Below are 51,532 nucleotides of genomic sequence, written 5' to 3'. Positions count from 1 at the left end.
GCACATCGGCCGCGACCGCCCGGGTGTCGGCGACGGCCCCGGCTCCATTCCGCACCGCTTCACCGGCCACCGGAGAACCGCCCGTCTCTTGCAGCGCCGCACCACCCGGGGTGGAGCGGGGTCGTACGGGTCAGGCGATCGAGAAGGTGACGACCGACTGGTAGGTGTCGGCGAACATGAACGGCGGGAGCTGGATCATTCCGGCACCGCCGATCTCGAACTCGCCACCCGTCAGGTTGTCGCCGCCCGCGGCCGCCGAGGCGACCTTCAGCGGGACGTCGGAGATCGCTCCGGGCGCACCCGCGGTGCAGGCGCTCGGGCTGGCCGGGTTGGTCACCTTGCAGGTCGGCTGGATGCCGATCTGCGCGGTGGCCATGGAGTGTCCGGTGACCGAGTTCAGGAACGGCGTACGGGTCGCCGAGACGTCCCAGCCGAGGGTCCCGCCGCGGAAGTCCTGGACGGCCATCGCGGTGAACTGGCCGACGACCGACTGGGACTTGCCGTTGATGGTGACCGAACCGAAGCTGACGGCGGGGTTGCCCGCCTGCGGGCCGATGGCCAGCGGGCCGGGCAGGACCTCGACGTCGACCGGGTTCTGCACGCCCGGCTGCGCGACGATGAAGATGTAGGTCTTGTACGGGAGGATCGAACCGTCGATCTTGATCGTGTCGGCGGGCTGGTTGACGACGATGTCGCAGGTCGCCGCGCCGGCCGCGGTCGCCGTTCCGGTACCCGTGTCACCCGTGGGCGTGCCGTTCTTGAGCGCGGAGCAGGTGACGGGGCCCGCCGGGAAGTTGGCGCCCGTGACGACGACCGCGGTGCCCGCCTCGCCGCTGTTGGGCGTCAGCTTGGTGGTGATCGGGTCCTTGGGCAGCGCTTCCACGGCCACGGATCCGAGCGAGGCGCTCGGGCGCGGGTTCGGGGTGCAGGTGGTGGTGAAGACCGAGCCCATGAGGCTCGCGTCGGTCACCGCCAGGTCCAGCGCCACGTTCACCGTGGTGCCCTCGCTGCCGTCCGGGATCTTGACGGTCCCGGAGAAGCCGGCGGGGTCGAGGGGGACGCCGGGCTGCACGTTGACCGTCTCGGGCGGGCTGACCACCGTCTGGAGGGTCGAACCGACCTTCAGGGTGATCTTGGAGACGTTGGTGGTCGTCACCGCGAAACCGGGGATGACCGGACTCGGACCCGGGTCGATGGTGACCGGGACCACGTCGCCCGCCTTGGCGCCGTCGGGCAGCGTGATCGTGTAGTTCTGCGTGCCCGAACCACCGGGCTGGGGCGCGGGGGCGACGCAGTCCATCGGGACGGGCGTCGTCTTGGTCGCGGCCTGCGCGGTGCCCGACAGACCCACCACGGCGCCCGTCAGGGCCAGGGACAGAGCGCCGGCCCCGGCCAGAACTCTTCGGCGAAACGTTGTACTCACTAGGTCGCGACTCCTTCGTCATACGAACCCTCCCCCCACCCGCTGTGTGGGGGAGGTCGAGCCGGTGCGGTGGCCGATATTGACGCGTCGCGGGATTGAGATGTCAATGACTTGCTTTCGCCCGAAGCACACAGAAATTGATGTGCCATCAGGCCGGGTGGAGCGGAGGGGCGCACACCCGTGGGCCCGGGGCGGCGCGGGTGGGGCGGGTGGGGTTTCGCCCGGGCTTGCGGGGCGGGCCTGCGGGGTGGCCTGCGGGTGGGTTTTCGGCCCGGGCCGTCGGGGTCCGCCGGGGCGGGGGAGGCGCCGCCGGCGGAGGTTCCCGTACGGGCTACTGGGCGGCCGGGACGTGCAGCAACAGGTTCGGAGTCCCGGCCGGCAGGGCGGTGATCCGGTCCCGCACGGAGTCCCGTACGAGCACTTCGGCCACCTGGGCCGGGGTCTGGCGCGGGCCGCCGGCCGCCAGGCCGCGGGCCAGCACCAGCGCGGCGGCGCCCGCCACGTGCGGGGCCGCCATCGAGGTGCCGGAGGCGCGGGCGAGGGCCGTGGCGGATCCCTTCCAGGCGGAGGTGACGGCCACGCCGGGGGCGGAGAGGTCCACGCAGGCACCGTGGTTGGAGAAGTCGGCCCGCCGGTCCGTCGCGTCCGTCGCACCCACGGTGAGCGCCTGCGGGACCCCGGAGGGGGAGCCGGTGCAGGCGTTCTCGCCGGAGTTGCCCGCCGCCACGGCGAAGGTGATCCCGGACGCGATCGCCCGTGTCACCGCCCTGTCGAGGGCGAAGCTGTGGCCGCCGCCCAGGCTCATGTTGGCCACGGCCGGGGTGCCGGGCGACTTGAGGGCGTCCTTCACCATCCAGTCGACGCCCCGCGTGATGGCCGACAGGGTCGCGTCCCCGCGGCAGTCCGCCACCTTCACGGCGACGAGCGAAACCCCCTTGGCCACCCCGTAGGTGGCTCCGCCGACGGTCCCCGCGACGTGCGTGCCGTGGCCGTTGCAGTCCGTGGCGCTCTCCATGAACACCGCGTTGGCGCCCCAGCGGGCCCGGCCGCCGAACTCCTGGTGCAGGGTGTTGATCCCGGTGTCCACGATGTACGCGGTGATCCCCTCGGCCTTGGCCGGGTACGCGTACGAGCCGTCGAGCGGCAGCTCGTTCTGGTCGAGCCGGTCCAGGGACCAGGGCGCGGGGCTCTGCACGAGGGGGGCGGCGGCGGGGACCTCGTCGTCGAGGAGGGGGATGTCGGCCGGGGGGTCGCTGATCCGGAAGACCGTGTCGGGCTCCACGGAGGCCACCCGGGGATCGGCGGCGAGTTCGGCGGCGCGGGCGGCGGTCGTACGGACGGCGAAACCGCTCAGGGCGGTGTCGTAGACGGCCCCGACGCTGTCGCCGGCGGCCTCGGACTCGGCGGCGAGGGCGCGGGTGGCCGCGGAGGCGGAGGCACGGGTGGTGCCGTCCTTGAGGACGACGACGTAGGGGGCGATGGGGGCGTCGGCGGTGGCGGCTGCGGCGGGGGAGGCGTACGGCGGCAGGGCGGTGGCCGCCGCCAGCAGGGCGGCGGCCGGGAGCAGCGCGGTGAATGCGGTCATGCCGCCGATGCTCGGCGAGGCACGGGCCGCCCGCGCGGAGGGTGCGCCGACTGGCCCCACGACACGCCGCCCCAGGGTGCGCCGGAGCCAGCACGCACCATCATTCCCCGCCCGCCCGCCCGCCCGCCCGCCCGCCTGCCCGCCTGCCTGCCCGCCCGCGCACGACCCGGCCCGCCCGCGCACGGCCCTGCCTCGGCTGGCGCCGAGCCGCGCTGCCTCGGCTGGCGCCGAGCCGCGCGGGCCCGGCTGGCGCCGAGCCACTCCGCCTCGGCTGGCGCCGAGCCACCCCGCCCCGGACGGCACCGCGCCGGACCGTGCCGCGCGGGACCGGACCGGACCGCACCGGACCGGAGCGGACTGCGCGGAGGCACCGCACCGGACCGGACCGGACTGCGCGGACGCACCGCACCGGATCGGACCGCACTGCACCGGCCCGGAGCGCACCGGATCGGACCGTACGGGACCGCGCCGGAGCGTGCCGCACCGGACCGGACGGCGCCGCACCGGATCGGACCGCACGGCGCCGCACCGGATCGGACCGCACGGCGCCGCGCCGCACCGGATCGGACCCGCGTCAGACGCGGTGCGGGGTGGTCGGCCTTCGGGCGATGACGGGACCTTGCCGACAGCCCTGGGCCCGTCTCTTGCGGGCCCTGCCCGGCCCGCGCCGGCCCGCAGCGCACTCCACCCGTGGCCCCCGATGACGCCGACCCCGACAGCCAAGCGCCGAGGGAGACGGCCTAGCGGGCGAAGGGCCAGCCGAGCATCCTGAAGACGCCCTCGTCGCGGGCGCCGGCCGCCCCGTACGTGGCCAGCGCGGCCTCGTTGTCGGTGTCGACGCCCACCCACATGCCGTAGCAGTCGCGCGACTCCGCCTCGGCGGCGAGCGCCTCGGTCAGGGCCCGGCCGAGCCCGCGCCGGCGGTGGGCCTCGTCCACCGAGAGCTCGTAGAGGCACATCTCGGTGCCCTTGTCGGGGTGGATCATCTCGACCCCGGACACCATGCCGACGGGAACGCCGTCGACGTAGGCGATCAGCATCAGGTGCCCCGGGGCGGCCAGGAACCGCTCGGACCAGTCCGCCCGGGCGGGCCCGTCGAAGAGGACTTCAGCGGCTTGCAGTTCGTCGACGGTGCGTGCGATGCGGATGTCCATGGGGGCGACGATAACGACGCCACGCGATGCCGCGGTAGGCGCGGCGAGGGATGGGGAGGGTGCCGCCCTCAGCCGGCGAGCGGTGCCGCAGGAGGCGCTGCCAGCGGTGCGGCCAGGGACGGCGGCCTCGGCCGGGGTGGGTGTCGCGAGAGGTGGCAGGGATTCCGGACTCGGAGTGGGGAGGGCTGCGTTGAGCGGCGGCTGCGGGTGCCGGAGGGACGACGGAGGCGGTGCGGGAGGGGGGAGGTGCGCAGTGGGTGCCGGACTCGGTGTGGGGAGGTCGGGGGTGGGTACCGCTGGGTGCCGGACTCGGTGTGGGGAGGGCGCTCTGTAGGGGTGTCGGACGGCGGGAGGGGCGGCGGTCTCGGTTGGGGGTGGGCGGCGCTGGGTGCCGGACTCGGTGTGGGGAGGGCGCTCGGTAGGGGTGTCGGGAGGTGGGGGGATACGGGGGGTTTCGCGGGGGCGGCTGAGGTGGGGTGGCCGGTGTGGTGGGGGAGGGGGGTTTTGATAATGGGCGGCTGAGTGACGGGGAGCGTGCTTTTGACGTGGAGTGGGGCGCGGCGCCGGAGGCGCTGCGTAGGGCGCTTGGGCTTGCCTATGAGGCGCTCGTGGCAGGGGGGCTGGCGGTCGGTGCCGTTCTGACGGACGGGGACGGGGAGCCGGTCGCGGAGGGGCGCAACGAGGCGTACGAGGACGGCCCGGGCACCGGGCCGTTGCGCGGGACGCCGCTCGCGCACGCCGAGATGAACGCGCTGGGGGCCGCCCGTACGGGCTGGGACCTGGGCGCGGCGACCCTGTGGAGCACCCAGGAGCCTTGCTCGATGTGCGCGGCCGCGGCCGAGTTCACCGGCGTCGGGCGGGTGCGGTACGTGGCTCCGGACCCGTGGGCGCTGTCGAGCGGCACCGGCACCGGCTCCGGCGCCGACCCGGGCGCGACCCACTGGCTGCTGGTGGCCAACGCCATGTTCCTGCGGAGCGTGGTCGTGGCCTCGGACGGGCCTGGAGAACCGCGGATCCTGACCCACCACCGGGCCGTTGAACCTGAGACCGCGGCCTTCCACGACAGCCTGCCGGCGGGCCTGCCGACGGCCGCCTCGGCGCAGGACTGGCTGCGCCCGCACCGGGCACTCCTCGCGGAACTCTCGGCGGCCCGTGAGCTGCGCACGGGTCGCTGAAGCTCAGGGCGTTGTGGCCGACACCTGCCGGACGGGGGCGCCGTCCTGCGTGCCCGCCCCGGGCGAGGGGGTGCCGTCGGTCCAGGCGTACACCTCCTTGCCGCGCACCGTGACCTGGTACTGGTAGGCGCCACGGCACTCGGGCCGCTCCTCGGCCCTGGTGCCCGCCGGCCACCACTTGGCCTGCAGGGTCGTCCCGGAGTGCCTGCTCGGCGTGCCCGCCGCGCACTGCGGGCCGTCCAGCGGGGTCGCGCCCAGCGTGAAGCGGAGCAGCCGCGCCTGACCGTCGGTGCGCGCCATTATTCGCACGTCGGTCGCGTCCTTCGGCACCCAGCGCGGCAGCACCCACGTGGCCTCCCCGCGGGCCGCCGCCCCCCGCGCCGCCTGCCCGCGCGCGCCCTCCCCGTGCGTCGGAGCGTCCGCGGCCGTCGCGAAGCGCATGCCCCTCTCCTTGAACACCCGGTCGTTGATCGTGTCGGTCAGGGGGTTGCGCGGGAGGTTGGGCAGGGCGATGGCGGCGGTGGCGAGGACTCCGACGGTGGCGGCGACGATGACGAGAGGACGGCGGTTCATGTCCACGAGTATTCGCGGCGCCGGCGGTAGTCCGCGTCCCTCCCGAGGCTGAACCGAATCTCTGCCGGAAGGGTGACATCGGCTCATACCTGAGTACCGGTCCGGTTCAGTTCGGTCAGGTTCGGTTCGGTCCGTCCTCGGCGCGGGCCGGGACCCACGGATCCCGGTACCCCCTGCGGCCGCCCTCGTTAGAGGGTGCGTGCCCCGCCGCCCAGCCCCAGCCCCAGCCCCAGCCCCCGCCCGGACCGGAGTCCGCGCGTCCGCTCTCGTCTCCGGCGCCGTGGCGGCCGTACTGGCCCTCGCGCCATCGGCGTCAGCGGCCGGGCAGCACCCGCTGGTTCCGCAGGACAAGCCGCAGGTGCTGAGCGGCTGGACGCAGCCGGGTGCGGCCAGTCAGGACGCCTGGGCCGCGGCGCGCGAGAACCGGGCCGAGTGGGAGGCGTACGGCTTCGACTGGTCCACGGACTACTGCACCACGTCCCCCGACAACCCCTTCGGCTTCCCCTTCCGTGAGGCCTGCGCCCGCCACGACTTCGGGTACCGCAACTACAAGGTGGCGGGCGGGTTCCCGTCCGCCAAGCCCCGGCTGGACACGATGTTCCACTCCGACCTGAAACGGGTCTGCGCACGCTACTCGGGCGCCCGCAAGGCCTCCTGCGACGGCACCGCGTGGACCTACTACCAGGCCGTCAGGGCCTTCGAGTAACAGCCCGGAGCCGCGCCGCCCCGCCCCAGCCCCGCGCCGTCGCGGGTCACACGAGCCGCGGGGAGCGCAGTTCCAGCAGGGTGATGTCCGCCGGGGCGCCGACCCGGACCGGCGGGCCGAAGAAGCCCGCCCCGTTCGTCACGTACACCTTGGTGTCGTCCACCCGCCCGAGCCCGGAGTTGACCGGATTGGCCAGCTCCGTGATCGCGGTCAGCGGGAACATCTGCCCGCCGTGCGTGTGCCCGGACAGCTGGAGGTCCACCCCGTGCCGCGCGGCCTCGGCGGCGAACACCGGCTGGTGGGCGAGGAGTACGACGGGACGCGACAGGTCCCGCCCGCCCAGGGCCTTCCCGAGGTCGGGCCCCCGGCCGTGCTCCTCCCCGGCGAGGTCCTCGACCCCGGCCAGGTCCAGGTGGGCCCCGTTGTGCAGGATCTCCACGCGCTCGTTCACCAGCGGGCGGACGCCGACGGCGCGCATCTCGTCCAGCCAGTCCTCGACCCCGTCGTACAGGTACTCGTGGTTGCCGGTGACGAAGAAGGCGCCGTACCGCGATTCGAGCCCCTTCAGCGGCCGGGCCGCGGGCCCCAGCTGGGACGCCGTTCCGTCCGCGAGATCGCCGACGATGGTCACCAGGTCGGCCTGCAGCCCGTTGACCATCCGGACGATCCGCTCGGTGTGGGCGCGCCCGAGGAGCGGCCCCAGGTGGATGTCGCTGACGACGGCGATCCGCAGACCGGCCAGGCGCGGGTTCACCTTGGAGAGGGTGACCGGTACGCGCTTGATCAGAGGGTCTCCGAGCGCGGAGGACATCCCGTAGCCCACGGTGCCCAGCGCCGTGGCCCCGGCCAGGGTCCCCACCGCCCGCCCGAGGAAGAGCCGGCGGCCGACCAGCCGGTCACGGCCCCCGGTCTCCGCCGGGGTGGGTGCCGGCGCCGACGCCCCCGACAAGGCGGCCGGCGCCGAAACGGCCGGCCCGGAGACCGGTACCGAGACGTCGGCCGGAGCCGCCACCGCTGCCGGAGCCGCAACCGGAGCCGCAGCCGGACCCGCTGCCGCAGCCGCAGCCGGAGCGACAGCCGCAGCCGCAGCCGGAGCCGTCCCGTCCCCCGCCGCCTCCGCACCCGTCCGCCGCCACCCGCGCAGCACGAGGGCCCGCGGCAGTTCGAGTATCACGAGCGTCGGCAGCAGGTAGAGCAGTACTCCGATCAAGGTGTAGCCGGGCCACGCCAGGAACCGGCCGCCCCCTCCGTCCGAGGGATCGAACAGCGGGGTGAGGATCCGGGTCCCGGGAGCGAGCAGCGCCGACAGGACCACCCCCCACGTGGCCAGCCGCCGTACGGGCGTTCCCGGCCCGGTCGTGTCGCGGACCAGGCGGATCCACAGGTAGTAGTGGACTGCGGCGGAGCCCACCAGCATGAGCGCCGTCACTCCGAATCCCAGCATGTCTCTCTCCCGGAGGCCGGATGGATCAGGCGCGGTCGGCGGGTGCGCCGACCCCTGCCGTGTCGGACGGCCCGGAGGCGGCGGCGGAGGCCGCGCCGGCGGGTGCGCCGGCGGGTGCGGCCGGGGCCGAGGACTCGGAGATGCCGAACCGCGCGTGGAACGCGCGCAGGGGCGCCGGCGCCCACCAGTTGGCCTTGCCGGCGAGGCGCATGGAGACCGGTACGAGGACCGCGCGGATCAGCGTCGCGTCGATCAGGATGACCACGACCATGCCGATGCCGAGCATCTTGAGGAAGACGATCTCGGACGAGGCGTACGTGGCGAACGAGGCGGCGAGGATGACCGCGGCCGAGGTGATCAGCGGGCCGCTGCGCTCCAGACCGGCGGCCACCGCGCCCGTGTTGTCGCCGGTCAGGTCGTACTCCTCCTTGATCCGCGACAGCATGAAGACCTCGTAGTCCATGGAGAGGCCGAAGGCCACGCAGAACATCAGGATCGGGATGCTGGGCTCGATGGAGCCGCTCGGAGTGAAGCCGAACAGATCGGCCAAGTGGCCCTCCTGGAAGATCCACACGAGGACGCCGAACATCACGCCCATGCTCAGGGTGTTCAGGAGCATGGCCTTCGCCGGCAGGAGGACGCTGCCGGTCATCAGGAACAGGACGAGGAACGTGGTCACCAGGATCAGCCCGAAGACCAGCGGCAGCCGGTCGACCAGCTCGGCGCGGAACTCGCTCAGCTCGGCCGGGTAGCCGCCGATCTTCACCGCGCCCGGCTCGGCGCCCTTGGAGACGACGGAGCGGATCTCGGAGTGGGTCCGGTCGATGTGCTGCGCGACGGCGCGGTGCGTGGCGACCACCGAGTACCAGGTGCTGCGCTCGTTCGCGAACCGGCGGGAGGACTCCCCGGGTTCGGCGATCTTCCGGCCGCTCGCGTACGAACCGGTGAGGGCGTCGACCTGGTGGACTCCGGAGACCTGGGACAGCTCGACGGCCGTGGTCTCGATCGAGGTCCGGTTGGCGTCGGTCCCGGCCTGGCCGGTGCGCAGGACCTTGATCGCGCTCATTTCCTCGGCGGCGAAGTTGTCGAGGATCTGCTGCTGGACCACGCGGCTGGACACGTCACGGGGCAGCACCTGCGCACCCGGCACGCCGAAGGTCAGACCCAGTACCGGCGAGGCCAGCCCCACCAGCACCACCAGCGCGGGGATCCCGTACAGCAGCGGCCGGCGCATCATGCGCAGCGCGGTGTGGTGCCACCAGCCCCGCTCGGGACGGGCGTTGTCGTTCTTGCGGGCGATCTTGTGGCCGAGGCGGGCCAGCGAGGCGGGCAGGATCACCAGGGCCGCGAAGACCGAGGTGAGGACCGTGGCGATACCGGCGTACGCGAACGAGCGCAGGAAGGGGAACGGGAAGAGCAGCAGGGCGGCCAGCGACAGGATCACGGTGAGACCGCTGAAGGCGACGGTGCGGCCCGCGTTGGCGACGGACTGCTCGACGGCGTCGGGGACGGACCGGCCGGCCCGCAGCTCCTCGCGGAAGCGGTTGATGACGAAGAGGCTGTAGTCGACGCCGAGCCCGATGCCCATCACCAGCGCCAGGTTGGCGGCGAAGGTCGAGACGTCGGTGACGTACGTGACACCGCGCATCAGCGCCAGGGTGGTGATCACCGAGAACAGGCCCATGCCGAGGGTGAGCAGGGCGGCCGAGAACCGGCGGTAGATGGCGAACAGCAGGAGCAGAACCAGCGGGAAGACGATCATCTCGGCCCGCAGGAAGTCCTTGCGGGACTGCTCGGCGGCCTGCCGGAACACCTCGTCACCGCCGCCGACCTGGACCGTCACCCGGGCGCCGTCCCGGGTGAAGGCGGGCGAGATGTCCGCCAGCCTGGTCCGGGCCTCGGTCACCGTGCCCGACATCCGGGCGATGATCAGGGCCTGCTTGCCGTCCTTGCCGCGCATGGTGGGCGAGTTGCCCCGCGACCAGTACGAGAAGACCTCGGCGACCCCGGCCTGGCCGGCCAGTTCCCGCTCCAGGGCGCGGCCCTCGGACGCGACGGCGCCCTCGTCCACGGTGCCCTGCTTGGCGGTGACCATCAGCAGCACGCTGGGAGTCCCCGCCTTGAACTCCTTCTCCAGGACGGCGCGGGTGGTGACCGACTCGGATCCGGGGGTCTCGAAGCGGCTGAGGACCAGGCGGTTCATGGTGCCGGCGGCCAGGACCAGGCCCACCACGGCCAGGGCGACGGACACCCAGACCACGAGGCGGGACCGCGAGGCGGTCAGCCGCCCCCAGCGCTGCAGTGCGGGGGGATGGTCCACGGGGGTGGTGCGAGCGGGCTGCTGCGTGCTCGGTGTACTCGGTGTACTCGGTGTGCTCGGCATGTTCTGCTCTCTGGATGAAGGGGGATCTGTGGGGGGCGGGGGTCAGGAGGCAGGCGGTCAGGAGGAGGGCGGCCGGTGCGCCGGGAGGGGAGGACGGGCCGGGGTCACAGTCCGCGGGCGTCGAGCCAGGCGTCGATCCGGTCGAAGGTGGCGGGCGCCGAGCGGGCCATCGTGGCGTAGTGCCCTGCTCCCGGGATGGTGACGAGCTCGCTCTGCGCGCCGGTGAACAGCCGCTGGTGGGCGGCGCCTCCGGTGACGCGGGCGTCGTCGTCCCCGTACACGAGGAGGACCGGGACCTTGACCGAGCCCAGGTGCGCCAGGTCCGTGAAGACGGAGTCGAGCTGTGAGCTCATGTCGCCGCAGGGGTGGCGGTTCTGGTGCGGGGCGGCCGCGTCCATGACCTGCTGCTCGGTGTCGTGGAAGTTGCCCCGGCGGAACTGGTCGGGCCCCAGGTCGTAGTAGACGTAGCCGCTCGGGTCCGAGGGCTCGCGGCTGGGCTGCCCGCCGGCCATGCAGCTCTGGAGGGCGCTGAAGAACCGGGTGTTGGCCTCCGGGGTCAGGCCCCGGTCGGTCCAGTCCATGATCATCAGGCCGTCGATCCCGCCGAACGAGTAGGCCTCGATCTGGGCGACCTGCCCGCCGTTGGACTGCCCGGCCAGGGTGACCGTGTCGAAGCCCTGCGCCTCGGCGGGGCCCTCGGCCGGCTTGCCTTCGAGGGCGTACGTCCCTGCGCGCAACTGCTCCACGATCTGGTGCGCGATGTCCGCCTCGGCCCCGATGCAGGTGTCGAAGCCGTCGGGACGGTCGCTGGCCCCGTAGCCGAGCCGGTCGACGGTGACGGAGGCGTGGCCGCGCTTGGCGAGCTCCTCGGCGTAGTGGTAGCCGGGCACGTCGAGGCGCCAGTACCACTCGCCCGCCGCGATTCCGTGCTGGTAGAGCGTGACCGCCTGCTGCCCGGAGGAGAGCACGGACGCGGGCGCGGTCAGGTGGCCCCTGATCCGCTGGGTGCCGCCGCTGGTGCGGCAACCGGTCTTGCTGCCGTTGGTGTTGCGCACGGTGAAGGAGACCGGAACGTCCACGATGTGCTGCGCGGTGAGCCGCGCCGCGGTCCGCTGCGCGGCCGCCTCGGCCTCGGCGGGAGACGGCGGTGAGGACACGTTCACCGAGGCCCCGGCGGCGGCCGCGGCCGGGGTGTCGGAGGCGGTCACGGCCGCCAGCACCGGACTCGCCAGCAGCGCCGCGGCCGCGCCCAGGACGGCGACCCGCTTGATGATGCTCATGAACTCCTCACCTTTCGCGCCGGCGCCGCGGGGGCGGCCGGCAGTTCTCCTCGCGCGCGGAGCCAGGCGGCCTGGTCCGTGACGGTCTGTTCCAACGGGCGGAAACGCGCGCCGAGTTCGTTGATGGCGTGGGCGGAGGAAACCCTCCGGTGGTGTCCTTCGAGCAGCGTCCGCATGCCGGTCCGGGTGGCGACGGGCGGTACTCCGCGCACCTTTGCCCGCCACTCCAGGACCGCGGCGATCGTCATCGCGGCCGGCGGTGGTAGCTTGCGCGGCACCGTTCCGGTGCCGGTCGCGCGCACCACGGCGGCGCAGATCTCGTGCAGCGGGTACCAGCTGCCGCCCGCGATGTAGCGCCGGCCGCCGGTCCCGAGCGCGGCCGCGGAGACGCAGACGGCGGCCACGTCGCGGGCGTCCACCACGTGGTTGCCCGCCGTGGGCAGCGCCTTGATCGCGCCGTGCGCCACCGCCAGGAAGAGCCGCCCCGCCGAGGTGGGTCCGCAGTCGCCGGGGCCCCACATCCAGCCGGGCAGGACGAGCGGCACCCGCAGCCCGTACTTCTCGCCGAAGCCCTCGATCAACCGCTCCGCGCGGATCTTGCTCGCGCGGTAGTGGTTGCCCCGGTCGGGGTCCCCGTTCGGGGTCGCCTCGTCCGCGGGCGAGCGGACGTCGCCGCCGCCGAGCACGGCGACGGAGCTCGTCTGCACCACCGTGGGAACCTCGGCGTCGACCGCCGCCTTCAGCAGCTCCTCCACCGCGTCCACGTTGGTCCGGTGGAGGAGATCCAGGTCGTGGCCCGGCTGGTAGTACTCGCGGAAGTACGCGGCCGTGTGGATCACCGCGTCCATCCCGCGCAGGGCGCCGGCGTAGCTGTCGATGTCGGTGACGTCCCCGGCGACCAGACGCAGCGCGGGATGCCCCGGCAGCAGGGCCCGGGCTCGCTCGGCGTCCCGGACGACCGCGGTCACCTCGGACCCGGCGGCGAGCAGCCGGGCGACGACGGCGTGCCCGAGGAGCCCGGTGGCCCCGGTGACCAGAACGGCCTGCATCGACGGGTACCGCGGGGCCGGCTCGGAGAGAGCCGGTTGGGAGAGAGCCGGTTCGGAGGGTGCCGGCTCGGAGAGAGCCGGTTCGGAGGGTGCGGGCTCAGCGGGCCCGGGCCCGGAGGGAGCCGGCTCAGAGGGCGGCGGGTGCGCGGTCATGCGTGGTCCTTTCGGGGCCGGCCGGGGAATCGGGGGATGCCGGGCCATCGGGGCCATCGGGCCCGCCCGGGGAATCCGGGGAATCCGGCGGGTCGGCCGGTACGAGCGGCCCGGACTCCTCGCGCAGCCCGAGGCGTTGGTGGATCCGGCGCAGCGGGGCCGGTGCCCACCAGGTGCGCGGGCCCAGCAGGGCCAGTACCGCCGGGACCAGCAGGGTCCGTACGACCAGGGCGTCCACCAGCACGGCCAGGGCCACGCCGAGGCCGAGCATCTTGGTGTTGGTGATCCGCGACAGGCCGATGGAGACGAACACCACGCTGAGCACGACGGCGGCCGCGGTGATCAGCCCGCCGGTGGTGCGCATGCCGTGCAGCACCGACGCCCGGTGGTCCGCGGTCCGGTCGAAGTGCTCCTTGATCCGGGCGACGAGGAAGACCCCGTAGTCCATGGACAGGCCGAAGGCCACGCAGAACATCAGGACCGGGAGGGTCGCCTCCACGTCCCCGGTCGCCGTGAAGCCCAGCGGACCGGACAGCCCGCCCTCCTGGAACACCCACACCACCGCGCCGAACATGGCGGTCAGGCTGAGGCCGTTGAGCACGATCGTCAGCAGCGGCAGGGCCAGGCTCCCGGTCAGCAGGAAGACCAGCACCAGCGTCCCGACCAGGATGAAGCCGAGGGCGGGGACCAGACCCCGGCCGATGGCCGCCTTGCTGTCCACCACCTCGGCCGCCGGACCGCCCACGGAGGCGCCGTCGGACCCGGCCGCCCCGCGCAACCGCCCCACGAGCTCCTGATGGGCGGCCGAGGTCGCGGCCGTGTCGTCCTCGGCGACGACCGTCAGCAGGTCGTGACCGGCCGTCCTGCGGCCGGAGTCGGCGGGGGAGGGGACCTCCGACCGGACGCCGTCGCGGTAGGTGCCGGCCGAGGACTCGACCCGGGTCACCCCGGCGAGCGCGGACAGCTTCCCGGCGATCCGCTCCGCGGTGGCGCGCGCGGCGGCGGGGGTGGCCCCGCCCGTACGCAGCAGGACCGGAATCGAACCCTCGGGCAGGTCGTCGAACTCCTCGCGCAGGACCTCCTGCGCGATCCGCGACTCGCTCGCGGCGGGCAGCTGCCGGTGGTCGGCGGTGCCGAACCGGGCGTCGAGGAAGGGCAGTCCCAGCACCAGCAGGACGCCCGTCACCGCCATCGTGACCAGCGGCGCACGGCGCATCACGAGCTCCGTCACCCGTCCCTTGGGCGCCGGCGCGTTCACGCGCCCGCGGCCGCGCCCGCGGCGGCGCACCGTCAGCGCGTCCACCCGGCGCCCCAGCAGCGCCAGCACCGCGGGCAGCACCGTCAGCGCGGCGAGGGCCGAGACCAGCACCACCGTGATCCCCGCGTAGGCGAGGGAGCGCAGGAAGTAGAGCGGGAAGACCAGCATCGCCGCGAGGGCGACCGCCACGGTCAGCGCCGAGAACAGGACGGTCCGGCCGGCGGTGCGCACGGTGCGCAGCACGGCCTCCCCGGGGAGCGCCCCGGCGTCCAGCTCCTCGCGGAACCTGCGCACGATCAGCAGCGCGTAGTCGATGGCGAGGCCGAGCCCCAGCGCCGTGGTGAGGTTCTGCGCGAAGACCGAGACCTCGGTGAAGCCGGTGATGATCCGCAGCACCGCACCCGTGGCGAGCACGGTGACCAGGCCCACCAGGACCGGCAGGGCCGCGGCGAGCACGCCGCCGAAGACCCAGACCAGGACGATCAGGGTGAGCGGCAGGGCGATCAGCTCGGAGCGGGCCAGGTCGTCGGCCACGGTGCCCTGGATCTCGTTCTGCACGGCGAGCGGGCCCGTGATCCGGACCGAGAGCCCTCCCCTGCCGCCCTTGCCGTCCTCGCCGCCCTGCCCGCCCTGTCCGTCCTGTCCGGCTTTCCCGCCCTGCTCGCCGCGGAACCGGGGCGCCAGTTCCTCCAGCGCCGCGCGGGCCTGCTTCTCGTCGCCCTGGATGCGGGCGGCCACCACCGCCTGCCGGCCGTCGTGGGAGCGCAGCTCGGCGAGTCCGGTCTGCCAGTACGAGACGACGCCGACGACCGGCTTCTCGAAGGCGAGGCGCTCGGCCAGAGCGGCACCCTGTGCGGCGAACGCGCGGTCGTCGACCTGCGCACCCTCCGGTACGGACACCAGCAGGACCAGATTGGGCTGCTGCTCGGGGTAGTGCGCCTCCAGGACGCGCTGCACGCGCGCCGATTCGGAACCGGGGTCCGTGGTACCGCCGTTGCCGAGCCGGTCGGGGAGGTCGGCCCCGAGCAGGACGGCGTCCAGGACCAGGACGAGGGCCGCCACCAGGAACAGCCACGGCCGGCGCACGAGGTGCGCACCGAGGAGCCTCAGCATCACGCCACGCTTTCCACGGCGGCGCCGAGTACGGACACCCCGGCGGCCAGCAGGGTCAGATCGGGGTGCGAGGACCAGGCGCCGACCGCGCCGTCGGGACGTACGTACAGGACCAGCGGACGCTGTTCGGTTTCGGTCAGCGCGGTCAGCTTCCGGCCGACGTCCACGGCACGGGCGTACGGGGCCGAGGCGTCCCACCCGCCCCGGGGCCTGTGGTCGGTGAGCAGCAGGACGTCCGTCTGGGGCCCCACCGTCGAGCGGGCCGCCAGCTCGGCGGCCTCCCGCGCGGTGGCCTCGGCGAGGTCGTCGCCGCCGCCCTGGACGACGAGCAGCGCGTGCCGGCCGGTCGCGAGGAACTCGTGCAGCGACGCCGTGCCGGTGCCGTGCAGCGGCTGCCACGGGGTGTCGGGCAGCCGCACCCCGGGCCGCAGCAGGCGCGCGGCCTTGGTGTTCCTGGTGGTCTTGGCGCTCGCGGTCGGCGCCGTGGGCGTGGTGGGCGTGGTGGTGCGGGCAGCGGCCTTCGGCAGCGCGCCCGGGACCGCCGGGCTCGATTCCAGTCCGGGATCGAGCTGCGCGAGTTCGGGAACGATCTTGCGGTCCAGCGCGCCGGTGGCGGTGGCCACCTTCAGCAGCGTGTCGCGCAGCACCCGCTTGGGGCCGCTGCGCAGCATCCACAGCCGGGTCTGGCGCTCGGAGTTGCGCAGCGCCCGCAGGGCGGCCGGCCGCCGCTCCGCCTCGTAGCTGTCCAGCAGGGACGGATCCGCCCCGTGGATCACCGCGGCCAGTTTCCAGCCGAGGTTGAAGCCGTCCTGCACCCCGGTGTTGAGGCCCTGGCCGCCCGCCGGGCTGTGGCAGTGCGCGGCGTCCCCGGCGAGGAAGACGGAGCCGGCACGGAAGGTCCCGGCCACCTTGGTGTGGACCCGGAAGGTGCTGCGCCACCAGGTGGAGTCGACCTTCCACCCCTTGGGGCCGCGGGCCGTCAGCAGTTCCTGGAGCTCCGCGTCGGACGGCGGCCGCACCTCGCCCGTGGCGTCCCGGTCGAAGAAGACCCGGTGCCCGCCGCCGGGCAGCGGTACGACGACCAGCACTCCCTCGGGGGTGAGGTGGTACTGGGCCTCGCCCTCGGGCAGGCCACCGCTGAACTCGCCGTCGCCCAGCAGGAAGTCACGTGCGTACGTACTGCCCTCGAAGGTGATCCCGGCGGCCTGGCGCACGGCGCTGTGCGTGCCGTCGGCGCCGACCAGCCAGGTCGGCGAGAAGGGGGCGGGGGAGTCCGTACCGGGCACCGAGAGGGTGACCGAGACCTCGGAACGGGCGTCCCCGGTGCGGGCGTCCCCGGAGGAGGCGTCCCCGGAGGAGGCGCCGCCCGGCGCGGAGGGTCCGGTGATCGTGGCCTCGGCCAGCTCGGTGTCCCATTCGACGTCGCCGCCGAGCCTGAGCAGCCGGTCGTACAGCACGCCCTCGGTGACCGACTGCGGTACGCACAGCGGGTGGGGGAACGCCGTGTCCTCCAGCGCCCCGAAGCGGACCCCGCCGGTGCGCCGGCCGTTGGACCAGTACGACGCGCCGGACAGCGGCAGCGAGCGCTTCTCCAGCGCGTCCGCGACGTCGATGCGCCGCAGTACCTCCAGCGCGCCGCTCCACAGGATCAGCGCCTTGGGCTCGCTGGCCGGGCCCTTCCTGCGGTCGATCACCCGGCAGTCCACTCCGTGCTGGAGCAGCGCGCAGGCCGTGGTGAGGCCGGTGGGCCCGGCGCCCACGATCAGAACGGTGTCCGTCCGCGTCATACGAGGCTCCTGGCGTAGGAGCCGCCGCGGGAGCGCAGCAGGTCCACGATCTGGTCGATGGCCTCGTCGGTGGTGGTGAAGTGGACCGCGAGCATGCCGAGGTCCGCGGCGGTGCGGCAGTTCTCGTCGAGGTCGTCGAGGAACAGGCACTCGTGCGCCGCCGCGGGCAGCCGCTCCAGCAGCCGCCGGTAGATCAGCGGATCGGGCTTGCGCACCCCCTCGGCCGAGGAGTCGACGACGGCGTCGAAGAGCTCGTCCACCGGGAGCTGGGCGCGCCAGCGCGGGCCCCATTCCACGACGTTGTTGGTGAGCAGGGCGGTGCGGTAGCCGTTCTCGCGCAGTTCGCGGATGAACCGCACCAGCCGCTCGTTGACGGTCCGGACGCGGAACCACACCTCGCCGAACTCCTTGTCGCCGAGCAGTTCCTCGTACGTCCGGCCGGGCAGCTCGGCGAGCACCCGCTCGACCATCTCGCGCTCGGTGCACGAAGCGGTCTCCAGGTCCGCCATGGGGTTGCGGCCGTGGCGCTGCGCCGCCCGCGCGAAGGCTCCCCGCAGTTCGGGGAACGGCACGTTCACCGCCTCGGCGAAGGCCGCGAAGGTCTCCTGCAGCGGATTGGTCAGGACGCCGCCGTAGTCGACGACGACGGTCGTGATGTGGCGGGAGGTCACTGGGCCACCTCCAGGCGGAACGAGGCGACGACGCGGCCCTGCTGGAGGATGTCCACCACGACCGGGACGACCAGCGCGCCCAGCGACTCGTTCAGCCGGAACTGCTCCACCCGGGCCACGGCCCGGGTCTGGAGGTCGAGTTCGGCGAACTCCTGGAACTGCGCGTTCATCGAGGTCACCTGGAGCCCGTGCGCCGAGATGGCGTGCAGCGAGGAGACCGAGGCCGCGGCCAGTTGCCGGGCGGCCTCCAGCAGGAGGTTGCCGGGAACGTGGTCGAGCTGGTGGTCGAACAGGTGGGGGTGGGTCGTGTCGGAGAGCACGGTGGCGGCGAACGCGCTCTCCCCGGCGGCGACGGGCCGGGTGATCACCACGTTGTACGGGTCGCGGCGCCCCACCGAGGCGGGTGCGGTGGGCACATGGGTGGGCAGGACGCCGAGGGTGCCCGCCAGCGTGCTGCGGCGGCGCTCGCGCAGCGCGTGGTAGACGCCGCGGGTGAAGAAGGCCAGTCCGCCGCTGCACTGGAGCGCGTCCTCGTCCTCGATGGCCAGCGAGCCGGAGAAGTCGATGGCCTGCACCCGCCCGTTGCGCTTGCGCTGGGGGAGAACGGTGAGGGTGGCGACGGCGCGGGCCGGCCGGTCACCGGTGCGCAGGGCCGACTGGTCCCGTACCTCGGTCTGCAGGTGGCGGAAGATGAAGGACTCGTCGAGGGGGACGTCCTCGTAGGTGTGGGCGAGGAACACCCCGGCCTGCCGCAGCATTTCGATCAGCAGCAGGAAGTCGTGGGTTCCCGACTGCTCGCCCATGATGTGGGCGCGGGGCAGCTGGGCCGCCACCTCGTACGTGTCGGTTTGATCCGGCACCCGGCGGGAATCGGTCAGAAAGACTTCGGCGATCGCGGCGCGGTGGACCATGGCACGGGGGACGGTGCTGTCGAATCTGAGAGCGGAACGGAGCTCGTCCTGCTGCGCTGGACCTGTCATCGATTTCTCCAAAGAGCGAGAGCGGGGACCGGATCACCTTGGACGACGGGGTTTGACCAGCCGCTGGAGTAATCGCTGACCGTCCGCCGCGCGGACCGGGGGGCCGTCGGCGCCGTCGCGGACGCGGGCCCTTCGCGGATCTCAACTACCGGATGTCGTCAAGGCATCGCGCGATGTGAGTTCTCTCTCATCCGATTTCCGGGCAGTGAGAACCAGCCGGTAATACCTAGCCTTATGGAGGTTTTACCGGGGGAGTGGATATGTCTGGTGTTTTGCTGCGCGAGCGCGGCTTCAAGGGGGACGACGGATCTGCGTCGAGGCTGCGGTTCCGTCTTCTCGGACCGTTGCAGACCGATCGTGGAACGAAAGCGCTGGAGCTGGGGCCGCCGAAACAACGGGCCCTGCTGGCCGTGCTGTTGCTCAGGCCGGGCCTGGAGACGGGTATCGATCAACTGATAGAAGCTCTCTGGGGAGACGGCTATCCGGCCTACGCGAAGAATCTGATCCAGAAATCCGTCTCGGGTCTGCGCGGTCTCCTGTCGGCCGAGAACGGCGACGGCGGCGGGGGAGTTTCCCTGGAGTGGTCGGCCGGCGGTTACCGGCTGGACGTCGGGGATTCCGAAGTGGACCTCTATGAGTACGAACAGCTGGCGGCGGCCGGCATCGCCGCCGCGCGCCGGGGCGAGATCCTGCAGGCGGTCGGGCTGCTGGAAAAGGCGCGCGTGATGTCCACGGGCCCGCTCGCCGAAGGGCTGGAAGGGCCCATGCTCGAACGGGAACGGCTCTACCGTCAGGAGCGCTTCCTGGCGGACATGGAAGTGCGCGCCGAGCTGGAACTGGAGCTGGGCAGGCACCGCAACGCCGTTCCGTACCTGTACTACGCGGTGGACAAGTACCCGCTGCGCGAACGCTTCCTGTGGCTGCTGATGCTCGCGCTCTACCGCTCGGACCGCGGCAACGAGGCGCTGACGGTGTACTCCGTCCAGCGCGCCCGCGTGGTCCAGGAGCTGGGCGTGGAGCCCGGCTCGGCCCTGCGGGCCCTGCACGCCCGCCTGCTGCTCCAGGACCCGCAGCTGATGGTGATGTCGTCCCTGCGCCAGGACAGCGGAGCGGCGGAGGAAACCTTCGTCCCGACCCCGCGCCTGCCGCTGGCGCGCCGCGGCCCGTTCGGCTGACCGACGACGGGCCACGGAGCCCCGGAGCCCTCGGAGTTCTCGGAGGGGTCCGGGGCTCTTTGCCCTGTACGGGCTTACGTCATCGCTACGGCGCGCTCGCTAGGGTGCCCTGACCTGCACGAAAGCCCTCCACGGGGGAGGGCTTCGGGGTGGTACGGGAAGTGTGCCCCCGGCAGGACTCGAACCTGCGGCCAAGTGCTTAGAAGGCACCTGCTCTATCCACTGAGCTACGGGGGCCGGAAGGTGGCCGTGGTGGCCTGGAGCCCCTGGATGGGGGTGGGGCTGTGGTCCGTGCCGGGTCAAGGATAGGGCTCCGGTTGCCTTGTCCCGGTTGCTTCACTCGCGTGCCACGATGTGGAGGTTCGGTGAAGCGGTCCCGATAATCGCAGGCAGGTGCGATTCTCGCACCGCTTTTGCGCCGTGGCGCCCTGGGTGTTGTGCACTCGTTATGCCTGTGCCCCACTCGTCCGCTGTGTCCGGGATGTGCCGCCGGAGTAGCGCTCGGCGCGCAGAGGACGTATAAGCTTCAAAAATGCTCCTAAATTGGGCATTCTTCGCATGTGGTGACCTTGGATGTTCGGCCTCAGCTGCTCGATGCCCTGTCCGCCCTGCGCGACCGGGTCGCGTCCGTGCGTCTGCCGCTGCCCCTGCCCGGCGCCCCCCGCGCCCGCCAGACCAGAGCCGAGCTGCTCGCGCAGCTCGACGACTACCTCGTACCCCGGCTGAAGGCGCCGGAGGCGCCGCTGCTCGCCGTCGTCGGCGGGTCCACCGGGGCCGGTAAGTCCACCCTCGTCAACTCCCTCGTGGGGCGCCAGGTGAGTGAAGCCGGGGTACTCCGGCCCACGACCCGCACCCCCGTCCTCGTCTGCCATCCGGATGACCACCACTGGTTCGCCGGGGTGCGGGTGCTGCCCGATCTGATGCGGGTCTGGGCCCCCCAGGACGACGAGGACACCCCCTCCTCCTCCCGGCGGACCCCCCGCCGTCCGGGTGACCGGCACGGGCACGGCCACCCGGCGACCACCCGCGAGGTGCGGATCGAGACCGTCTCCACCCTGCCCCGCGGCCTCGCCATCCTCGACGCCCCCGACATCGACTCCCTCGTGGTCGACAACCGCACGCTCGCCGCCCAGCTCATCTGCGCCGCGGACGTCTGGGTGATGGTCACCACCGCCTCGCGGTACGCCGACGCCGTGCCCTGGCACCTCCTGCGCACCGCCAAGCAGTACAAGGCCACCCTCGTCACCGTCCTCGACCGGGTCCCGCACCAGGTGCTCGCCGAGGTCTCCCGGCAGTACGGGGCCCTGCTCACGCGGGCCGGGCTCGGCGAGGTGCCCCGGTTCACGGTGCCCGAGCTGCCCGAATCGGCCGGCGGGGGCGGGCTGCTGCCCGCCAGCGCCGTGGCCCCGCTGTTCGCCTGGCTCGCGCACCACGCGCAGGACCCGGCCGCCCGCCAGTACGCCGTCGGGCGCACCGCCCTGGGCGCGCTCGACTCCCTCGGGCGCCGGATGCCGGAGCTCGCCTCGGCCGTCGCGGCCCAGCACGCCGCCGCCGTACGGCTGACCTTCGCCGTCGAGGACGCCTACAAGAGGGAGGGCAAGCGGGTCCGGGGCCGCCTGGACCGGGGCGCCGTACTCGCCGGGGACGCGCTGACCCGCTGGCGCGGCTACCCCCTCGACACCAGCGCCGACGAACTGCTCGACTCCCTCGCGGAATCCCTCGCGGCGCTCCTCCAGTGCGCCGTCGCCGCCGCCGACGAACGCATCGCGGACGCCTGGCGCCGCGAGCCCGCCGCCGGCGCGGTCTCCCTGCCCGCCCCCGACCGCGAGGCGGCGGAACGTATCGGCATGGCCGTACGCCGCTGGCGGCGCGTGCTGGAGGAACTCGCCGAGGAAGAGGTCGCGGCCCTCGACAAGCAGCCCGCGCCCGACCCCGACGGGGTCGCCGCCCTGCTGGTCGCGGCGCTCCTCGGCGGCAAGCGGGCCCGGCCGGCCGGGGAGAAGCTCGCCGAGCGGATCGGAGTACAGGCCGCCGTACGGCTGCGCGACCGGGGCGGCGAACTCGTCGCCGAGCACCTCGACCAGGTGCTGCGCGCCGAACGCGACCGCCGCCTCGCCCCGATCGAAGCGCTCGAAGTCAGTCCCGAACCCCAGGCCGAGCTGATCGCCGCACTGTCCCTACTGCAGAAGGAGAGGTGACGCGGTGACCGCCCTGACCGACCGCACCGACGACCGCTGGGACGACGGACTGATCGCCCGCTCACGCCCCCGGGCCGGCGAGGACGACTGGCCCATGAGCGGAGACGAGGAGGGCGACGAAGCACTCGTACGAGCGGTCTCCGGCGCCGGAAGCGACGGCGGCAAGGCCCCCGCGCCCCCGCTCAGCCCCGAGGCGCAGGCCCTGCGCGTCCGCCTCGACGCGCTGCGCCAGCTCATCGGGCTGTCCCGGACCAGGATCCTCGACGGAAAGACCCTCGCCGAAGCCGGCCGCGTCCTGGACGAGGCGGCCGCGCGCCGCGGGCTGTCGGCGCAGCACACCGTCGTCGCCATCGCCGGAGCCACCGGAAGCGGCAAGTCCACTCTCTTCAACTCGCTCGCCGGAGTGCAGATCTCCGAGACCGGGCTGCGCAGGCCGACGACCGCCGCACCCATCGCGTGCAGCTGGTCCGACGGCGCCGCGGGACTGCTGGACCGCCTCGAGATCCCCGGCCGGCTGCGCCGCCGCCCCCGGGAGACCTCGGAGGCCGAGGCGCTGCGCGGCATGGTCCTCGTCGACCTGCCCGACCTGGACTCCGCGGTCGGCGCCCACCGCGACCACGTGGACCGGGTCCTGGCGCTGGTCGACGCCGTGGTGTGGGTGGTGGATCCGGAGAAGTACGCGGACGCCGTCCTGCACGAGCGCTACCTGCGCCCGCTGGCCGGGCACGCGGAGGTGACCTTCGTCGTGCTGAACCAGGTGGACCGGCTGCCCGGGGAATCCGCCGACCTCGTCCTGGACGACCTGCGCAGGCTCCTCGACGACGACGGGATCGCGCTCGGCGAGCACGGCGAGCCCGGAGCAACCGTCATCGGACTGTCCGCCCTCACGGGTGAAGGCGTCGGGGAGCTGCGCGAGATGCTCGGCCAGTTCACCCAGGAGAAGGGCGCCGCGACGCGCCGCATCTCCGCCGACGTGGACAAGGCCGCGGCGCGCCTGCGGCCCCTCTACGTGGCCGACGGCCATGCCGGGCCGGAGATCGGGGAGACCGCGCGCGCCGAGTTCGAGGACCGGCTCGCCGAGGCGGTCGGGGCGTACGCGGCCGGGCTCGCCGCCGAGCGGGCCTGGCGGCGCAACGCCGGAAAGGCCTGCGGCACCCCGTGGCTGCGCCTGTGGCGGTGGTACGAGAGCCGGCGCGCCCCGCGCTCGCTGTCCGGCCTCGCCGCCCTGGCGGCCATGGGGCGGTCCCAGACGGCCCCCGAGCAGCCGGTGGAGGAAGAGGTGACGGCCCGTCAGCGGGTCGAACAGGCCGTCCGGACCGTCGCCGACGAGGCGGTCCACGGCCTGCCCGACCCCTGGGCGCAAGCCGTACGGGAAACCGCGGTCCGCGGCGCCGAAGGGCTCCCCCAGGCGCTGGACGAGATCGCGGTGACCCTCGGGCCGGCGGTCGCGATGCCCAGCGCCCGGCCGCCGCGGCCCTCGTGGTGGCCGGCGGCAGTGCTGGCGCAGGCCGCCATGACCCTGCTCCAGATCTACGGCGGGCTGTGGCTGGCCGGGCAGATCGCCGGGGTCCTGGCACCGAGCCTGATGCCGCCGGTCCTGCTGATGGTGGCCGGCATCGTCGGCGGTCCGCTCGTGGAGTGGGCCTGCTCGATCGGGGCCCGGGGCCCGGCACGGCGCTACGGGCAGGACGCGGAGCGCCGGCTGCGCCAGGCGGCGGCGGGCTGCGGGCGGGCCCGGGTACTGGAGCCGGTGGCGGCGGAACTCCTGCGCTACCGGGAGGTGCGCGAGCAGTACGCGACGGTGGCGAAGTTGTCCACAAGCCGTCAGTAGTCCACAGCCACCGACGGGTTCCGGCCGACCGGGCCAGCATGGTCCTACGCCGTGCGGAGGGTCCGGACGGGCAGGGACGGGGGTCGGGGCGGTGCGCGGTCGAGCGCGCCGCCGGACCCCGGAAGGGCGGCCGGGATGAACGACACCCAGGTGACGCTGGTGGGTTACGTGGCCACGCAGATCGACTACAAGGACACGGCGAGCGGCCCGGCGGCCCGGTTCCGCTTCGCCGTCACCCCGAGGTACTACGACCGGAAGAAGGAGACGTGGGCGGACGCGCCCACCAGCTTCTACACGGTGTGGGCCCGGCGCGGCCTCGCGGTGAACCTCGCCGGGTCCGTGTCCGTCGGCGAACCGCTGGTGGTGCACGGAAGGCTCCGGGTGCGGGAGGACCCGCCCGACGGGGAGGGCAACCGGTGGTTCTCGGCCAACATCGACGCGACCGCGATCGGGCACGACCTGAACCGCGGCACGGCGGCCTTCCGCCGCGTCGTCAGAACGGACGTGCCGCTGATGGGCACTCAGAAGGCGGCGGTGGTCTGAGTGTTCGAGGAGGCTAGGATTCCCCGGTACTCACGGGCACCTGGGCCTTCGGCCCGAAGGGGAAGACTGTGTCGATTGCCGTTCCCGCACCCTCCACTCCTGCCGCCGCCGATGGCGCTGCTCCTGAACGCCCTCCGGGCGGTGGTCCGGTTCCTGCTGCCGGCCAGGGGGCCGGCGCCGCACCGGCGGCGCGCACCCCGGTCGCCACGGCCGTACGGGGCTCCGTACGGCGGCCGATCGCGATGGCCCTGCTCGCCGCCGCACTGGCCGGGGCCCCGGGTGCGGTGGCGGTCGCCGACACCGGTCCGGGCGCACCCCGGACGCCCGAGGGAGCGAGCGCCGTCCTGGACGGGCTGAAGACCTTCGGACAGGCCGTCCTGCGCGGCCCGGACGGAACCGCGCGCCAGATCCCGGCCGGGCTGTACGAGATGCGGGTCGACGGGGGCGGCATGCTCCAGACGTACGGAGTCGGCGTCGCGGGCGCCGCGCAGCCCCAGGCCCGGTTCACGGAGATCGGATGGAACGGCACGCCGCTCGCGGGAAACGGAGAAGCGGGCCGGATCCGCTGGGTACTGGAGCACTCCTACCCCCAGCGCAACGATCTCGCCGGGCTCGCCAAGGCGGCCGGAGCCGCGGCGCTCACCGCGGAGAGCGCCGCGGCCGGCACCCAGGTGGCCATCTGGCGGCTGGCCGAGGGCGTACGGGTGGAGGCCGTCGACCCCGCTGCGGAGAAACTGGCCGACTACCTCCAGCGCGAGGCGCGCAGGCTGCCCGAACCGCCGGCCTCGCTCGCGGTGGATCCCGGTGAGGTGTCCGGGCCGCTGGGCGCCCGGATCGGGCCGGTCACCGTGCGGACGGGCGCGCAGAGCGTGAGCGTGACCCCGGACCCGGCGGCCCTGGCCATGGGGGTGCGGGTCGTGGACGCCCAGGGGCTGCCGGTCACCACCGCGGTCAACGGAGCGAAGCTGTACTTCGAGGTGCCGGAGGGGACACCGGACGGCAGCGCCGAGGTCACCCTGCGCGGGTCGACGCGCGTGCCGGTCGGCAGGGTCTTCACCAGCGGGGTCCCCGCGCAGGTCCAGATCGTGGCCGGCTCCAGCCAGTCCGCGGCGGTGGCCACGGCCACGGCGACGTGGCCACAGCTCCCCGTGGCCCGGCCGGCGGACGGCACGGCCCCGGGCGCCGCCGCGGGCACGGCCTCCGGCGCGGCTTCGGGCGCGGGCCCGGGCTCGGGCGAGGGCGCGGGCCGGGCGACGACGGCGCTGGGCGCGCTGTCGGCGCCCGCCCCGGCAGCGGAACCGGACACCTCCGGGGAGCGGCTGGCCGCCAGCGGCAGCTCGGCGGCCACCCCGGTGATCGCCTCCCTCGCGGTGGGCCTGGTCGTCCTGGGCGGCCTGGTCGTCCTCCTGCTGCGCAAGCGCCCCCTGGAGGAGGGCCCCGGGCCGGAGCGGGCGACGGACCCGGAGTAGGGGCCGGGCGCAGGCCGAGGCGGTTCGGGCCGGTTCGGCCTGGTTCGGATCCGGAGGTTCGGGTAGAGGCACAAGATGGCTGATCAAGACTTGACGTGGCGGGGCGCGGTCGCACAGGGGGACCGGCTGCTCTTCGACTTCGTGGCCCGGCGGCACTGGCCCGGGGCCGACCGGGTGCTGCCGCGGCTCGGCCGGGCCGCGAACCACGGGCTGCTGTGGGGCGGGGCCGCCGCCGGGATCGCCGTCCTCGGCTCCGCCGGGGCCCGCAAGGCGGCCGTGCGCGGGGTCGCGTCCCTGGCGCTGGCCTCCGCGACCATCAACACCGTCGGCAAATGGTCCGTGCGCAGGGCGCGCCCGGTGCTCGCCGGAGTCCCCGCCGTGCGCCGGCTCAGCACGCAGCCGCGGACCACCTCCTTCCCCTCGGGGCACGCCGCGTCCGCGTTCGCCTTCACCGCCGGGGTGGCGCTGGAGTCCCCGCTCTGGGGCGCCGTACTGGCCCCGGTCGCCGTCTCCGTGGCGTTCTCGCGGGTGTACACCGGCGTCCACTACCCCTCGGACGTGCTCGCGGGCGCCGCGCTCGGGGTGGCGGCGGGATTCACCGTCCGCCGGCTCACCCGGGACGCCCAGGAGTCCCGGATCGTGCCCGGCGACGAGCGGGCCGCCGCGGCGCCCGCGCTGCCCGACGGGGACGGGCTCACGGTGGTCGTCAACACCGGGTCGGGCACGGCCGCCGCGACGGGACTCGACGTACTGCTGCGGGAGCGGCTGCCCAAGGCCGAGCTCGTCGAATGCGACGGGCCCGGGCTCGCCGCGGCACTGACCTCGGCCGCCGAACGGGCCGCCGTCCTCGGCGTGTGCGGCGGCGACGGCACCATCAACGCCGCCGCCACCGCCGCGCTGCGCGCCGGGATCCCCCTGGCGGTGTTCCCCGGCGGCACCCTCAACCACTTCGCGCTCGACCTCGGCCTCGCGGGGATCGAGGACACCTGCCGGGCCGTGGCGGACGGGCACGCGGTCCACATCGGCGTCGGCCGCTTCACCCCGGGCCCCGGGCCGGACCCCGAGGACACCAGAGCCGGGTACTTCCTGAACAACTTCAGCATCGGGGCCTACCCGGAGCTGCTCGGCCACCGGCTCCGCTGGGCCCCCCGGATCGGCGGCGGCCCCGCCGCCCTCCTGGCGGCGTACCGGGTGCTGCGCGCGGAGCGCCCGGTACGGCTCAAGCTCGCCGGGAAGGAGCGCAGCGTCTGGCTGCTCTTCGCGGGCAACGGCACCTACCAGGGCACGGGCCCGGCACCCCGCTACCGCAAGAGCCTGGGCGAGGGCCTGCTCGACATCCGGCTCGTCCTCGGCGGCGGCCGCCCCGGCCCCCGCATGCTCGCCGCAGCCTTCGCGGGCCCGCTGACCCGCTCCCCGGTCCACGTCGCCACCCGGCTGCGCAGCCTGCGCGTGAGCGACATCCCCGCCGGCACCCCGCTCGCCTACGACGGCGAGTACGCCCAGGCCCCCACCGCCCTGGTCCTGGACGACCTCCCGGACGCCCTCACGGTGTACCGGCCCCGCTGACCGGCCACCGGCGCTGACCGGCCACCCCCGCTGACCGGCCACCCGCGCTGACCCGCCACCCGCGCCGACCCGCCGCCCGGGCGCCCGCTCGCCCGGGCGGCCGGGCGGCCGGGCCGGCCCGTGCTCACACCATGCCGAGGTCCGCCCGCATGGTGGCGCGCATGACGTCCGAGCGCTGCGAGAGGCTGAGCAGCTCGGCATGGATCTCCTCGAAGGAGCAGTCCGGCCCGGGAGCGCCCTCGGCCAGCCGCATCGTGCGGGCGTAGGCCCCCGCCATGCCCCGGGTCATCGAGTCCAGCTCCGCGAGGACCGCGGCGGAGGCGACCATCTGCGCCTCCGCGAAGGCGGCGTGATGGCCGCCCCGGGCCTCCTCCAGCGCCGCCCGCGAGGGCGCCGGCCGCTCCGCCGGATCGCCCGGCGCGTTGTGGACGACCCAGAGGAAGGACATGAGCGCGATCCGGTAGCGCCGGTACGCCGCGTTCGTCGCCGCGTAGCACTCCCGCCTGCGGTCGAGCTGCGCCAGCTGCTGCTCCCGGGCCCACCCCAGCTGCGCGACCCGCTGCTCCCGCTCGAACTGCGCCGCCTGCACCCGCGCCAGCATCCGCTGCGAAAGCACCGTCGCCAGCAAGGTCCCGGCCACGCCGACCACGGCCGCCCCGAGCGCGATCAGTCCGCTGTCCATATGCCCCCCACCTCGGACGCAGCCCCCCGGCCGCGCCCTCCTCAGGGGCATCCTGCCGTGCGGCACAAGGCCCCGGGGCGCTTTTGCGGGCGCCGGCCGGGTGGCCCGGGGGCCATACGGGTTTCCCCCGGGGGATGGACGTCAGGCAAGATGGGGTGTATCTGCCCACCCATCGATCTGCCGGACGGTTTCTCTTGGCTGAGTTCATCTACACCATGCGCAAGACGCGCAAGGCGCACGGCGACAAGGTGATTCTTGATGACGTCACCCTGAACTTCCTGCCCGGCGCGAAGATCGGTGTGGTCGGCCCGAACGGCGCCGGTAAGTCCACCGTGCTCAAGATCATGGCGGGGCTGGAGCAGCCCTCCAACGGCGACGCCTTCCTGTCGCCCGGCTTCACCGTCGGCATCCTCATGCAGGAGCCCAAGCTCGACGAGTCCAAGACGGTCCTGGAGAACGTCCAGGACGGCGCGGCCGACATCATGGCCAAGCTGAAGCGCTTCAACGAGGTCGCCGAGGAAATGGCGACCGACTACACCGACGCGCTCATGGACGAGATGGGCAAGCTCCAGGAGATCCTGGACCACACCAACGCCTGGGACCTCGACGCCCAGCTGGAGCAGGCCATGGACGCCCTGGGCTGCCCGCCCGGCGACTGGCCCGTCACCAACCTCTCCGGTGGCGAGAAGCGCCGCGTCGCGCTCTGCAAGCTGCTGATCGAGGCCCCGGACCTGCTCCTCCTCGACGAGCCCACCAACCACCTCGACGCCGAGTCGGTGAACTGGCTGGAGCAGCACCTTTCGCAGTACAAGGGCTGCGTCATCGCCGTGACCCACGACCGGTACTTCCTGAACAACGTCGCCGAGTGGATCCTCGAGCTCGACCGCGGCCGCGCCATCGCCTACGAGGGCAACTACTCCACGTACCTGGAGAAGAAGGCCACCCGCCTCAAGGTCGAGGGCCGCAAGGACGAGAAGCGCCAGAAGCGCCTCAAGGAAGAGCTGGAGTGGGTCCGCTCCAACGCCAAGGGCCGCCAGACCAAGTCCAAGGCCCGCCTCGCCCGTTACGAGGAGATGGCGGCCGAGGCGGACAAGATGCGGAAGCTGGACTTCGAGGAGATCCAGATCCCGCCGGGCCCGCGTCTGGGCTCGATCGTGGTCGAGGTCAACAACCTCTCGAAGGCGTTCGGTGACAAGGTCCTCATCGACGACCTGTCCTTCACCCTGCCCCGCAACGGCATCGTCGGCATCATCGGCCCGAACGGCGCCGGCAAGACCACGCTGTTCAAGATGATCCAGGGCCTGGAGACGCCGGACTCCGGCGCCATCAAGGTCGGCGAGACCGTCAAGATCAGTTACGTCGACCAGAGCCGCGCCAACATCGACCCCAAGAAGACCCTCTGGGCCGTCGTGTCGGACGAGCTGGACTACATCAACGTGGGCCAGGTCGAGATGCCGTCCCGCGCGTACGTCAGCGCCTTCGGCTTCAAGGGCCCGGACCAGCAGAAGCCGGCCGGTGTCCTCTCCGGTGGTGAGCGCAACCGCCTCAACCTCGCGCTGACGCTCAAGGAGGGCGGCAACCTGCTGCTCCTCGACGAGCCCACCAACGACCTCGACGTCGAGACGCTGTCCTCGCTCGAGAACGCGCTCCTCGAATTCCCCGGTGCGGCCGTGGTCATCTCCCACGACCGCTGGTTCCTGGACCGAGTGGCCACCCACATCCTCGCGTACGAGGGTGACTCCAAGTGGTACTGGTTCGAGGGCAACTTCGAGTCGTACGAGAAGAACAAGGTCGAGCGGCTCGGCGCGGACGCGACCCGTCCGCACCGTGCCACCTACAAGAAGCTCACCCGAGGCTGAGGGCCGAGGACACGGGCCATGGCCAGACACCACTACCGCTGCCCCCTCCGCTGGGCGGACATGGATGCCTTCGGGCACGTCAACAACGTCGTCTTCCTCCGCTATCTGGAGGAGGCGCGGATCGACTTCATGTTCCGCCTCGCGCCGGGGGAGGGCAGTGAGTCCTTCACGGGCGGTTCCGTCGTGGCCCGTCACGAGATCGACTACAAGCTGCCCCTCGTGCACCGTCACGAGCCGGTCCTCATCGAGTCCTGGGTGACCCGGATAGGCGCCGCGTCCCTGACCATCCGCTACGAGGTCAAGGACGAGGCGACCGAGGACGCGCCCGAGACGGTGTACGTGCGCGCCGAGACCGTGGTCGTGCCCTACAACCTCGCCGAGGGGCGGCCCCGCCGCATCACGGCCGAGGAGAAGCTCTTCCTCCAGGAGTACCTGGACGAGCCGAAGGCACAGCCCAAGGCACAGCCGAAGACCGGCGCTCCCGCCGGGGGCATCGCGGCATGAACGAGCAGCTGCACTTCGCCGACTCCGGGGAGGCGGCCGACCTGGCCGCCTTCCTGGGCCGGCTGGTGCACTACGACCGTGCCGCCGCCGTCCGCCTGCAGGCGCAGGCCGGCGGCGGTGCGCTCGCCGTTTTCGGACGGCCGCCGTCCTTCGACGTCCTGGCCGTCCGCACGGTGCGGCTCGCCGCGCCCCTCTCCGCCCCGCTCGACCTGACCGTCTCGGCCGGGGAGCTGCTGGAGTCCGTGGACGAGGGCGAGCGGGCCGGCGCAGCCGTTCCCGCGGCCGTCACCGGACCGCCCTGGGCGGGCGTGCTGCCGCCCCGCGGCGGCTGGACCCCGGTGCCCGGGCTGCCCGGCCCCGAGGCGATGGCCGGGGCCCTGGCGGCCGCCGTCGCCGAGTTCCGGGCCCGCGACGAGGCCCTGCCCCCGCAGCACCGGACCCGCTCCGAGCGCGACCGCATCGGCCGCGAGATCTGGTCCCGCACGCTGAGCGACACCGAACTTCCGCTGCGCGCCGTGCACGCCGCGCAGTCCCTGGGCTTCCTGCGGCCCGTACGGTCCACCGTGCCCGCCGCGCCCGCCCCGTCCGGCGGCTCCGAGCCGGTGGCCCTGTTCGCCTCCGGCGGCTGGCTGCGGCTGCGCACCCCGTACGGGTCCGTGGCCACGCGCCGGCCCGGCGGCCTGGGCACCCTGCTCGTCCGGCCGGTCTAGCCGGAGCCCGCCCGCGCCGTACGGGAGCCCGCGGGGACCCCGTACGCCTGCCCGTACCGGCTAGCCCGCCTAGCCCGCGGTGTTGATCATCGAGGCCGCGGCGTACGTCAGGTACCGCCACAGCTGCGCCTCGTGCTCCGGCGCGAGGCCCAGCTCGTCCACCGCCACCCGCATGTGGGCCAGCCACGCGTCGTGCGCGGCGGCGTCCACCTGGAAGGGCGCGTGCCGCATGCGCAGGCGCGGGTGGCCGCGGTTCTCGCTGTAGGTGTTCGGGCCGCCCCAGTACTGCATCAGGAACAGCGCGAACCGCTCCTCGGCCGGACCGAGGTCCCCCTCCGGGTACATCGGGCGCAGCAGCGGGTCCTCGGCGACCCCCTGGTAGAAGCGGTGGACCAGACGGCGGAAGGTGTCCTCGCCGCCCACCAGTTCGTAGAAGGTCTGCTCCTGGACCGTGCCCCGCGGAATCTCATTCACCCGACCATCGTCTCAGACGCCCGGACGGAGGACCCCGGTCCTAGGACCTCCCCGCGCAGGAGGCCCCTGCTCCGCACGGCCGCGGCGCGGTCGCACCCGGACGGCGTCCGCAGGACAGTGGAGACATGGGCGCACACGCCGAGGTACGCGACGTGCGGGAGACCGCGCACGCCGCCCAGGTACGGGAGCTGACCGCCGCCGGGGCGCTGGAGGATCCGCGCTGGCGGGCGGCCTTCGCCGCCGTGCCCCGGCACGTGTTCGTCCCGTACTACTACACGGGCCGCGGCGCCGGCCACGAGCGGCTGTGGGCCGAGGACCCCGACCCCGCACAGCGGGCCCGCTGGCTGCGCGGGGTCTACACCGACGCCCCGCTCGCCACCCGGCTGCGCGACGGCGAACTGGTCTCCTCCAGCAGCCAGCCCTCGCTGATGGCGAGGATGCTGGAGGCCCTGGACGTGCGCGACGGGGACAGCGTGCTGGAGATCGGCGCGGGCACCGGCTACAACGCGGCCCTGCTGTGCCACCGGCTCGGTGACGGCCTGGTCACCACCGTCGACCTGGACGAGGAGATCACCGAGTCGGCGCGCGCGCACCTGGACCGGCTCGGCTACCACCCGGCCGTCGTCACCGGCGACGGGGCGCGCGGCTGCCCCGCCCGCGCTCCCTTCGACCGGATCCTGGTGACCTGCACGATCCCGCTGATCCCGCCCGCCTGGCTGGGCCAGTGCCGCCCCGGGGCCCGGATCCTGGCCCCGCTGTCGACCGGGCTGATCGCGCTCACGGTGCGGGACGCCGAGTTCGCCGAGGGCCGCTTCCTGCACACCCCGGCCTACTTCGTGCCCCTGCGCGGGGCCACGGCCGCGCCGCCGGGCACGTACGGGATGCCGCAGGGGCTGCCGTACGAGCTGGTGGAGAACGAGCGCTTCCAGTTCATGCTCGTGCTCACCTCGGGCGCCCTGCACCCGCGGGAGGCGCTGGACCTGTGGCGGCGCGAGGACCGGCCCGCGCGCGAGCGCTTCGGGGTGACGGTGGGCGCCGGCGGGCAGTGGTGCTGGCTCGACGATCCGCAGGGGCCCTACGTCTGGCCGCTGGGGGAGACCGGAGCATCATAGGTCGGTAATCGACATATGCCGGTGACCGAGCTATGGTCTGCCTGTGACTGATCAAGCTCTCCGCGAGCCGACCCTGCTGATCCTCACGGCGCTCGCCGATGCCCCCCGGCACGGATACGCGATCGCCCAGGAGGTCGAGAAGATTTCGGAAGGCCGCACCACGATGCGCACCGGAACGCTCTACGGGGCCCTGGAGCGGCTCCTGGAACAAGAACTCATCGCCGTCCACGAGGAAGAGGTGGTCGACGGCCGCAGGCGGCGCAGCTACGCGCTCGCCCCGCGCGGCCGGGAGATCCTGGCCGCCGAGGCGGCCCGGCTCGCGCGCACCGCGCAGGAGGCCACCCGGCGGCTGGGACTCGGCGGGTCCGCGGCCTCCCTCGGCACCGCCCTGCGCGTCCGCCGTACGGCGGTGGGCACGTGAGCGCGCTGCTGAGGCTGTATCCCGCCGCCTACCGGCGGGAGTTCGGCGACGAGATCGCCGACGCGTACCGCGAGGCGACGCACGGGGCGGCGCTCCCCGCCCGGGTGCGGGAAGGCGCCGACGTGGCCGGACACGCCCTGCGCATGCGGCTCGGCCTGGGCTCCGCGGGACGCCCCGGCCGGCTCCTGGCGGCGCTGGCGCCGTTCGCCCTGACAGCCGTCGGGGCCGCCGCGTCGAGCTGGGCCGGAGTGATGCACCACGTCTTCCTCGTCGCGGACTTCGACGAGATCGGCCCGGTCTTCGCGGGAACGGTCGCGGCCTACCTCGTCATGGTGTTCGGGACGTTCCTCGCGCTGGCCGGACACTGGGCGGCCGGCAGCTGGACCGTGCTGGCGGGAACCGTCGTGGTGTTCGCGCTCGGCGCGGTCCGGATGGGCATCGCCTCCCTCGGGTTCTCGGCGCTCACCGACGGGCCGATGATCGCCCTGGCCCTGGTGGCCGTGGCGTGCCCGCCGGATCTGAGGCCCGTTCCCCGTGTCCGCACACGGGCCGGTGTGCTCGCGGTGATGGCGTGGACGCTGGTGCTGACGAGTGCGGTGATGCTGGTCCCGCTGGTGCACCCCTTCACCCAGCTGCGCTTCGCCGTCACGCTGACCGCCGGACTGCTGCTGGCCGGACGCCGGGCGTTCGCCGGGCTGCGCACCGCGCCCGCCGTCCTGCTCGCGGGCCTGCCGCTGCTGTTCCTCGCCCTCCACCCCGGGGCGCTGCTCCCGCTCGCCGTGGCCGGTCTGCTCGTCCTGCTGCTGGTCACCGCTGCCGTGGTGAGCGTGCGGCGCCGGCGCGGGGCCCGGGACCCGCTCGTCGGCGGCTGAGCATCCGTGGAACGGCGAAGCCCTCCGGTGGACACCGGAGGGCTTCGCCGCGTTCAGGACCGGCGGCCGCGCGGAAGGGCCGGCCGCGAGGGGCCGGCCGCGCGAGGTCAGCCGCGCCGGACGGTGATCGTGGTCCAGGCACCGACGTGGACGCGGTCCCCGTCGGCGAGCGGAACCGGCACGTACGGCTGGATCGACTCCTCGCCGCCGTTGATCGTGGTGCCGTTGGTGGAGTTCTGGTCCACCACGGCCCAGCTGCCGTCAGGCTGCTGGACGAGCACCGCGTGCTGGTGCGAGACGCCCGGGTCCTCCGGGGGCACCGACAGGTCGATGTCGGGGGACTCGCCCGTCGAGGCGCGGCGCCGGCCGATGGTGATCTGGCCGCCGGAGAGCGGGAGGTGCTGCTCGGGGGAGTACGCGGGCAGGTCGAGCCCGGCCGCCTCGGGGCCGCTGCGGTGCATCATGGCCATGAAGTACGAGCGGTCCGGGCCGATCGTCGCGCTCCAGGCCCCGCCGCCCGGCTGCTGGTACGGCTGCTGCTGCTGGTAGCCGGGCTGCTGCGCCTGGTGCTGCTGCTGGTGCTGGGGCTGCTGGTGTTGCGGGTGCTGCTGCTGGTGCTGAGGCGCCTGGGGCGGCTGGTACTGCCCGGTCCGGGACGGCTGCTGCTGGTACGGCGGCGGCTGGTGTCCCTGCTGCGGCTGCTGCTGGTGCTGCTGCGGGGGCGGCGGCTGCTGCTGGTACGGGGGCTGCTGGAAGTCCTGGCGCGCCGGAGGCGGCAGCATCCAGTCGTCCTCGCGCTGCAGCGGCTCGGCCGGGCGGTTGACCCGCGAGGGCCGCGAACCCTGGTAGTCGAAGTGGTCCTGGGAGTACGCAGGCGGGGCCGCGGGCGCGCCCGGGGACGGGGGCTGCGGCGGGGACAGGTCCGGGGCGAGCGGGGTGTACGAGGTCGCCGTACGGGTCAGGAAGTTGTACCGGCACTCCTCGCAGAACGGGGCCATGGCCTCGCGCGGGGTCCGGCACTGCGGACAGAGCTCGGCCTGTGCGGTCGGCTCGCCGGCCGGAGGGTAGCCGTAGCCGTAGGAGGGCGCCCCGGGGGTGCCCGTGGGGGCAGCCATGCGGTGGCCGCAGACCTCGCACCAGTCGTCGGAGGCGGACTGGTGCCCGTTCGGGCAGGTCGGCATCGCGGCGCTTCCTCCTTCTTCCTGCGTCATCGAGGCAGGTTCTTCTTCTTCGCGTCCGACCAGGTCACGATCGGAGCGTCAAGCCGTACGTCAAGATTTTCGCACTCGAACGGTTTGAGTGGAACGCGTTTCTAGTGTCATCTCGTCCGCGTCGGCGACCTTTGCCTTCAGTCGCACAGTACCCGCCGCCGCATCGACGACATCCACCACCTTGGCCAGCAGCTTGGCGGTGTCCGCGTTGCCCGAGGAACTCGCCAGCTGCACGGCCCGGCCGAGCTTGGCCGTGGCCCCGCCGACGTCTCCCAGTTTGCGGGCCTCCAGACCCTGCTGGATGGCCTGCGCGAGCTCGGCCTGCCCGGTGTAGTGGGCCACCTGCGGGTTGATGGCGGTGGACGCGGCGAGATCGTCCGTCCAGACCGCGCGGACCAGGCCCTGGGCCAGTACGGACGGCTCCTCACCGGGGGCTCCCGGCATGACGAGGGCGGCGCGGGCGGCGAGCATTTCCTGGCCGACGGACGCGCCCGGGACCCGGACGCACACGTGGTACTCGCGGGACTCGTCGCCCCAGGAACCCGTCGGGTAGTCCCCGGCGCGCGGGGACGCGTCCGTACGGCGGGCGGTCAGGTCCTGCACGGCGGGAGCGACCTGCTTGACGTACTGGATCTCCGCGCCCACCGGGGTCCACAGGCGCAGTGAGACGTCCGCCACTTCCTTGCCCATGACCGTCTCCATCATGTGCGTGAAGTCCTCGCTCAGCCGGGCCGGGTCGGCCACGATGTCGGCCGTACCGAGCAGCGCGCTCGCGATGCCGGTGACCTCCTTGACCTCCCAGTCCGTTCCCACCCCGCGGGCGTCACAGGTGAAACGGCCCGCGCAGGCGTCGAGGGTGGCGCGCAGCACGGCCGGGTCCTCGTGCTCGTTGCGGCCGTCGGTGAGCAGGATCCCGTGCCGGATCGCCGCGGTGGACCCGTGCAGCAGGCCGTCGGCGAGGCGCAGCCAGGTGCCGATGGCGGTGCCGCCCCCGGAGGAGAGGCCGCGCAGGGCCTCCTTCGCCTGGGCGCGGGTGGCCGCGTCGGCGACGGCGAGGCGGCCCCGGCGGGGGAACACCTCCCTGGCCACGTGGGTGCCGGCGATCACGGCGAAGGCGGTGCCGTCGCGGAGGGTGTCGACGGCGGCCGCCGTCGCCTCGCGGGCGCCGCGCATCTTGTCGGGCGGGTACTCCATGGAGCCGGAACAGTCGACCATGATCACCACGGCGGCGCCGCCCGGGGCGACGGCCGTCCGGGTGGCCGTGGCCCCGCCGGTGGAGGTGACCGTGACGATGGCGTGGACGTCGCGGGCGCCCTCGGCGAGGAACTCGTTCTGGTACACCTCCACGCTGAAGCGCGGGGCGCTCGGCTTGGCGAAGTTCGCCATCGGTCGCTCCTCCTCGGGGACGGGGATCAGGCCTGGGCCTGCGGGGCGCCGGGCCCCGCGGGGCCCGCGGCGCTCGTGGGCGGGGTCGGCGGGGGCTGCGGCAGGGGCGGGGTCTGCTCCGCCGGCGGGGTCGCCGCGAAGGGGACGACCGCCACGGTGACGTTGTCGTGCCCGCCGCCGTCGAGGGCGTGGCCCACCAGGACCTGCGCACTGTGCAGGGGGCGCACGGCGGCGTCCTGCGGCAGGACCCGGGCCATGTCGCCCGCGGACTCGGCGTAGTTCCAGAGCCCGTCGGTGCAGACCACGACCACGCCGTCGTGGTCGGGCTTGAAGGTGGCGGTGTGCGGCTCCAGGTCGTACGCGTCGGCCCCGAGCCAGCCGGTGATGGCGTGCGCGCGGACGTCGGCGTAGGCCTCGGCCTCGCCCATCAGGCCCGCCGCGACCATCTGGGCGGCCCAGGAGTCGTCCTCGGTGAGGCGGCGGGGCAGGGCGGCGCGGTCGTCGGGGACCCAGTACGCACGGCTGTCGCCGACCCAGCCGATGGTCAGCAGGCCGCGGCTGACCACGGCGCCGACCAGGGTGCAGGCGGGGGCGTTCTGGGCGCCGGGCACCTCCGGGGCGAGGGCGTTCACCGCGGCGGCGGCGGCCAGGATCGCCTCGTGCATGGCCTCCTGGGGGTGGGCGCCGCGGGGCAGGGCGTCGAGCAGCGCCTCGTTGGCGGCTCCGGCGGCCGCCGCGGAGGCCTCGTCGGGGCGGCTCGCGGAGGAGACGCCGTCGCAGACGATGGCCACGGTGGCGGCGGAGCCGTCGGGCAGCGCGGTGGCCGCGACGGCGAACGAGTCCTCGTTGCGGTGGTGGCGCAGCCCGCGGTCACTGACCGCGGCGACGCTCCCGAGCTCCTCCTCGAGGTGGTCCCGCTCCCGGGGCTGCGCGTGCCCGCAGTGCTCGCAGTACCCGTCGGTGTCCACCCGCCCGGCACGGCAGGCCACACAGGTCTTCCCCCCGGCCCCGGAGTCCCCTTGCGGGGCGGTGCCCTGGCCCGCGGGGGCGGCTTCGCCGCCGGGTTCGTGGCCCGGCTGGGCGGGCCCGCCGTACGGGGCTTCGCCGCCGGGGTGCTGCCCCTGCGGTGCGGGGTCGCCGTACGGGGCTTCGGGCCCCGGGCCCTGGGGGCCCTGGCCGGCGCCGTGCCGATCGGGGTGGGGGCCGCCGGCCGGGCCGCTGTACGGGGGCTCGCCGCCGTGCTGCCCCTGCGGGGCGGGGCTGCCGTACGGGGCTTCGCCGCCGGGGGCGTGGCCCGGGGACGCGGGGGCGCCGTACGGGGCGTCGTGGCGGACCTGCGGGGCGGGGAGGTCGTAGGAGGTGGGGTGCTCTCCGGGGCCCGGGGCGCCGTACGCGTCGTAGCCGTCCTGGCCCGTGTACGGGGCTCCGCCCGAGGGAGCCGTCCCCTGCGGGCCGGCGCCGTAGGGGGCGGTGTCCGCCGGGTGCCGGCCCTGAGCGGGCGTGGCGTACGGGCCCTCGGGGGCCGGAGGCGTGCCGTGGCCGGGGTCGGACCAGCCGGCGGGACCCGACACCAGGGTGGGGGCCGCGGTGGAGACGCTGCCCCAGCCGGGCGCGGCCTCGCCGGCGTACCCGGGGGCCGCCGGTTCGGGGTGGCCGCCCGAGTGCTGCGGCGCGAAGTCCTCACCGGACGACGGGAGCCCGCGCGCGGCCGGAACCCCGCCCGGCGGGGTGAACGGGTCCGCGTGGGCCGGGGATTGCTCCGCGGCCCGGGGCTCCGGGTTCGCCGGGGTCGTGAGGGCGTAGCCGCAGAGGCCGCAGAAACGGTCACCCTCCTCCAGCGGTTCCGCGCAGCTGGGGCAGCCCGACAGCCGATGCATCGACATCAATCACACCCACGTCCGGGGACGGAAACGGTTTGCCCGCTCCACCAGTTCGATCCTCTCCTCGCCCCGCTGCGCCAGCCGTGCCAGCACGCGGAACGAGCGCTCCAGGCCGAAGCGCAGCCCCCGCTGGTCCAGTTGGCAGCCGAGCAGCGAGGTACGGCCGGGGTCGGAACCCCGGCTGCCCGACAGTACCCAGTCCAGGGCCGAGCCCAGAACTTCCGCCCTGAGCCGCTCGTGGCGCACCGAGTCCAGGCCGAACCGGCCCAGGCCCTCCACCTGCGCCGCGGCCGCCGTCAGATCGGGCAGCAGGGCTTCCTGGGGCGACCGGTCGCGCAGGCGTGCCCGTACGGCGGCCACCCGGGCGGCGGTGTGGTGGATCGACACCTCCGGTACGGATTCCAGCGTGCGCACGGCTCCGTCCCGGTCCCCGGTGGCCAGCTGCACCCGGGCCAGCCCGAACGCCGCCCCGACGAAGCCCGGGTCCGTGGCCCACACCAGGCGGTAGTACTCGGCGGCGTTGTCCAACTGCCCCAGCACCTCCGCGCACAGCCCCAGCGCCAGCTTCGGCGCCGGCTCGCCCGGGAAGGCGTCGTAGACGGCGTCGAAGGACAGGGCCGCCGTCTCGTCCTCCCCGGCGGCCAGGGAGGAGACGCCCCGGGCCCACACCACGCGCCAGTCGTCGGGGTGCCGCGCCTCCAGCCGGGTCAGCGCGTCGGCGACGAGCGGCGCGTCGGCGCCGCCCAGTTCGAGCCGGGCCCGCAGCTCCCGCAGCCGCAGCTCCGCGGATTCGGCCGGCGCCGAGCCCAGCGCGGCCAGCAGGTCGGCCGGCGCGGAGGCCATCAGGCCCGCCAGGAAGCCGGCGTTGGGGTCCCCGGCGTCGACCAGCGGCACGGGCAGCGCCAGCGCGGCCTCGCGGGTGTCGAGGGTGGACAGCTCCGACCGCCGCGAGGCGCTGATCCCGACGGGGGGCAGCGGAGCGGCCGCCGGTGCCTGGCGCGGAGCCGGCACGCCGGGGCCGGCGGCCCGGTGCGTCGCGGTGGTGACGAGCCCGGTGGTGCCGTACCCCGTGATCGGCGGAGCCGCCGGGGCCGCGGGAGCCCCCGCGGGCACGGCGGCGGGGGCGGTGGGCGCCGATACCGGCACCGGCACCGGAGCCGGGGCCTGCCCGGGAACGGCGGCCGGAGCCGGGCCGCCCCGGCCCGCCCGCCACCGCTTCACGGGCCTCTCGCCCAGCCGGGACACGTGCGCGCCCGACCGGTCGTCGGTGAACAGCCGGTCGTCCGGAACGCGCAGCTCGGGCCCGAAGAGGGTGGAGACCTGCGGCCTCGGGCGGCCCGTCTGGAGCGCGACGACCTCGCGCAGCACCCCCGTCAGCTGGTCAGCCATCTCCTGCGCCGACGCGAACCGCCGTCCCGGATCCGGGTCGGTGGCCCGTACCAGCAGCCGGTAGAAGGACTCGTAGCGTCCGAACACCTCGATGTGCTGGGGGTCCGGCAGCGAGTCCACGAACACGTTCGTGTAGCCCTGGAAGTCGAAGGTCAGCACGGCCAGCGTGCGCGCCACCGTGTACAGGTCGGAGGCGACCGAGGGTCCGAGCTCCGCCACCTCCGGCGCCTGGTAGCCGACCGTGCCGTAGATGGCCGACTCCTCGTCGTCCATCCGCCGGACCGCGCCCATGTCGATCAGCTTCAGCTGGTCGGCCTGCTGGATGGCGTTGTCGACCTTGAAGTCGCAGTAGAGGAGGTTCCTGGAGTGCAGGTGGCCGAGCGCCTCCAGCGCTTCGATGCCGTAGGCGCACGCCTGCTCCACCGGCAGCGGATCACGGCGGCCGTCGGGCCTGCGCCGCTCGTTGGCGATCTCCTTGAGCGATTTGCCGCCCACGTACTCCATGACGATGTACCCGTCCAGCGAACCGGTCCGCTGATCCAGGTGCTCCACGAAGTTGTAGATCCGCACGATGTTGGAGTGCTCGATCTCCGCGAGGAAGCGCCGCTCCGAGATCGCGGCCGCCATCGCGTCCTGGTCCCCGGTGTCCAGCAGGCCCTTGAGCACCACCCACCGGTCCGACACCGCCCGGTCCACCGCGAGGTAGACCCAGCCCAGCCCGCCGTGCGCGAGGCAGCCCGCGACCTCGTACTGGCCGTGGACGAGGTCGCCCGCGCGCAGCTTGGGCACGAAGGAGTACGGGTGACCGCACTTGGTACAGAAACCTTCCGTCCGCCCCGGCCGCTCACCGCGGGCACGGCCCACGGGCGCCCCGCAGTCGGAGCGCGAGCAGAACCGCTTGCGCTCCGGGACCTCAGGGTTCTCCAGCACCGCCGCCGAGGGATCCGGACGCGGCACCTCCGGTACGTTGACCAGCCCGGCGCCCAGCCGGCTGCGGCCCGACCCCGAGGCGGCCGAACCCGAACTGCGCACCGACACCGACCGGGTGGACGCGGCTCCCGAGAGCGCGCGCGAGAGCCGGCCCGACACGGAACGCCTGGACGAAGACGACCGCGAGGAGCGGGACGAGCGCGAGGCCCGCGAGGAGGACGAGGAGGAGGACCGCCCGGACCCGTGCGAGCCCTGGGAACCCTGCGACCCCTGGGAGTCACCGTGGCGGGCCGCGCTCGTCATCGCCGTCGGTACCGACACCAGCTCCTCGGCGCCCGCCGCGACGGCGCCCGCCGGAGCCAGCCCGCAGGTGCCGCAGTAGACCTCGCCGCCGCCCATGTCCTCGTACGTCCCCGGGCAGCCGGGGCGCATGCACGCCGTTCCGATCAGACTCACGCGTCCCCCTCCCTCGGCCCGTCGGGCCACTCGTGCACCGGTCGGTGCCCCCGCTGATCCTGCCGGTCCTGCCGGTCCTGCGTGTCCTGCGCGTCCTGCTGCGGCGCCGACAGCGCCTCCGCCGTCGCCCGCTGGTAGCGGAGCACCGCCTGCTCGGCGGCCCGCAGGTCGCAGGGCGCGCTCCACAGCATCCGCCGGGCGGTGTCGTACCGCTCCATCAGCAGCGGATCCTCCGCCAGACCGAGCCGCGCCACCTTCGCCTTGTACGCGTCGAGCCGTCCGCGCAGTTCCGCCCGCACGGCCAGCGGAGCCGTCACCGCGGTCAACGATTCACGGGCCCGCAGCAGTTCCTCCGCGGCCCGCTCCTCCAGCGACTCCAGCAGCGGTGACAGCCGGTGCCACTGGGCCCGGCGCCGGTACTCCGCCGCCGCCGAGAGCTGCTCCTGCAGCGCCGTCGGCGGGCCGCTCACCGCGGGCACCTCGGACGCCGCGATCTTCGCCAGCACCTCGCCGCGGGCCACCCGGGCCTCCGCCAGGGTCCGGTCGGCCCGCGAGAGCACGTCCCGCAGCCCGATCAGCCGCTGCTCGGCGTCCTGCCGGACGTCCAGTACGGCCTCGACCTCCCGGCGTACGTCCTCCAGCGCGAGCGCGGCCCGGTCGTAGCGCCCGGTGTCCGGACGGCCGCCCCCCGGCGCGGAGCTCCCCGCCACGGAGAACCAGAACGCCAGCGGGTCCTCGATCACCCGGGCCCGCAGGTCCGCCAGCTCGGCCGTGATGGCCTCCAGATCGTCCCCCGAGGGGTGTTCCCCCGGCCGGACCCCCACCGAGTGGGCCAGGGCCCGGGTGCGGTGCAGTTCGGCGGAGAGCAGGTCGATCCGGGCGGGCAGCGCCGACCACACGGAGTCCGCGGCGACCACCACGTCCAGGGAACTGGCGTACAGCTCGTTCATGCGGGACACCAGCTCGGCGAGGGAGAACCGCTCCGCGAGCGGGGCCCCCTCCACCGCGGCTCCGGAGATCAGCACCCCGGGCCCGCGCAGCCGGTCCGTCAGCTCGACCAGGTCCTCGCGGCTCGGCCAGCGGCGCCGTTCGCGGATCTCCCGGGCGGCGCCCAGCGCCCCGCTGTAGGCGTCGAAGTACCGCCAGAGCCGGGTGATGGCCGCATCGGCCCGCGCCCACCGCTCCTTGGTGACCCCGGTCAGCCCGGCGCCCTCCAGGAGCCGCCGGCCCGAATGGTCCTGGAGCGCGAGCAGCGAGGTCTCGACGGCCTCGTGCTCCGCGCCCAGCCGGGCCAGCGCACGGTCCACACCGTCCCGGTCCATCACCGCCGGCTGCGCTCCCCAGGGCTGCGTCCCGAAAGGATGTGCCTCCACCGATTCCGCCTCCGGTCTCGTGACATCGGGCTCAGAATCCGCCACCGGCCTCAGTCCCGGTACTTGGGAGCGGGCGGGCCGGCGACGCCGGGCAGCACGGGTTCCAGATGGTGCTTGTACGCCGCCATCCAGGGGCTGGCGTCGCCGCCCGCGCGGTAGTCCTCCAGCACCTTGTTGACGCGGCGCACCAGGTCGCTCGCGTCCTTGTTCATGGCCACCCCGTAGAACTCCTTGGTGAACGGGGAGCCGACCAGCCGCACCGACGGATCCTGCGCGGCCTGGCCGGCGGCCAGCGCGTTGTCGGTGATGATGCCGTCCACCTCGCCCAGCTGCAGCCGGACCAGGCAGTCGAGCTGGTTGGGCACGCTGACCGGGACGGCGCCGTAGGACTGGGTGGCCAGGGCCGCCTCCGCCGTGGAGCCGGCCGCCGTGCAGACCCGGCGGCCCTTCAGCGAGGCGTCGTAGCCGGTGATCGCCGAGTCCTTGGGGGCCAGCACCTGCTGCCCGGCCTCGAAGTACGCCGTCGAGAAGGCGACTTCCTCCAGCCGCTTGCAGTTGACGGTCATCGTGCGCACGACGATGTCGACGGTGCCGTCCTTGAGCGCGGGGATGCGCTGGCTGGTGGGGATGGCCCGGTAGATGACCTTGCCGTCCGCGCCGAGTATGTCCTTCGCTATGGCCCGGACCAGGGCGATGTCGAAACCGTCGAGCTCCCCGGCCGGGTTGCGGTAGCCCCATTTGAAGCTGTTCTGGTCCACGCCCGCGACGAGGTGGCCCGCGGCACGGATCCGCTCGATGGCCGCGCCGTCCAGCCCGTTGGGGCGCAGGCTCGCCTCCGGGTCCTCACAGGTGTCCGCGGGTGCCTGCGGAGCGACGGCCATCCTGGCCGGCTCGCGCACCGGCGAGGAGGGCCCCGGGCTGCCCGGGGCCGCCTGGGCCAGGGGCAGCAGCACGGCCGCGGCCGTCAGCGCGCAGGCCGCGGCCATCGCACCGACCCCGCCCCAGCCGCGCAGCCTGCCCGTCAGCCGCCGCGGACCGCGTACGTCCTTGCCTTCCGCGGAGCCTTCCGCGGAGCCCTCGGCGGCGCTCCCGGAGCCCATGACCGCGCGCTTCACCCGTCCCGGCATCGCTCTCACCTGTACTCCGAAAGCCTGCGCCCGATGCCGAGCAGGGCGGCCACCGCGCCGACGACCGCCAGGGCCGCCGTACCTGTCACCAAACCGTCGAGCGCTCCGAGCCCGTCCCGGGCCGCCCGGGTGAACTCACGCTGCTCGTGGACCACGGCCTCCTCCAGCGAGGCGTCCACCGTGTCGAAGGCGGTCCCCGTGGGCTTCGGATGGTCCTTGTCGCCGATGACCTGCCCGACGGCGCCCTGGTAGTCGCCCATCAAGTCGGTCTCCCGGGCCACCGCGTGAAGGCCCTTCCACTGCCGCACGCCCTCCGCGGCGCGGGCCACGGGGCCGCGGCCGGCCGCGTCGTCGGCCAGCTTCGCCGCCGTCGCCAGGCCCGCGTCCAGGTCCTTCATGTCGTTCGCGTAGTCCACGTCGTACTTGTCGGACTTCTTGTCCTCGGCCAGGACGGCGCCGCGCGAGACCAGCGTCAGGTTCTCGTTGGCCCGTGCCTGGAGGGAGGCGATCCGCGCGTCGTTGAGCACCTTGAGCGACTCCTGACCGTCCGTGCGGGCCTCGCTCAGTCCCGACCGGGCGACGGTGTGCCCCGCGGCCAGCCACAGCAGCAGCACCAGCGAGGCGGTGGTCGCGGCGACGAGCCCGTGATTGAAGACGCGGTGCGTCCGGCGGTAGTTGCGCCGCTGGGCCCAGACCAGGGTGGCGAGGGCCAGCAGACCCGCCCCGAGCGAGCCCAGGGGCAGCGCGCGGGCCTCGTCGTAGTCCGTGTAGAGCCGGCCGGTCTCCGCCTCGTAGAGCCGCTGCGCCGCGGGCAGCAGCTGGGTGCTCATCTGCTCGTTCGCGTACCGGAGGTAGGCGCCGCCGAGCGGCAGGCCCTGCTTGTTGGTGGCCCTGGCCTGCTCGATCAGGCCGGCGTAGCGCGGGAGCTGCTCGCTCAGCAGGGTGATCTGCTTGCGGGAGTCCTCACCGGCCGTGGTGCTCGCGGCCGCGTTCACCAGCAGCCGGGACGCGTTGGCCATGTCCTTCTCGTACCGGCTGCGGACCTCGCGGGGCTCTTGGCCGCCCGCGAGGAAACCGCTGGAGGAGGCGGTGTCGGCGTCCGCGAGGGAGCGGTAGATGCTCGCCGCGTCCGCGCTCAGGGGCTGGCTGCGGCCCACGACGTCATCGGCGGCGGCGACCCGTCCGGAGATCTCCCAGACGGCCACCGCGCCGAACAGCAGGACCAGCGCGGCCAGGGCGGCCCCGATGATCCGCAGCCGGCCGGGCTCGGTGGTCGCGGACGCGCGCAGCCGCTCCACGCCCTCGGCCCAGGCGCTGCCCCGCCGGGGCAGCCCGTCGGGCGGCGGCGCCGGCGGCCCGGAGGACGCCGGGACGACGCCGCCGGGCGCGGGCGCGCGTGATGTGATGGCCACCCTGACCTCCCCCTCGGTCCTTCGTGCTTCGCAGCAGTATGGCCTTAGTGGCGGTCCTCCACAGCACCCGGTCCGGGATCGGGCACGATCCGCCCCGATCCGTCCCCGATCCACCCCGGTGCCGTCCCGGCCGGTCCCCCCGTCCGCTCCACCCCTTCACCGTCAGTACGCCCTGCGGGCCGTGATGGTTCCGGTCCGGGCGCGGTTCATCCGAAATGGGCACGCAGCTTTCCGTAGGCCTCGGGTCCGGCGCCCAGCGCGTCCAGACCCAGCAGGCCGGCGCCCAGCACCGGCGGGGCCGTCACCACCGACACCCGGGCGTGCGGCGCCCGTTCGGCCAGCAGGGCCTCCACCCGGCCGTTGAGCTGCGGGTGCCGGGCGGCCAAAACGCTGCCGCCGAGCAGGACCGGCGCCTCCCCGTCCAGCAGGCCGAGCCGCTCCAGCGCCACCGAGGCCAGCGCCACGACCTCCTCGGCCTGCCGCTCGACGAGGGCCGCGGCGACCGGATCTCCGGCCGCGGCCACCGCGAACAGCACCGGCACCAGCTCGTGCATCCGTACGGGCTCGATGATGCCCAGGTGCAGCGCCTCGATCAGCGCGTACACGGACTCCCGCGCGAAGTGCCGCGGCAGGGCCGCCGCGAGCTCGGTGGGACCGCCGCGCCCGTCCTCGGCGCGCGCCGCCCACCACATGGCCTCGGCGGCCAGTCCGCCGCCGCCGCCCCAGTCGCCGGAGATCTGCCCGAGCGCCGGGAAGCGGGCGGTGCGCCCGTCGGGGAGCATGCCCACGCAGTTGATGCCCGCCCCGCACACCACCGCGACCCCGCGCGGGCCCCCGGCGTCCTCGCCGAGCCCGGCCCGCAGGATCGCGAAGGTGTCGTTGCGGACCTCGGTGGCCGTGCCCCAGCCGCGCTCGCCGATGGCCTGCGCGAGCATGGCCTCCTCCACCGGGAGGTCCGCGTTGGCCAGACAGGCCGAGACCCGGTCGGCGTACGGGACTCCGGCCGCGGGCCCCGGCAGTCCGGCGGCCGCGGCCGCCTCGGCGACGGCCTGCCCGAGGACGTCCACCGCCTCCTCGATCCCGACGCGCGGGGGCTGGAAGCCGCCCGCGCGTCCGGTGCCGAGGACCCGGCCGTCCGCGGCGATCAGCGCCACGTCCGTCTTGCTGTTGCCCGCGTCGACGGCGAGGACCGCCGCGGCCGCCGGCGGGGGAACGGGCCGGCTCACGCCCATGCCAGGTGCTCCTTGTTGTGCGCGAGGAGCCGGTCCGTCAGCCCCTCGGCGAGGTCGAACTGGCCCACCAGGGGGTGGGCCAGCAGGGCCTTGAAGACCCGCTCGCGGCCGCCCCGCAGCGCCGCGTCCAGCGCGAGGTCCTCGTACGCCGTGACGTGGGCGACGAGCCCCGAGTACAGCGGGTCCAGCCGGGGTACGGCCAGCGGCGAGGGGCCGGTGCGGTCCACGCGGGCCTGCACCTCGATCACCGCATCGTCCGGGAGGAACGGCAGGGTGCCGTTGTTCAGCGTGTTGACCACCTGCACGGCGCTCCCGCCGTCGCCCAGCAGGGCCGCGGCCAGGTCCACGGCGGCCTCCGAGTAGAAGGCGCCGCCCCGCTTGGCGAGCAGCTCCGGCTTCTCGTCCAGCGCGGGATCCCCGTACAGGCCGAGCAGTTCCTTCTCCATCGCGGCGACCTCGGCGGCCCGCGAGGGCTTGGTGCCGAGCTCCCGGACCACCTCGTCGTGCGCGTAGAAGTAGCGCAGGTAGTACGAGGGGACGACCCCGAGCCGGTCCAGTACGGCGCGCGGCAGGTGCAGGTCCGCGGCGATGGCCTCGCCGTGCCGGGCGAGGAGCTGCGGCAGCAGGTTCTCGCCCTCCGGGCCGCCCTTGCGCACCCCCAGCTCCCAGGTGAGGTGGTTGAGGCCCACGTGGTCGAGGTGGATGTCGGCCGGTGTCAGGTCCAGCAGCGCGGCGAACTTGCGCTGGAAGCCGATGGCCACGTTGCACAGCCCGACGGCCTTGTGCCCGGCCTGCAGCAGGGCGCGGGTGACGATCCCGACCGGGTTGGTGAAGTCGATGATCCACGCGTCCGGGTTGGAGCGCCGGACCCGCTCGGCGATGTCGAGGACCACCGGGACCGTGCGCAGCGCCTTGGCGAGACCGCCGGCGCCGGTGGTCTCCTGGCCGACGCAGCCGCACTCCAGCGGCCAGGTCTCGTCCTGCAGCCGGGCCGCCTGCCCGCCGATGCGCAGCTGCAGCAGGACCGCGTCCGCGTCGGCGACGCCCGCGTCGAGGTCGGAGGTGGTCGTGACGAGGCCGGGGTGCCCCTGCTTGGCGAAGATCCGCCGGGCCAGGCCGCCGATCAGCTCCAGCCGCTCGGCGGCCGGGTCGATCAGCACCAGCTCGCTGACGGGCAGGGTGTCGCGCAGCCGGGCGAACCCGTCGATCAGCTCGGGGGTATAGGTGGAACCGCCGCCCACCACTGCGAGTTTCATGATTCCTAGCCTTTCACTCCGGTCAGGGTGACGCCTTCGACGAACGCCTTCTGGGCGAAGAAGAAGAGGACGATCACCGGGGCCATGACCAGCACGGTGGCCGCCATGGTCAGGTTCCAGTTGGTGTGGTGCGCGCCCTTGAAGGACTCCAGTCCGTAACTGAGGGTCCAGGCGGCCGGGTTGTCGGAGGCGTAGATCTGCGGGCCGAAGTAGTCGTTCCAGGCGCAGAAGAACTGGAACAGGGCCACGGCCGCGATACCGGGCTTCGCCATCGGCAGCACCACGCGCAGCAGGGTGCGCAGTTCGCCGCAGCCGTCGACCTTCGCCGCGTCCAGGTACTCGTCGGGGATGGTCAGCAGGAACTGGCGCAGCAGGAAGATGGAGAAGGCGTCGCCGAAGGCCATCGGGATGATCAGCGGCCACAGGGTGCCGGAGAGGTCCAGCTGCTTGGCCCAGAACAGGTACATCGGGATGACGACCACCTGGGGCGGCAGCATCATCATGGCGATCACGAGCAGCAGCGACAGCCGCCGGCCGCGGAAGCGGAACTTGGCGAGCGCGTAGGCGACGGGCACCGAGGAGACCACGGTCAGCAGGGTGCCGAGGCCCGCGTACAGCAGGGTGTTGCGCCACCAGGTCAGGAAGCCGGGGGTGTCCCACACCTTCGCGTAGTTGCCCCACTCCCAGCTGTGCGGCCACAGGTCGCGGGTCAGCGCCTGCTGGTCGCTCATCACGGAGGTGAGGAAGAGGAACACGAAGGGGAGGAGGAAGAAGAGCGCCGCGGCGACGCCGAGGGAGTGCACGGCCACCCAGTGCAGGGCGGCCCGGCGGCGTGCGGTGCGCACGGCCCGCGCGGAGTCCGGGGTGCCGGATCCGGCGGGACGCGGAGCCGGCCGCGCGCCGCGGGTGATGGTCTGGGTCATGATCCTCAGTCACCTGCCTCGATCAGCCCGCCGCGCCGCCGCATCAGCAGCGCGGTGAAGGCCATGGAGAGGGCGAACAGCACCAGGGCGACCACGCAGGCGGTGCCGTAGTCGAAGCGCTGGAAGCCGACGTTGTAGATGACCTGGGGCAGGGTCAGCGTGGACTTGTCGGGGTAGCCGGGCTCGGTCGGTTGTCCCGAGCCGCCGATCACGCCGGACGCCACCTTCCCCGCCACCAGGGGCTGCGTGTAGAACTGCATCGCCTGGATGACGCCGGTGACCACCGCGAACAGGATGATCGGCGAGATGTTCGGCAGGGTGATGTGGCGGAAGCGCGCGAGCGCCCCGGCCCCGTCCAGCTCGGCGGCCTCGTACTGCTCGCGCGGTACGTCGAGCAGCGCGGCCATGAAGATGACCATCAGGTCGCCGACCCCCCACACCGCGAGCGCGGTCAGTGCCGGCTTGGACCAGGCGGGGTCGGTGAACCAGCCGGGCGTGGGCAGTCCGACCGCGTCCAGCAGGGTGTTCACCGGTCCGGTGCCCGGGTTGAGCAGGAAGACGAAGGCGAGGGTCGCCGCCACCGGAGGGGCCAGGTACGGCAGGTAGAACAGGGTGCGGAAGACCCCCGTACCCAGCTTGATCTTGGTGATGAGCAGGCCGGTGCCGAGCCCGAAGGCGACCCGGCAGGCGACCATGACCACGACCAGCCACAGGGTGTTGCGCATGGCCGGCCAGAACATCGGCAGGTCGGTGAAGACGTAGGTCCAGTTGTCCAGCCCGTTGAAGACGGGCGGGCGGAAGCCGTCGTACTTGGTGAAGGAGAAGTAGACGGTGGAGACGAGCGGGTAGGCGAAGAAGACGCCGAACCCGATCAGCCAGGGCGACATGAAGGCCGCCGTGCGCAGTGCGGCCCTGCGGCGCTTGGTGCGCAGCGCGGGGGAGAGGGTGCCGGCCATCGGACTACTTGGCCTTCGCGATGTCCGTGTCGACCTGCTGGTCGGTCTTGGCGAGACCGGCCGCGATGTCCGTGACCTCGCCCTTCTCGACCTTGTACGCGAAGTCGGTGAAGGTCAGCTGGTAGGTGCCGCCGTCCGCCTGCGCCGGGGTGGTGGTCGACTTCGGGTGCTTGGCGATGTCGATGAAGGTCTTGAACTCCGGGGTCACCTGGAGCTTCGGCGAGTTCAGCGCGTCCAGCGTGGAGGGCACGTTGTGGATGGCGTTGGCGAACTCCACGACTGCCTCGGTGTCGGTCGTCATGTACTTCGTCAGCTCCCAGGCGGCGTTCTGCTTCTTGCTGCCGGAGGAGATGCCCATGATCGTGCCGGCGAGGTAGCCCTTGCCGTAGTCGGCGATCCGGTCGTCGGGGACGGGCATCGGCGCGGTGCCGATCTCGAACTTCACCCCGGCTTCCTTGGCCATGTTGGCGCGCCACTCGCCGTCGATCTGCATGGCCACCAGGCCCAGGTGGAAGGGGTGTTCGGCGCTCCACTCGTCACCGAAGGTGGTGCGGAACCTCTCCAGCTTCTCGTACCCGCCGAGCTTCGCGACCAGGTCCTTCTGCGCGGTCAGCATCTGGGCGAAGCCGGGGTCCTTGGCCAGGTTCGACGTGCCGTCGGCGCCGAAGTACGCCGGGCTCCACATCGCGGCCAGCCGCTGGGGGGCGGTCTCGTAGCCGTGGTAGGTGGGCATGATGCCGAGCTGCTGGTACGAATCCCCCTTCGGGAGCGTCAGCTTCTGCGCGTCGGCGACGAACTGGCTCCACGTCTTCGGGGGTTCGGTGATCCCGGCGGCCGCGAAGGCGGTCTTGTTGTAGACGAGGCCGTACGCGTCGCTCAGCAGCGGCAGCGTGCACTGGTTGCCGTTGAACTGGGTGTACTCCAGGAGGGTCTTGGGGAAGACCTTCTCCTTGTCGACCCCGGACTTCTTCAGGAAGGGGTTCAGGTCCGCGAAGGCGCCGGTGTTGCAGAACTTGCCGACGCTGTCGGTGGTGAAGGAGGAGACCACGTCGGGGGCCTTCTCCCCGCCGGCGCGCAGCGCCTGGTTGATCTTGTCGTCCGTCATGTTGCCCGTGACGTTCACCTTGATGTTCGGGTGGGCCTTCTGGAACCGGGCGATGTTGTCCTCGATGGCCTTGATCTCGCTGGGGGCGGACCAGCCGTGCCAGAAGTTGAGGGTGACGTCCTTCTTCGGGTCGTCGGCGGCCGTGTTGGAGGCGGAGCCCGTACACGCGGTGGCGAGTACGGATATCGCGGCGAGGGAGGTCGCGGCGACGGTCAGGCGGCGGATTCCGGGCATGGCGGAGTCACTCTCTGCGCGGGGGGACTTCCTGGAGGGGTGGGGAGGAGCCGGTGGTGCGACGGGGGGCGCACGCGGGGGAGGTGCGGGGCGGGTGGTGCGGGGGTGCCGTACGGGGCTGCGTGCGCCCCGGGCTCGTGCGGGTGGTGCGGGGAGGCGTGCGGGTGGTGCGGGCGGTGCTGGTGGTGGTGGTGCGGTTCAGCGGCGGGAGGTGTCGAAGACCTCGTCGCGGGTCGAGGCGAGGGCGCTCTCCAGCGCCCCGCGCAGTACGGGCCGTTCCCGGACCTGGCCGGTCACCAGCCGGGGCCGGGACGGGGCGAGGTCGGCGAGCTCGGCTTCGAGGAGCTCGCGCAGCGGTTCCCCGCCGGCGATGGTCAGGGCACCGGAGAGGATCACGATCTCCGGGTCCAGGACGGCGACCAGCGAGGCCAGACCGGTGGCCAGCGCGGTGGCGTACTCCCGCAGGAGGTCCAGGTGGGCCCCTTCGGGTGCGGCGGCGGCCTGGGCCAGCA

Annotated in this window: 41 protein-coding genes and 1 tRNA gene (1 of these 42 only partly in view); 14 read left to right on the top strand and 28 right to left on the bottom strand. The window is 73.7% G+C overall.

All coding sequences use genetic code 11. From position 1 onward, the window contains the following. Window positions 1-130: 130 nt before the first annotated feature. The 3 genes from ACWCP2_RS21840 to ACWCP2_RS21830 form a co-directional block, all read right to left on the bottom strand. The gene (locus ACWCP2_RS21840) at window positions 131-1,423 is read right to left on the bottom strand and encodes a hypothetical protein (RefSeq protein ID WP_450910242.1); all 1,293 of its coding nucleotides are present in this window, start codon (window positions 1,421-1,423) and stop codon (window positions 131-133) included. 331 nt (window positions 1,424-1,754) lie between these two features. Then, on the bottom strand, window positions 1,755-3,008 hold the full coding sequence (locus ACWCP2_RS21835; protein ID WP_450910241.1) for a S8 family peptidase: 1,254 nt from the start codon (window positions 3,006-3,008) through the stop codon (window positions 1,755-1,757). 740 nt (window positions 3,009-3,748) lie between these two features. After that, on the bottom strand, window positions 3,749-4,162 hold the full coding sequence (locus tag ACWCP2_RS21830; protein WP_450910240.1) for an N-acetyltransferase family protein: 414 nt from the start codon (window positions 4,160-4,162) through the stop codon (window positions 3,749-3,751). 476 nt (window positions 4,163-4,638) lie between these two features. Between ACWCP2_RS21830 and ACWCP2_RS21825 the strand changes: the two genes are divergently transcribed. Further along, window positions 4,639-5,337 (top strand): nucleoside deaminase, encoded by a 699-nt coding sequence (locus ACWCP2_RS21825; RefSeq protein ID WP_450910239.1) that lies wholly within the window; start codon window positions 4,639-4,641, stop codon window positions 5,335-5,337. 3 nt (window positions 5,338-5,340) lie between these two features. Here the strand turns inward: ACWCP2_RS21825 and ACWCP2_RS21820 are convergent, their stop codons facing one another. Then, complete coding sequence (locus ACWCP2_RS21820) at window positions 5,341-5,910, bottom strand: hypothetical protein (protein WP_450910238.1); 570 nt, start codon at window positions 5,908-5,910, stop codon at window positions 5,341-5,343. 280 nt (window positions 5,911-6,190) lie between these two features. Between ACWCP2_RS21820 and ACWCP2_RS21815 the strand changes: the two genes are divergently transcribed. Continuing rightward, the gene (locus tag ACWCP2_RS21815) at window positions 6,191-6,616 is read left to right on the top strand and encodes a phospholipase (protein WP_450910237.1); all 426 of its coding nucleotides are present in this window, start codon (window positions 6,191-6,193) and stop codon (window positions 6,614-6,616) included. Window positions 6,617-6,662: 46 nt separating this feature from the next. Here ACWCP2_RS21815 and ACWCP2_RS21810 read toward each other — a convergent pair whose 3' ends face one another. From ACWCP2_RS21810 to ACWCP2_RS21775, 8 genes are all read right to left on the bottom strand, one after another. After that, entirely contained in the window at window positions 6,663-8,060 is a 1,398-nt protein-coding gene (locus ACWCP2_RS21810; RefSeq protein ID WP_450910236.1) for a metallophosphoesterase, read from the bottom strand. 25 nt (window positions 8,061-8,085) lie between these two features. Beyond that, window positions 8,086-10,380, bottom strand: a complete 2,295-nt coding sequence (locus ACWCP2_RS21805; protein WP_450910235.1) for an MMPL family transporter — start codon at window positions 10,378-10,380, stop codon at window positions 8,086-8,088. Between the two features lie 167 nt (window positions 10,381-10,547). Further along, window positions 10,548-11,723: an alpha/beta hydrolase gene (locus tag ACWCP2_RS21800; RefSeq protein ID WP_450910234.1), complete on the bottom strand. Its 1,176-nt coding sequence runs from the start codon at window positions 11,721-11,723 to the stop codon at window positions 10,548-10,550. Beyond that, the gene (locus ACWCP2_RS21795) at window positions 11,720-12,772 is read right to left on the bottom strand and encodes an NAD-dependent epimerase/dehydratase family protein (RefSeq protein ID WP_450910233.1); all 1,053 of its coding nucleotides are present in this window, start codon (window positions 12,770-12,772) and stop codon (window positions 11,720-11,722) included. The genes ACWCP2_RS21800 and ACWCP2_RS21795 overlap by 4 nt, the downstream gene beginning before the upstream one ends. A 127-nt stretch (window positions 12,773-12,899) precedes the next feature. After that, a complete protein-coding gene (locus ACWCP2_RS21790) occupies window positions 12,900-15,296 on the bottom strand; it encodes an MMPL family transporter (protein WP_450910248.1) in 2,397 nt (798 codons plus the stop codon). After that, complete coding sequence (locus ACWCP2_RS21785; protein ID WP_450910232.1) at window positions 15,296-17,083, bottom strand: FAD-dependent monooxygenase; 1,788 nt, start codon at window positions 17,081-17,083, stop codon at window positions 15,296-15,298. The genes ACWCP2_RS21790 and ACWCP2_RS21785 overlap by 1 nt, the downstream gene beginning before the upstream one ends. Further along, on the bottom strand, window positions 17,080-17,754 hold the full coding sequence (locus ACWCP2_RS21780) for an HAD family hydrolase (RefSeq protein WP_450910231.1): 675 nt from the start codon (window positions 17,752-17,754) through the stop codon (window positions 17,080-17,082). The genes ACWCP2_RS21785 and ACWCP2_RS21780 overlap by 4 nt, the downstream gene beginning before the upstream one ends. Continuing rightward, complete coding sequence (locus ACWCP2_RS21775) at window positions 17,751-18,734, bottom strand: ScbA/BarX family gamma-butyrolactone biosynthesis protein (protein WP_450910230.1); 984 nt, start codon at window positions 18,732-18,734, stop codon at window positions 17,751-17,753. Before ACWCP2_RS21775 ends, ACWCP2_RS21780 begins: the two co-directional genes overlap by 4 nt. Before the next feature lie 272 nt (window positions 18,735-19,006). Between ACWCP2_RS21775 and ACWCP2_RS21770 the strand changes: the two genes are divergently transcribed. Beyond that, window positions 19,007-19,909, top strand: coding sequence for an AfsR/SARP family transcriptional regulator (locus ACWCP2_RS21770; RefSeq protein WP_450910229.1), 903 nt, complete (start codon window positions 19,007-19,009; stop codon window positions 19,907-19,909). A 164-nt stretch (window positions 19,910-20,073) separates the two neighbouring features. On the opposite strand, the gene ACWCP2_RS21765 is transcribed toward ACWCP2_RS21770, so the two are convergent. Continuing rightward, window positions 20,074-20,146 (bottom strand) — tRNA-Arg (locus tag ACWCP2_RS21765). A 332-nt stretch (window positions 20,147-20,478) separates the two neighbouring features. Between ACWCP2_RS21765 and ACWCP2_RS21760 the strand changes: the two genes are divergently transcribed. From ACWCP2_RS21760 to ACWCP2_RS21740, 5 genes are all read left to right on the top strand, one after another. Next, the gene (locus tag ACWCP2_RS21760) at window positions 20,479-22,107 is read left to right on the top strand and encodes a dynamin family protein (RefSeq protein WP_450910228.1); all 1,629 of its coding nucleotides are present in this window, start codon (window positions 20,479-20,481) and stop codon (window positions 22,105-22,107) included. 4 nt (window positions 22,108-22,111) lie between these two features. After that, window positions 22,112-23,938, top strand: coding sequence for a GTPase (locus ACWCP2_RS21755; protein ID WP_450910227.1), 1,827 nt, complete (start codon window positions 22,112-22,114; stop codon window positions 23,936-23,938). 135 nt (window positions 23,939-24,073) lie between these two features. Then, window positions 24,074-24,481, top strand: coding sequence for a single-stranded DNA-binding protein (locus ACWCP2_RS21750; protein WP_243334947.1), 408 nt, complete (start codon window positions 24,074-24,076; stop codon window positions 24,479-24,481). 68 nt (window positions 24,482-24,549) lie between these two features. Then, window positions 24,550-25,950: a thioester domain-containing protein gene (locus tag ACWCP2_RS21745; protein WP_450910226.1), complete on the top strand. Its 1,401-nt coding sequence runs from the start codon at window positions 24,550-24,552 to the stop codon at window positions 25,948-25,950. 75 nt (window positions 25,951-26,025) lie between these two features. Then, complete coding sequence (locus tag ACWCP2_RS21740) at window positions 26,026-27,516, top strand: phosphatase PAP2 family protein (RefSeq protein WP_450910225.1); 1,491 nt, start codon at window positions 26,026-26,028, stop codon at window positions 27,514-27,516. A gap of 124 nt (window positions 27,517-27,640) precedes the next feature. Here the strand turns inward: ACWCP2_RS21740 and ACWCP2_RS21735 are convergent, their stop codons facing one another. Beyond that, complete coding sequence (locus ACWCP2_RS21735) at window positions 27,641-28,198, bottom strand: hypothetical protein (RefSeq protein ID WP_450910224.1); 558 nt, start codon at window positions 28,196-28,198, stop codon at window positions 27,641-27,643. Between the two features lie 194 nt (window positions 28,199-28,392). Here ACWCP2_RS21735 and ettA point away from each other — a divergent pair, with 194 nt between their 5' ends. The 3 genes from ettA to ACWCP2_RS21720 are packed head-to-tail and all read left to right on the top strand — an operon-like array spanning window position 28,393 to window position 31,271. After that, entirely contained in the window at window positions 28,393-30,057 is a 1,665-nt protein-coding gene (gene ettA, locus ACWCP2_RS21730) for an energy-dependent translational throttle protein EttA (protein ID WP_450910223.1), read from the top strand. Window positions 30,058-30,075: 18 nt separating this feature from the next. After that, window positions 30,076-30,561 carry an acyl-CoA thioesterase gene (locus ACWCP2_RS21725; RefSeq protein WP_450910222.1) on the top strand — a complete coding sequence of 162 codons (486 nt, stop codon included), beginning with the start codon at window positions 30,076-30,078 and terminating at the stop codon, window positions 30,559-30,561. Next, entirely contained in the window at window positions 30,558-31,271 is a 714-nt protein-coding gene (locus ACWCP2_RS21720; protein ID WP_450910221.1) for a hypothetical protein, read from the top strand. The genes ACWCP2_RS21725 and ACWCP2_RS21720 overlap by 4 nt, the downstream gene beginning before the upstream one ends. Before the next feature lie 69 nt (window positions 31,272-31,340). Here ACWCP2_RS21720 and ACWCP2_RS21715 read toward each other — a convergent pair whose 3' ends face one another. Beyond that, complete coding sequence (locus tag ACWCP2_RS21715) at window positions 31,341-31,745, bottom strand: globin (RefSeq protein WP_399379734.1); 405 nt, start codon at window positions 31,743-31,745, stop codon at window positions 31,341-31,343. 125 nt (window positions 31,746-31,870) lie between these two features. On the opposite strand from ACWCP2_RS21715, the gene ACWCP2_RS21710 reads away from it, so the two are divergent. Genes ACWCP2_RS21710 through ACWCP2_RS21700 form a run of 3 tightly spaced genes read left to right on the top strand, consistent with a single transcriptional unit; the run spans window position 31,871 to window position 34,150 of the window. Continuing rightward, window positions 31,871-32,857 carry a methyltransferase domain-containing protein gene (locus ACWCP2_RS21710; protein WP_450910220.1) on the top strand — a complete coding sequence of 329 codons (987 nt, stop codon included), beginning with the start codon at window positions 31,871-31,873 and terminating at the stop codon, window positions 32,855-32,857. Between the two features lie 43 nt (window positions 32,858-32,900). After that, window positions 32,901-33,278: a PadR family transcriptional regulator gene (locus ACWCP2_RS21705; RefSeq protein ID WP_450910219.1), complete on the top strand. Its 378-nt coding sequence runs from the start codon at window positions 32,901-32,903 to the stop codon at window positions 33,276-33,278. Further along, window positions 33,275-34,150 carry a hypothetical protein gene (locus ACWCP2_RS21700; RefSeq protein WP_450910218.1) on the top strand — a complete coding sequence of 292 codons (876 nt, stop codon included), beginning with the start codon at window positions 33,275-33,277 and terminating at the stop codon, window positions 34,148-34,150. Before ACWCP2_RS21705 ends, ACWCP2_RS21700 begins: the two co-directional genes overlap by 4 nt. 107 nt (window positions 34,151-34,257) lie before the next feature. Here the strand turns inward: ACWCP2_RS21700 and ACWCP2_RS21695 are convergent, their stop codons facing one another. From ACWCP2_RS21695 to ACWCP2_RS21635, 13 genes are all read right to left on the bottom strand, one after another. Continuing rightward, on the bottom strand, window positions 34,258-35,361 hold the full coding sequence (locus tag ACWCP2_RS21695) for an FHA domain-containing protein (protein ID WP_450910217.1): 1,104 nt from the start codon (window positions 35,359-35,361) through the stop codon (window positions 34,258-34,260). Between the two features lie 60 nt (window positions 35,362-35,421). Next, the gene (locus tag ACWCP2_RS21690; RefSeq protein WP_450910216.1) at window positions 35,422-36,747 is read right to left on the bottom strand and encodes a vWA domain-containing protein; all 1,326 of its coding nucleotides are present in this window, start codon (window positions 36,745-36,747) and stop codon (window positions 35,422-35,424) included. Window positions 36,748-36,773: 26 nt separating this feature from the next. After that, window positions 36,774-38,630, bottom strand: a complete 1,857-nt coding sequence (locus ACWCP2_RS21685) for a protein phosphatase 2C domain-containing protein (protein WP_450910215.1) — start codon at window positions 38,628-38,630, stop codon at window positions 36,774-36,776. 3 nt (window positions 38,631-38,633) lie between these two features. Then, window positions 38,634-41,393 (bottom strand): tetratricopeptide repeat protein, encoded by a 2,760-nt coding sequence (locus ACWCP2_RS21680; RefSeq protein WP_450910247.1) that lies wholly within the window; start codon window positions 41,391-41,393, stop codon window positions 38,634-38,636. Window positions 41,394-41,398: 5 nt separating this feature from the next. After that, window positions 41,399-42,724 carry a hypothetical protein gene (locus tag ACWCP2_RS21675; RefSeq protein ID WP_450910246.1) on the bottom strand — a complete coding sequence of 442 codons (1,326 nt, stop codon included), beginning with the start codon at window positions 42,722-42,724 and terminating at the stop codon, window positions 41,399-41,401. A 101-nt stretch (window positions 42,725-42,825) separates the two neighbouring features. Continuing rightward, window positions 42,826-43,761, bottom strand: coding sequence for a glutamate ABC transporter substrate-binding protein (locus ACWCP2_RS21670; protein WP_450910245.1), 936 nt, complete (start codon window positions 43,759-43,761; stop codon window positions 42,826-42,828). 146 nt (window positions 43,762-43,907) lie between these two features. Further along, complete coding sequence (locus ACWCP2_RS21665) at window positions 43,908-45,233, bottom strand: hypothetical protein (protein ID WP_450910244.1); 1,326 nt, start codon at window positions 45,231-45,233, stop codon at window positions 43,908-43,910. Window positions 45,234-45,520: 287 nt separating this feature from the next. Next, window positions 45,521-46,546, bottom strand: coding sequence for an N-acetylglucosamine kinase (locus tag ACWCP2_RS21660; protein WP_450910214.1), 1,026 nt, complete (start codon window positions 46,544-46,546; stop codon window positions 45,521-45,523). After that, window positions 46,537-47,802 carry a 6-phospho-beta-glucosidase gene (locus tag ACWCP2_RS21655; protein ID WP_450910213.1) on the bottom strand — a complete coding sequence of 422 codons (1,266 nt, stop codon included), beginning with the start codon at window positions 47,800-47,802 and terminating at the stop codon, window positions 46,537-46,539. The genes ACWCP2_RS21660 and ACWCP2_RS21655 overlap by 10 nt, the downstream gene beginning before the upstream one ends. Before the next feature lie 5 nt (window positions 47,803-47,807). Next, window positions 47,808-48,725 (bottom strand): carbohydrate ABC transporter permease, encoded by a 918-nt coding sequence (locus ACWCP2_RS21650; protein ID WP_450910212.1) that lies wholly within the window; start codon window positions 48,723-48,725, stop codon window positions 47,808-47,810. Window positions 48,726-48,730: 5 nt separating this feature from the next. Beyond that, window positions 48,731-49,681, bottom strand: coding sequence for a carbohydrate ABC transporter permease (locus ACWCP2_RS21645; protein ID WP_450910211.1), 951 nt, complete (start codon window positions 49,679-49,681; stop codon window positions 48,731-48,733). Window positions 49,682-49,685: 4 nt separating this feature from the next. Continuing rightward, entirely contained in the window at window positions 49,686-51,020 is a 1,335-nt protein-coding gene (locus ACWCP2_RS21640; RefSeq protein ID WP_450910210.1) for an ABC transporter substrate-binding protein, read from the bottom strand. Between the two features lie 198 nt (window positions 51,021-51,218). Beyond that, window positions 51,219-51,532 carry the 3' end of an ROK family transcriptional regulator gene (locus ACWCP2_RS21635; protein ID WP_450910209.1) on the bottom strand. The gene runs 934 nt beyond the window's last position, so only the last 314 of its 1,248 coding nucleotides appear in the window; its start codon lies off the right edge, out of view — the gene reads right to left on this strand; it ends in the stop codon at window positions 51,219-51,221.

The sequence above is a fragment of the Streptomyces sp. NPDC002104 genome (assembly GCF_053593795.1).
The sequence above is the reverse complement of the archived record's forward strand: the minus strand, read 5'-3'. Positions and strand labels throughout refer to the sequence as shown.

Excerpts from the sequence above, each read along its gene's own strand:
- ACWCP2_RS21835 (WP_450910241.1), bottom strand. The coding sequence starts at position 3,008 with ATGACCGCATTCACCGCGCTGCTCCCGGCCGCCGCCCTGCTGGCGGCG.
- ACWCP2_RS21830 (WP_450910240.1), bottom strand. The coding sequence starts at position 4,162 with ATGGACATCCGCATCGCACGCACCGTCGACGAACTGCAAGCCGCTGAA.
- ACWCP2_RS21820 (WP_450910238.1), bottom strand. The coding sequence starts at position 5,910 with ATGAACCGCCGTCCTCTCGTCATCGTCGCCGCCACCGTCGGAGTCCTC.
- ACWCP2_RS21810 (WP_450910236.1), bottom strand. The coding sequence starts at position 8,060 with ATGCTGGGATTCGGAGTGACGGCGCTCATGCTGGTGGGCTCCGCCGCA.
- ACWCP2_RS21800 (WP_450910234.1), bottom strand. The coding sequence starts at position 11,723 with ATGAGCATCATCAAGCGGGTCGCCGTCCTGGGCGCGGCCGCGGCGCTG.
- ACWCP2_RS21795 (WP_450910233.1), bottom strand. The coding sequence starts at position 12,772 with ATGCAGGCCGTTCTGGTCACCGGGGCCACCGGGCTCCTCGGGCACGCC.
- ACWCP2_RS21790 (WP_450910248.1), bottom strand. The coding sequence starts at position 15,296 with ATGCTGAGGCTCCTCGGTGCGCACCTCGTGCGCCGGCCGTGGCTGTTC.
- ACWCP2_RS21785 (WP_450910232.1), bottom strand. The coding sequence starts at position 17,083 with ATGACGCGGACGGACACCGTTCTGATCGTGGGCGCCGGGCCCACCGGC.
- ACWCP2_RS21775 (WP_450910230.1), bottom strand. The coding sequence starts at position 18,734 with ATGACAGGTCCAGCGCAGCAGGACGAGCTCCGTTCCGCTCTCAGATTC.
- ACWCP2_RS21750 (WP_243334947.1), top strand. The coding sequence starts at position 24,074 with ATGAACGACACCCAGGTGACGCTGGTGGGTTACGTGGCCACGCAGATC.
- ACWCP2_RS21740 (WP_450910225.1), top strand. The coding sequence starts at position 26,026 with ATGGCTGATCAAGACTTGACGTGGCGGGGCGCGGTCGCACAGGGGGAC.
- ACWCP2_RS21735 (WP_450910224.1), bottom strand. The coding sequence starts at position 28,198 with ATGGACAGCGGACTGATCGCGCTCGGGGCGGCCGTGGTCGGCGTGGCC.
- ACWCP2_RS21725 (WP_450910222.1), top strand. The coding sequence starts at position 30,076 with ATGGCCAGACACCACTACCGCTGCCCCCTCCGCTGGGCGGACATGGAT.
- ACWCP2_RS21720 (WP_450910221.1), top strand. The coding sequence starts at position 30,558 with ATGAACGAGCAGCTGCACTTCGCCGACTCCGGGGAGGCGGCCGACCTG.
- ACWCP2_RS21710 (WP_450910220.1), top strand. The coding sequence starts at position 31,871 with ATGGGCGCACACGCCGAGGTACGCGACGTGCGGGAGACCGCGCACGCC.
- ACWCP2_RS21695 (WP_450910217.1), bottom strand. The coding sequence starts at position 35,361 with ATGACGCAGGAAGAAGGAGGAAGCGCCGCGATGCCGACCTGCCCGAAC.
- ACWCP2_RS21690 (WP_450910216.1), bottom strand. The coding sequence starts at position 36,747 with ATGGCGAACTTCGCCAAGCCGAGCGCCCCGCGCTTCAGCGTGGAGGTG.
- ACWCP2_RS21685 (WP_450910215.1), bottom strand. The coding sequence starts at position 38,630 with ATGTCGATGCATCGGCTGTCGGGCTGCCCCAGCTGCGCGGAACCGCTG.
- ACWCP2_RS21675 (WP_450910246.1), bottom strand. The coding sequence starts at position 42,724 with ATGGACCGGGACGGTGTGGACCGTGCGCTGGCCCGGCTGGGCGCGGAG.
- ACWCP2_RS21670 (WP_450910245.1), bottom strand. The coding sequence starts at position 43,761 with ATGGCCGCGGCCTGCGCGCTGACGGCCGCGGCCGTGCTGCTGCCCCTG.
- ACWCP2_RS21660 (WP_450910214.1), bottom strand. The coding sequence starts at position 46,546 with ATGGGCGTGAGCCGGCCCGTTCCCCCGCCGGCGGCCGCGGCGGTCCTC.
- ACWCP2_RS21655 (WP_450910213.1), bottom strand. The coding sequence starts at position 47,802 with ATGAAACTCGCAGTGGTGGGCGGCGGTTCCACCTATACCCCCGAGCTG.
- ACWCP2_RS21650 (WP_450910212.1), bottom strand. The coding sequence starts at position 48,725 with ATGACCCAGACCATCACCCGCGGCGCGCGGCCGGCTCCGCGTCCCGCC.
- ACWCP2_RS21645 (WP_450910211.1), bottom strand. The coding sequence starts at position 49,681 with ATGGCCGGCACCCTCTCCCCCGCGCTGCGCACCAAGCGCCGCAGGGCC.
- ACWCP2_RS21640 (WP_450910210.1), bottom strand. The coding sequence starts at position 51,020 with ATGCCCGGAATCCGCCGCCTGACCGTCGCCGCGACCTCCCTCGCCGCG.